Origin of the sequence: Catellatospora paridis (assembly GCF_009720365.1) — a bacterium.
GTDB classification, from domain to species: Bacteria; Actinomycetota; Actinomycetes; order Mycobacteriales; family Micromonosporaceae; genus Catellatospora; species Catellatospora paridis.
Genome location: NZ_ML769316.1, coordinates 510187 through 557102 on the forward strand (window position 1 = coordinate 510187; position 46916 = coordinate 557102).

Annotated in this window: 42 protein-coding genes and 1 rRNA gene (1 of these 43 running past the window's edge); 22 read left to right on the forward strand and 21 right to left on the reverse strand. The window is 71.3% G+C overall.

Annotated elements, in window-relative coordinates; genetic code table 11:
* Positions 1-1124, reverse strand: the 5' portion of a protein-coding gene (locus tag F9C41_RS17845) for a macrolide family glycosyltransferase (protein ID WP_230689699.1). Its footprint begins 145 nt before the window's first position; the window shows 1124 of its 1269 coding nt (coding positions 1-1124); its start codon is at positions 1122-1124; the stop codon falls past the left edge of the window.
* 184 nt (positions 1125-1308) lie between these two features.
* Positions 1309-4095: an AAA family ATPase gene (locus F9C41_RS17850; protein ID WP_155387924.1), complete on the reverse strand. Its 2787-nt coding sequence runs from the start codon at positions 4093-4095 to the stop codon at positions 1309-1311.
* Between the two features lie 329 nt (positions 4096-4424).
* Here F9C41_RS17850 and F9C41_RS17855 point away from each other — a divergent pair, with 329 nt between their 5' ends.
* Both F9C41_RS17855 and F9C41_RS17860 read left to right on the forward strand, forming a co-directional pair.
* Positions 4425-5906 (forward strand): putative bifunctional diguanylate cyclase/phosphodiesterase, encoded by a 1482-nt coding sequence (locus F9C41_RS17855; protein WP_196279822.1) that lies wholly within the window; start codon positions 4425-4427, stop codon positions 5904-5906.
* Complete coding sequence (locus F9C41_RS17860) at positions 5903-6676, forward strand: SDR family oxidoreductase (protein ID WP_155387926.1); 774 nt, start codon at positions 5903-5905, stop codon at positions 6674-6676. The genes F9C41_RS17855 and F9C41_RS17860 overlap by 4 nt, the downstream gene beginning before the upstream one ends.
* Here F9C41_RS17860 and F9C41_RS17865 read toward each other — a convergent pair.
* A complete protein-coding gene (locus tag F9C41_RS17865; RefSeq protein WP_155387927.1) occupies positions 6657-7418 on the reverse strand; it encodes an SDR family oxidoreductase in 762 nt (253 codons plus the stop codon). The genes F9C41_RS17860 and F9C41_RS17865 overlap by 20 nt on opposite strands.
* A gap of 180 nt (positions 7419-7598) precedes the next feature.
* Between F9C41_RS17865 and F9C41_RS17870 the strand changes: the two genes are divergently transcribed.
* Complete coding sequence (locus F9C41_RS17870) at positions 7599-7766, forward strand: hypothetical protein (RefSeq protein WP_155387928.1); 168 nt, start codon at positions 7599-7601, stop codon at positions 7764-7766.
* 94 nt (positions 7767-7860) lie between these two features.
* On the opposite strand, the gene F9C41_RS17875 is transcribed toward F9C41_RS17870, so the two are convergent.
* Both F9C41_RS17875 and F9C41_RS17880 read right to left on the reverse strand, forming a co-directional pair.
* Positions 7861-8499: an N-acetylmuramoyl-L-alanine amidase gene (locus tag F9C41_RS17875; protein ID WP_155387929.1), complete on the reverse strand. Its 639-nt coding sequence runs from the start codon at positions 8497-8499 to the stop codon at positions 7861-7863.
* 218 nt (positions 8500-8717) lie between these two features.
* The gene (locus F9C41_RS17880; RefSeq protein WP_230689700.1) at positions 8718-9464 is read right to left on the reverse strand and encodes a winged helix-turn-helix transcriptional regulator; all 747 of its coding nucleotides are present in this window, start codon (positions 9462-9464) and stop codon (positions 8718-8720) included.
* Between the two features lie 472 nt (positions 9465-9936).
* On the opposite strand from F9C41_RS17880, the gene F9C41_RS17885 reads away from it, so the two are divergent.
* The gene (locus tag F9C41_RS17885; protein WP_155387930.1) at positions 9937-11862 is read left to right on the forward strand and encodes a toprim domain-containing protein; all 1926 of its coding nucleotides are present in this window, start codon (positions 9937-9939) and stop codon (positions 11860-11862) included.
* Between the two features lie 8 nt (positions 11863-11870).
* Here the strand turns inward: F9C41_RS17885 and F9C41_RS17890 are convergent, their stop codons facing one another.
* Together F9C41_RS17890 and F9C41_RS17895 are read right to left on the reverse strand one after the other, a co-directional pair.
* Positions 11871-12197 carry a DUF3040 domain-containing protein gene (locus F9C41_RS17890; RefSeq protein ID WP_196279823.1) on the reverse strand — a complete coding sequence of 109 codons (327 nt, stop codon included), beginning with the start codon at positions 12195-12197 and terminating at the stop codon, positions 11871-11873.
* A 332-nt stretch (positions 12198-12529) separates the two neighbouring features.
* Positions 12530-13090, reverse strand: coding sequence for a superoxide dismutase family protein (locus F9C41_RS17895; RefSeq protein WP_155387932.1), 561 nt, complete (start codon positions 13088-13090; stop codon positions 12530-12532).
* Positions 13091-13278: 188 nt separating this feature from the next.
* On the opposite strand from F9C41_RS17895, the gene F9C41_RS17900 reads away from it, so the two are divergent.
* The 7 genes from F9C41_RS17900 (at position 13279) to F9C41_RS17930 (ending at position 19892) form a co-directional block, all read left to right on the forward strand.
* Positions 13279-13485: a hypothetical protein gene (locus F9C41_RS17900; RefSeq protein WP_155387933.1), complete on the forward strand. Its 207-nt coding sequence runs from the start codon at positions 13279-13281 to the stop codon at positions 13483-13485.
* Positions 13478-14695, forward strand: coding sequence for a cupin domain-containing protein (locus F9C41_RS17905; RefSeq protein ID WP_230689701.1), 1218 nt, complete (start codon positions 13478-13480; stop codon positions 14693-14695). The genes F9C41_RS17900 and F9C41_RS17905 overlap by 8 nt, the downstream gene beginning before the upstream one ends.
* Positions 14696-14780: 85 nt before the next feature.
* A complete protein-coding gene (locus F9C41_RS17910; RefSeq protein WP_155387935.1) occupies positions 14781-15053 on the forward strand; it encodes a dsRBD fold-containing protein in 273 nt (90 codons plus the stop codon).
* A 204-nt stretch (positions 15054-15257) separates the two neighbouring features.
* Positions 15258-16724: a phytoene desaturase family protein gene (locus F9C41_RS17915; protein WP_155387936.1), complete on the forward strand. Its 1467-nt coding sequence runs from the start codon at positions 15258-15260 to the stop codon at positions 16722-16724.
* Between the two features lies 1 nt (position 16725).
* Positions 16726-18159, forward strand: coding sequence for a lipase maturation factor family protein (locus tag F9C41_RS17920; RefSeq protein WP_155387937.1), 1434 nt, complete (start codon positions 16726-16728; stop codon positions 18157-18159).
* Between the two features lie 168 nt (positions 18160-18327).
* Positions 18328-18660: a YciI family protein gene (locus tag F9C41_RS17925; protein WP_155387938.1), complete on the forward strand. Its 333-nt coding sequence runs from the start codon at positions 18328-18330 to the stop codon at positions 18658-18660.
* A complete protein-coding gene (locus F9C41_RS17930) occupies positions 18657-19892 on the forward strand; it encodes an RNA polymerase sigma factor (protein WP_155387939.1) in 1236 nt (411 codons plus the stop codon). Before F9C41_RS17925 ends, F9C41_RS17930 begins: the two co-directional genes overlap by 4 nt.
* On the opposite strand, the gene F9C41_RS17935 is transcribed toward F9C41_RS17930, so the two are convergent.
* Complete coding sequence (locus tag F9C41_RS17935; RefSeq protein WP_155387940.1) at positions 19889-20068, reverse strand: hypothetical protein; 180 nt, start codon at positions 20066-20068, stop codon at positions 19889-19891. The two genes, F9C41_RS17930 and F9C41_RS17935, sit on opposite strands and share 4 nt — an antisense overlap.
* A gap of 202 nt (positions 20069-20270) precedes the next feature.
* Here F9C41_RS17935 and F9C41_RS17940 point away from each other — a divergent pair, with 202 nt between their 5' ends.
* Entirely contained in the window at positions 20271-20885 is a 615-nt protein-coding gene (locus tag F9C41_RS17940) for a hypothetical protein (protein WP_155387941.1), read from the forward strand.
* A gap of 59 nt (positions 20886-20944) precedes the next feature.
* Here the strand turns inward: F9C41_RS17940 and pgi are convergent, their stop codons facing one another.
* A complete protein-coding gene (pgi, locus tag F9C41_RS17945; RefSeq protein ID WP_155387942.1) occupies positions 20945-22573 on the reverse strand; it encodes a glucose-6-phosphate isomerase in 1629 nt (542 codons plus the stop codon).
* A 258-nt stretch (positions 22574-22831) separates the two neighbouring features.
* Between pgi and F9C41_RS17950 the strand changes: the two genes are divergently transcribed.
* From F9C41_RS17950 to F9C41_RS17960, 3 genes are all read left to right on the forward strand, one after another.
* Positions 22832-23590, forward strand: coding sequence for an MBL fold metallo-hydrolase (locus tag F9C41_RS17950; RefSeq protein ID WP_230689702.1), 759 nt, complete (start codon positions 22832-22834; stop codon positions 23588-23590).
* Positions 23578-25620 carry a phage holin family protein gene (locus F9C41_RS17955; protein ID WP_230689703.1) on the forward strand — a complete coding sequence of 681 codons (2043 nt, stop codon included), beginning with the start codon at positions 23578-23580 and terminating at the stop codon, positions 25618-25620. Before F9C41_RS17950 ends, F9C41_RS17955 begins: the two co-directional genes overlap by 13 nt.
* 63 nt (positions 25621-25683) lie before the next feature.
* Positions 25684-26160 (forward strand): DUF5709 domain-containing protein, encoded by a 477-nt coding sequence (locus F9C41_RS17960; protein ID WP_155387944.1) that lies wholly within the window; start codon positions 25684-25686, stop codon positions 26158-26160.
* A gap of 31 nt (positions 26161-26191) precedes the next feature.
* On the opposite strand, the gene F9C41_RS17965 is transcribed toward F9C41_RS17960, so the two are convergent.
* A complete protein-coding gene (locus F9C41_RS17965) occupies positions 26192-28336 on the reverse strand; it encodes an alpha/beta hydrolase (protein ID WP_155387945.1) in 2145 nt (714 codons plus the stop codon).
* 2 nt (positions 28337-28338) lie between these two features.
* Positions 28339-29091, reverse strand: coding sequence for a methanethiol S-methyltransferase (mddA, locus tag F9C41_RS17970; RefSeq protein ID WP_155387946.1), 753 nt, complete (start codon positions 29089-29091; stop codon positions 28339-28341).
* 82 nt (positions 29092-29173) lie between these two features.
* Between mddA and F9C41_RS17975 the strand changes: the two genes are divergently transcribed.
* A complete protein-coding gene (locus F9C41_RS17975) occupies positions 29174-29761 on the forward strand; it encodes a TetR/AcrR family transcriptional regulator (RefSeq protein ID WP_230689704.1) in 588 nt (195 codons plus the stop codon).
* A gap of 20 nt (positions 29762-29781) precedes the next feature.
* Here F9C41_RS17975 and F9C41_RS17980 read toward each other — a convergent pair whose 3' ends face one another.
* Together F9C41_RS17980 and rox are read right to left on the reverse strand one after the other, a co-directional pair.
* On the reverse strand, positions 29782-30099 hold the full coding sequence (locus F9C41_RS17980) for a hypothetical protein (protein ID WP_155387947.1): 318 nt from the start codon (positions 30097-30099) through the stop codon (positions 29782-29784).
* A 123-nt stretch (positions 30100-30222) separates the two neighbouring features.
* The gene (rox, locus tag F9C41_RS17985) at positions 30223-31647 is read right to left on the reverse strand and encodes a rifampin monooxygenase (protein WP_155387948.1); all 1425 of its coding nucleotides are present in this window, start codon (positions 31645-31647) and stop codon (positions 30223-30225) included.
* Between the two features lie 359 nt (positions 31648-32006).
* Here rox and F9C41_RS17990 point away from each other — a divergent pair, with 359 nt between their 5' ends.
* Positions 32007-32933 carry an inositol monophosphatase family protein gene (locus tag F9C41_RS17990; protein ID WP_155387949.1) on the forward strand — a complete coding sequence of 309 codons (927 nt, stop codon included), beginning with the start codon at positions 32007-32009 and terminating at the stop codon, positions 32931-32933.
* A gap of 110 nt (positions 32934-33043) precedes the next feature.
* Here the strand turns inward: F9C41_RS17990 and F9C41_RS17995 are convergent, their stop codons facing one another.
* Complete coding sequence (locus tag F9C41_RS17995) at positions 33044-34219, reverse strand: glycoside hydrolase family 12 protein (RefSeq protein ID WP_155387950.1); 1176 nt, start codon at positions 34217-34219, stop codon at positions 33044-33046.
* Between the two features lie 317 nt (positions 34220-34536).
* On the opposite strand from F9C41_RS17995, the gene F9C41_RS18000 reads away from it, so the two are divergent.
* The 4 genes from F9C41_RS18000 to F9C41_RS18015 all read left to right on the forward strand — a co-directional run bounded on the left by F9C41_RS18000 (position 34537) and on the right by F9C41_RS18015 (position 39180).
* A complete protein-coding gene (locus F9C41_RS18000; protein ID WP_155387951.1) occupies positions 34537-36156 on the forward strand; it encodes an RICIN domain-containing protein in 1620 nt (539 codons plus the stop codon).
* Between the two features lie 148 nt (positions 36157-36304).
* Complete coding sequence (locus F9C41_RS18005) at positions 36305-37036, forward strand: hypothetical protein (protein ID WP_155387952.1); 732 nt, start codon at positions 36305-36307, stop codon at positions 37034-37036.
* Positions 37037-37166: 130 nt separating this feature from the next.
* Positions 37167-37820, forward strand: a complete 654-nt coding sequence (locus F9C41_RS18010) for a hypothetical protein (protein WP_155387953.1) — start codon at positions 37167-37169, stop codon at positions 37818-37820.
* Between the two features lie 97 nt (positions 37821-37917).
* The gene (locus F9C41_RS18015; RefSeq protein ID WP_155387954.1) at positions 37918-39180 is read left to right on the forward strand and encodes a DUF6357 family protein; all 1263 of its coding nucleotides are present in this window, start codon (positions 37918-37920) and stop codon (positions 39178-39180) included.
* A 132-nt stretch (positions 39181-39312) separates the two neighbouring features.
* On the opposite strand, the gene F9C41_RS18020 is transcribed toward F9C41_RS18015, so the two are convergent.
* From F9C41_RS18020 to F9C41_RS41330, 6 genes are all read right to left on the reverse strand, one after another.
* The gene (locus F9C41_RS18020) at positions 39313-39813 is read right to left on the reverse strand and encodes a hypothetical protein (RefSeq protein ID WP_155387955.1); all 501 of its coding nucleotides are present in this window, start codon (positions 39811-39813) and stop codon (positions 39313-39315) included.
* A 101-nt stretch (positions 39814-39914) separates the two neighbouring features.
* A complete protein-coding gene (locus F9C41_RS18025) occupies positions 39915-41066 on the reverse strand; it encodes an NAD(P)/FAD-dependent oxidoreductase (protein WP_155387956.1) in 1152 nt (383 codons plus the stop codon).
* A 97-nt stretch (positions 41067-41163) separates the two neighbouring features.
* On the reverse strand, positions 41164-41514 hold the full coding sequence (locus tag F9C41_RS18030) for a cupin domain-containing protein (protein WP_155387957.1): 351 nt from the start codon (positions 41512-41514) through the stop codon (positions 41164-41166).
* Complete coding sequence (locus tag F9C41_RS18035; RefSeq protein ID WP_230689705.1) at positions 41511-42230, reverse strand: ABC transporter substrate-binding protein; 720 nt, start codon at positions 42228-42230, stop codon at positions 41511-41513. Before F9C41_RS18035 ends, F9C41_RS18030 begins: the two co-directional genes overlap by 4 nt.
* Before the next feature lie 74 nt (positions 42231-42304).
* Positions 42305-43999: a PQQ-dependent sugar dehydrogenase gene (locus F9C41_RS18040; RefSeq protein WP_155387959.1), complete on the reverse strand. Its 1695-nt coding sequence runs from the start codon at positions 43997-43999 to the stop codon at positions 42305-42307.
* 85 nt (positions 44000-44084) lie between these two features.
* Positions 44085-44348 carry a hypothetical protein gene (locus F9C41_RS41330; protein ID WP_230689706.1) on the reverse strand — a complete coding sequence of 88 codons (264 nt, stop codon included), beginning with the start codon at positions 44346-44348 and terminating at the stop codon, positions 44085-44087.
* A 63-nt stretch (positions 44349-44411) separates the two neighbouring features.
* Here F9C41_RS41330 and ligA point away from each other — a divergent pair, with 63 nt between their 5' ends.
* The gene (ligA, locus tag F9C41_RS18050) at positions 44412-46553 is read left to right on the forward strand and encodes an NAD-dependent DNA ligase LigA (RefSeq protein WP_155387960.1); all 2142 of its coding nucleotides are present in this window, start codon (positions 44412-44414) and stop codon (positions 46551-46553) included.
* 239 nt (positions 46554-46792) lie between these two features.
* Here the strand turns inward: ligA and rrf are convergent.
* Positions 46793-46909 (reverse strand): 5S ribosomal RNA (rrf, locus tag F9C41_RS18055).
* Positions 46910-46916 lie beyond the last annotated feature (7 nt).

A 46916-nucleotide genomic window follows, 5' to 3' on the forward strand; every position in this document is an offset into this window, starting at 1 on the left:
AACCGGGGCTCACCGAGCACGCGCTGGGCGAGGGCGCGTACGACCTCGACGTCGGCGTCCTCGGTGCGGATGGACAGACCGGCGTCGAGGTCGACGATGCGGCGGGCCGTCAGCGTCTGGTCCGCGCCCTGCGGGACGGCCAGCATCGGGACGCCGGCGTACAGGGCCTCGTTGACGCTGTTGACGCCGCCGTGGGTGACGAACAGCGCGGCGCGGGCCAGCACCTCCAGCTGCGGCACGGAGCTCACGGCGAGCACGTTCTCCGGCAGGGGACCGAGCTCGGCGGGGTCGGTGTGGCCGGTGGCGACGACCACCGTGCCGCCGAGCGGGGCCAGCGCTGCGGCGAAGGTGCGCAACAGCCGCGGGCCGGCCTCGAACACCGTGCCCATGGAGACGTACAGCACCGGGTCCCGCAGCCGGGCGGCGGGGAACGACGGGTCGGCCGGGCGGGCGCCGATGCTCGGTCCGACGAAGCGGTAGGACCGGTCGAAGCTGTCGGCGTCGGGGTGGAACGCCTGCGAGGTGTAGACCAGGTTGAGCGGCTGACGGATGTCCGCCAGGTCGGTCAGGGGCACCGCCCGCATGTCGTACCGGCGGCGCAGTTCCCAGCGGGCCCGCAGGTATCCCGCCGCGCTGCGGGGCATGGTCGCGGCGGCGGCGAGCAGCCCCCAGGAGGCGCGGGTGGGGCTGGGCACGTGCCGGTTGAACGCGAACGTGGTGAACGACGACGCGGCCGGCACGCCGAGTTCGCGGGCGGCCACCGGCCCCCACAGACAGGCGGAGTCGTGCACGACCAGGTCGGGCCGGGCGCCGCGCAGATCGGCCAGGACACCGGGCAGCACCTGCACCGCGGTGCGCGCGAGTTGTTCGAGCAGGGTGATCGGCGTCGGCGGGCCCGACATCGGTATCTCGCGGCCGGAGTACAGGAACACCCGTGCGCCGGTGGCCGCGATCTCCTCGGCGTGGGCGGGCGTCGTGTGGTAGGTGACGGTGTGGCCACGACGGACGAGCTCGGCCGCGAGCGGCAGTGTCGGGTTGATGTGACCGTGCATGCCTATGTTGAGGAAGGCGACCGTGCTCATCGTCCGGCCCTGGCCGGGGAAGGGGTCGGTGCCGGGCACCATGCAGCGATCATGATCCGCTTTACCTCCGCGACAGAGCATCGCGCTCGTTCGCGCCCAGTATGGCAGCCCAGAATGATCCACTCGGCCGGGACCCCTGGTAGCGACGGGTGTCGACCCGAGGGGCGGATCCGCGCCGGGTCATGCCCCCGCACCGTCGCACGAGTCGCTGGGTCGGCTCTTCCGGTCATACCGGCTCCGACGGTTCGGCGACCGGCAGCGCCGCGTGAAGGTACCGGCGTGAGCTCACGCCGAGCTTCGTGAACACGTTGCCCAGGTGCCATTCGACCGTACGCGGGCTGATGAACAGCTGGGCGGCGATCTCCGGATTGGTGTGACCGTCCCTGGCGAGCCTGGCGATCTGCGCTTCCTGGCCGGTCAGCTCGCTGAGCGCGCTGACGTTGCGCTTGCGTACCGTCTCCCCCGTCGCGGTCAGCTCCCGCCGGGCGCGCTCGGCGAACCCGTCCGCTCCGGACCGGGTGAACGCATCGTGGGCGGCGCGCAGCTGCACCCGGCTTTCCTGGCGGCGGTTCTGGCGGCGCAGCCACTCGCCGTAGACGAGGCGTGCGCGGGCCAGATGAACGGCGATCCGGCAGCGCCCGAGCTGGTCCACGGCTTCCTGATAGTGCGCCTCGGCGGCCGGGCCGTCGGCCAGCAGCCCGCGTAAGCCTGCCTCGATGCCGCGCGCCCATGCGGTCGCGCTGGCATGGGTGCTCGGGACGAGCCTGTCCAGCGCGGCCTCGGCGGTGTCCCGATCGCCGTTGCGGGCGGCCGCCTCGACCAGTTCGATCAGCGCCCAGCCGAAGAACCCCAGGTCCTCGTGCGCGCATGCGCGGGTGGCAGCGGCCTGCGCGGCCTCGTAGCGGCCGAGGCCGTTGTGCAGCAGCGAGGCTGCGTACTCGGCCAGCGCCAGCGCGCGGCCTTCACCCTGGGCGCTCGCATCCCTGATGCCGGCCTCGATGGCGGCCAGCGCCTGTGGCTCCTGCGCCCGCCAGGCATCCAGCAGCAGCGAGGCGTACCTCAGCGGCGTGCTGCCGATCGCCTCGGAGATCGCGGCCGACTCGTCGACCAGCGTCGCCGCGGTGTCGAAGTCGCCTGTGTGCAGGCAATAGTTCGCCTGGTAGGTCAGCGCGATCGGAAGGACCGACAGCGTCCCGGCCTTGCGGGCGATGTCGGCGCCGCTGGTGGTCAACTCGTGCCAGGCGTCGTCGTCCCACACTTCCGGTGCCAGTGGCTCCGGGGTCACCGGGCAGGCCAGCCAGAGCCAGCCGACGATCTTCGCCGCGTCGGAGTCCTGCTCCCGGCGTAGGGTGCGCAGCGCGTTCTGCAGCGCGCCGACTCCGCCGGCATAGCCGCCGATGATCCGGTCGGTGATGCTGTCCAGCAGCACGTCGACCGTCCGGGGCGGTGTCGAGGCGTGCGGTCCGGCGCGGACCGCCAACGCGACCTCGACCTCGCCCGGGCCGAGTCGGCCGGCGAGGATAGCCGCCCCGACGGCCTCCAGCAGCGTGTCACGGGCGAGCGCGGCATCGAGCGGCGCCATCCGGGCCGCGGCGTCGAGCAGCAGCCGTGGCGCGTCACCGCCGCGCACCTGGGTGCACACCAGCCTGGCGCGCAGCCGCTCGAGCCTGGCCCGCTGCAGATCGTCCATCGGGCCGGCCTCCGCGACCGCCAGCAGGTTGTGGGTGTGGTCGACGGCACCGACCTCGAACGCGGCCTCGGCCGCGGCCAGCGCCCGGGCGACCCGGCGGGCGGGGTCAGGTGTCAGGTCGGTGGCCCAGCGCAGGAAGGTGGCGGTCGCTGCGGCTCCACCCCGGCGGTGCGCTCGCGCGGCGGTGCGCTCCAGGTCGGCGGCGATCCGCTCGTCGGGTTGGGTGGCGGCGCGGGCGCGATGCCAGGCTCGGCGGTCGGGGTCGAGTGCGGGGTCGGTCGCCTCGGCCAGGGCCAGATGCGCGGCGCGGCGTTGCGCCATGGTCGCGCCCCGGTAGACGGCCGTGCGGACGAGCTGTTGGCGGAACCGCACCCGGGCGCCGATCTCGATCAACCCGGCCGCCTCCGCCGGCGCGCCGGCGGAGGCAGGAATGTCCTGGACCTCGGCTGCGCGCCAGAGCAGGCCCGCGTCGCCGGTCGGATCGGTCGCGGCGATCAGGAGCAGCTGCCGGGTGTCCTGCGGCAATGACTGGACCTGCTGCTGGTAGGTGCTCTCCAGGTGGCTCGTCGCGGAGCGGCCCTCGGGGTGCCAGAATCCACCGGCCGGCTCCGCCGGTGCGAGCGTGCGCGGCACCTGAAGCAGGGCGAGGGGGTTGCCGCGCGCCTCGGCGACGAGCCGGTCGCGGACCTGCGGGTCGAGTGGCACCCGCACGACGGAGGCCAGCAGTGTGCGGGCGTCGGTGTCGCTGAGGCCCGACACGGTGAGTTCGGGAAGGCCGGGCAGCACGGGCGGTCGGGCGGGCTCGCGTACCGCGAAGATCAGCGCCACCGGTTCGGCCTGCAGTCGCCGGGCCACGAACGCGAGCGCCTGCAGGGAGGCGTGGTCGATCCATTGGGCGTCGTCGACCAGGCAGACCAGGGGCTCGTCCACAGCGGCGCCTGCGAGCAGGCTCAGCGCCGCCAGCCCGACGATGAACCGGTCCGGCGGCGGGCCGCTCTGCGCGCCGAACGCGACGGACAACGCCTCGCGCTGTGGTGCGGGCAGTTGCGGCAGCCGGTCGAGCATGGAGGCGAGCAGCTGGTGGAGGCTGGCGTAGGGCAGTTCCATCTCGGATTCGACGCCGGCGACGGTGGCGACCGCGAACCCGGCCGCGTCGGCGGCGATGTGGTCCAGCAGAGCGGTCTTGCCGATCCCGACCTCGCCGCGCAGCACGAGGATCGCACTGGTGCCCGCCCGCGCCTCGGCCAGCACACGTTCGAGTGCCGCCGACTCACGGCGCCGCCCGATCAGCCCCACGGGTGTTTCCGTTGCGAATGCGCTCATCTCAGGTTCATTTCCAACCGTTGGTGCGCAAAACGGTAATTAAGGTCATCCTACCCAATGCGCGGGCATCGATCAGCGCGGCGGCGAGCAGGACCGCCCTACTCGACCATCCGCAAATGGGGCACATAACCGCATTTAGCTACTGGCGAGCACGAACGGAGCTGCTCGGACGGCTCGGCGGCCCCGGGGACGGGCTCCCGGGGGACGCGACCCCCGGGGGTTCCCTGGGGCGACGAGGGATCCTATCGGCGACCGTGGACCAGTCGGCGCCATCCGCCGACTTCCCCACGACGCGCCGCCACGGCGCAAGCCCCGGAGGGCCGGACAACGTGAGTGTTCCAGAGATCGAGATCGACCACGGCCCGCGTGACACCGCGGTCCGCAGCGACGTCGTCGCAGGCGCCCACGTCGCCGAGCACGCCGGCGACAACCTCCACACACCGCCGACGCAGCCGATGCCCCACCCGCACCCGTCCCGCCAGCACACCAGGCACGACCCGTTGACCCGGCTGCCCAACCGCGCCATGCTCAGACACGCTCTGCTCGCCGCCCTGTCCCCCGCTGCCACGCAGCGCCCGGTCGGGCTGTGCCACCTGGACGTCGACGGGTTCACCGCGATCAACCACACCCTCGGACACGACGTCGGCGACCAGCTGCTGCAGACGATCGCCCAGCGCCTGTCCGCCCGGCTCGGCGAAGGCTGCCTGCTCGCCCGCACCGGCAGCGACGAATTCACCGTCCTGGTGACCTCGTGTTCTCACATCACCGACGTCACGAACATCGCGGACACCATCCTGCAGGCGATCCGCGAGCCCATGGACATCGGCGGACGGCGGCTGCACGTGACCGCCAGCGTCGGCGTCGCCGCCCACACCCCGCAGCTCGGCTCCGCCCACCAGCTGATGAGCGCCGCCGAGTCCGCACTGTCGCAGGCGAAGTCCGCCGGCCGCGACCGCTACCGCCGGTTCGACCCGGACCTGCATGCCCGGCAGCTCGCCCGGCACGAGATCGCCCGGGCGCTGCCGCAGGCATTGGCCCGCGGCGAGCTGTTCGTGGAGTACCAGCCGATGGTGCGGGCCGACGACGGCGAGCTGCACGGCGTCGAGGCACTGGCCCGGTGGCGGCATCCGCAGCAGGGCGTGCTCGGCCCGGCGCAGTTCATACCGGTAGCCGAGGAACACGGGATGATCGACAAGGTAGGGATGTTCGTGCTGCGTACCGCCTGCGCGCAGGCCGGGACGTGGAAGGCCCGCCATCCGGGCCGCCCCCTCGTCATGAGCGTCAACATCGCCCCGGCGCAGGCTGACGACCCGGCGCTGCCCGGCCTGGTGGCCGGCCTGCTCGCGCAGCACGGCATCGACCCGGCCATGTTGCAGCTGGAGATCACCGAAAGCAGCATGATGCCGACCGCCGGGCAGGCTGTCGAGACGCTACGAGCGCTGGCCCGCCTCGGCGTGCGCATCGCCATCGACGACTTCGGCACCGGCTACGCGAACCTCACGAACCTGCGGTCACTGCCGGTGCACCACGTCAAACTCGCGCGGCAGTTCGTCACCACACCCGACGACGAACTCGCCGAGCGGGTCGACTGCGTCCTGATCGCGACGGTCGTACGGCTCGCCCGCAGCCTCGGCCTCGGCGTCATCGCCGAAGGAGTCGAATCGCAGGCGCAGGCACAGATCCTGCGGCGGCTCGGCTGCGACGTCTTCCAGGGATACGTGTACGGCAGGCCGCAGTCACCCGAAGCCATCGACGCCCGCCTCAGCAACACGTCCGGGCGCGAACGTAAAAGAAGGGGCAGTCGACCATGAAGATCACCGTCATCGGATCCAGCGGCCTCATCGGCTCGCACCTCACCCGGCAACTGCGGGTCCGGGGCCACGACGTCGTGGCCGCCGCACCCGGCACCGGAGTCGACACCGTGGCCGGAACCGGCCTCAGCGACGCGGTGGCCGGTGCCGATGTCGTCGTCGACGTCACCGACGCGCCGTCGTTCGGCGACGCCGCGGTCATGGACTTCTTCCAGACCTCCGGGCGCAACCTGCTGGCCGCCGAACTGGCTGCCCGGGTGCGCCATCACGTGGCACTGTCGGTCGTCGGCGCCGACCACATGCCCGCCAGCGGCTACATGCGTGCCAAGGCCGCCCAGGAACAGCTGGTCGGATACGGGCTGGTGCCGTACACCATCGTGCGCTGCACCCAGTTCTTCGAGTTCCTGAACAGCATCGCCTGCGTCAGCAGCCGGGACAGCGGCACGATCCGCCTGTCACCCGTGCTCATGCAGCCGATCGCCGCCCAGGACACCGCCACGATCCTCGCGGACATCGCCGAAGGCGAACCCCGTGGCGGCCACCTCGACATCGCCGGACCCGAGCGACTGCGCCAGGACGAGCTCGTCCGGCGGCTCCTGGTCGCCCAGCACGACCCCCGCGCCGTCGTGGCCGACCCGACCACCTACTACTTCGGAGCGGCCGTCGACGACACGACGCTGGTGCCCCCGCGGCCGTGGCAGCTGGGCAGCACACACTTCACGGACTGGCTGACCGGACGGGGCCCGGCCATCAGAGCACGCCGCCGTTGACCTGGATGACCTGACCATTGACCCAGTGCCCGGCAGGCCGGGCCAGGAACGCGACGACCTCGGCGATCTCCGCCGGTGTGCCGAGACGATTCGTCGGAGCCCGGGCGGCCAACTGGGCGAGAGTCTCGTCGTCCTTGCCCTCCAGGAACAGCTCCGTCGCGGTGGGTCCGGGCGCCACCGCGTTGACGGTGACGTCGCGACTGCCCAGCTCACGCGCCAGGATCAGGGTCATCGCCTCGATCGCGGCCTTGCTTGCGCTGTAGGCGGCGTAACCCGGCATGGCCAGCCGTACCACGGCGGTGGAGAACGTGATGATCGCGCCGCCGGCGCGCACCCGGCGCGCGGCCTGCTGCGCCACCATGAACGTGCCCCGGATGTTGGTGCGGTAGAGCACGTCGAGCACCGCCAGGTCGAGTTCGGCGACTGTCGAGGTGCGCCCGAGGCCGGCGTGCGCGGCGGCGTGGACGACCACGTCGACCCCGCCGTAGGCCGACTCGGCCGCGTCGAACAGCGCCGCGACCGAAGCCTCGTCCGACACGTCGGCGCGCATGCCGAGCGCCGTCCCGCCGGCCGCGGTGATCTCCTTGGCGACCGTGTCGGCCTCGTCCTGGTTGCGCGAGCAGACGACGACGGCGCATCCGTCGCCGGCGAGCAGGCGTGCCGAATCGCGGCCGATACCGCGTGAGCCGCCGGTGATCACAGCCACGCGGGGCTGGGCGCCGGCGGTCGTGGTGCTCGTCATGGTGTTCCCCCGTTCCTGCCGCCCGCCGCGGAAGGCAGCACCGGTGGCGGGCCGGGAGGGTCCGTTATGTTCTTTTCGACCTTAACAGCCGCGCGGCGGCCACGCGGCGGGTGCCGACAATCGCCAACGCCGTCGCGGCGGCATGGTCGCGGCCTATGCTGCGGTGACAGGGGGTGTGGCATGCCTGGGAGTGGTGCGCAGGGCAACGGGATGTCGGTCGGCACCCGACTGGCGATCTTCACCGTGCTCGCGGGCGCGACCGCGGCCGGAGTCGCCGGCGCGCTGCGCCGCCGCCACCGCCGCGACACCGTCATCGCCGAGAAGGATCTCGGACCCAAGAGCCGCTGACGTATGGGCCATCAGCCGCCGAGGACCGGGTTTCCGGTCCTCGGCGGGCTCGGTTCGGGCCGTCGTGCCGGCGCGGGGTGGCGGACGGGACGCGTCAGATGCCCAGGAAGGCCGCGATGCCCCTGGCGTGGCCGCGGGCGGTGGCCGTGATGAAGTCGGCGCGCTTGAGCAGATTGGCGTTGGCCACGGTGTCGATGAACAGATTCTCGGTGAGCACCGCGGGCATGTTGCTCTCGCGAAGCACGTGGAGGTCGGCGCTCTTCTGCCCGCGGTCGGTGACCGACCCGATCGAACGCATCCCGGACAGCACATTGGAGTGGACGAGGTTCTGCAGGCGGACCGTGGTGGATCCCACGCCCGGGTATCGGTAGCTTTCGAATCCGCTGCCGCCGCCGGCGTTGATGTGGATGCTGACGAAGATCGTGGCGCCCCACGCATTGGCGTCGTCGGTGCGGTAGGCGAGGCTGCGCGTGACATCGGTGGTGCGCGACAGGCGCACGTCGACGTTCCAGCTCGCCTTCAGGATGTCGCGCGTCTGCAACGCGATGTTGAGGGTCAGCGTCTTCTCCTGCAGGCCGTTGGCGACCGCGCCGGGGTCGGTGCCGCCGTGGCCGGGATCGATGTAGACCTTGGGGACCGCGGCGAATGCGGGGCTGGCCGCGAAGGGCGCCACCGCCAGACCCGCAGCCGCGGCGAGCAGGGTGCGGCGGCGCGCGCCGGAGTTGCCGATCATGTGTGCGCCTCTCGTGGGGGAGCGAGGGGGACCGTGACGGCAAGAACATAGCGCATATAGATGTATCTATGAAGATGTCTTGCAAAGTTTTTCTGATGTCCGGTCTTTTCCTTCACCCGCCCCTCCCCCGGCACGGTTGCACCGCAAAGCGTCAGGCCGCCGGATCACTTGGGATCCAGCGGCCTGACGAGAGTTGGGTGACGATCCGGGCTGGGGTGTCAGCCGGCCAGGTTGAGGTCGACCAGGAGCGCGTCGGCGAGGCTCGACTCGACGTTGTCAGAGAACTGCGGGCGCGACGACGGGAGCACGAACTTGTAGCCGACCTGGCGCACGGTGCCGATCATGGCTTCGTACTCGGAGCCGAGCTTGGCGCGCAGGCGCCGCACGTGCACGTCCACCGTGCGGGTGCCGCCGAAGTAGTCGTAGCCCCACACCTCGCGCAGCAGCTGGTCGCGGGTGAACACCCGGCCCGGGTGCTGGGCCAGGAACTTCAGCAGCTCGAACTCCTTGTAGGTGAGATCGAGGTGCCGTCCCTTGAGCTTCGCCGCGTACGTGTCGGGGTCGATGGTCAGCTCGCCACCACGGATCACGCCGCCGGCAGCCGCGGTCGCGGAGTGCAGACGCCCGGTCGACACCCGCAGCCGGGCCTCGACCTCGGCGGGACCGGCCGCGGCGAGGATGACGTCGTCGACGCCCCAGTCCGCGTTGATCGCGACCAGGCCGGCCTCGGTGACCACCGCGATCAGCGGCACGCCGATGCCGGTCGCGTGCAGCATCCGGCAGGTGGCCCGGGCCTCGGACAGTTCGGTACGCGCATCGACCAGGACCGCGTCCGGGGTGGGCGCCGACACCAGCGTGCGCACGTCGCGCGGTGCGGTGCGCACGGTGTGCGGCAGCAGGTCGATCGCGGGCAGGACGGCCGATGGTTCACCGGCACGTGCCGTCACCAGGAGAAGGATTTCCACGGTTCGCCTCCGTCGTTCGCGGTTCGCACCGAACGGGCGTCCGCTGCACGCACCGGCACAAGCCGATGGCGCGGGGGATGCGGTGCCGCGTCGGTCCCGGCGTCTCTGACGGGTGATTAAGGCATGAGCATAGTCGAGGACGCGGTAAAGGCCAGTGATTGATTTCTTTGTCACTACTGTCTTTGCGCGGGTATTCCCGGCAGTTTTCCAGCATGTTTCCGGACCGGGCGCAGCGCCCGAACCCGCAGCCCGGCGCAGCGCCGCACCGGCGGCCCGAGTGGGGCCGCAGACCGGACGCCGCGAAGCATTCGCTTTCCGGCCGCACTCTTTCGCCATTGGACACACACCGCTCCCCTGGGTCGGCCGTCCTGTGCCCGCCGAGCACGGCTCGGACTGTCGGACCCAGCGCCTAACCTCGATATGCCGGCCCTGGACCGACACCACCAGGATCCGGCAGGCGGGCAGGTGAAGCATGACCACTCGGACGCACCCGGGCAACCGCGCCATGCTCCACGCCACCATGCTCACCCTGCGTCTGGCGGTCGCCGACCTCACCGGCACGCAGGGCTGGACCCGCCTGCTCGACGTCGCGGCCCGCCACCCCGGCCGCAGTGTCGATGACGTCCTGCTGATCGCACGCCAGTGCCCTGACGCCACCGAACTGGCCACCTACGACCAGTGGCGGGCACGAGGCGTCCACGTCCGCCGTGGCGAACGCGGCCTGGCGCTGCTGCAACCGCTGGACGACACGGGCAGCGCCTTCGACGTCGTCAAAGTCTTCGACATCACGCAGACCAATGCCGCGCCCTCACCGCGGCAGCCCAAGCATGATCTCGTGCCGGTGGTGGCCGCCCTGGCGGCGCTGGCCCACCGCGCCGGGCTGACCGTGAAGCTGCGCCAGGGACTGGCGGCCGCGGCCCGCGCCGACGGCGACCGGCTCGACCTGGCCGCGAACCTGCCGATCTCCGCGACCGCCGGTCACCTGGTCCACCACCTGGCGCAACGCATGCTGCCCGCGGGCCCGGCCCGCCACGTGCAGGCCGCCGGCATAGCCCAGATCATCGCGCGGCGATTCGGTCTGCAGCCGCCCGACGCCGCCCTGCCCGAGCCCCGCCGCTGGGCCGAGACACTGGACCCGGCAGCCCCCGACCAAGCCGTCGTGGACTGCGCCGCGGCGATCATCAGCGCTGCCGACAAGCTCACCGGCCGCCTGCGGCACGCCCTCCACCGGCCCGCGGCGGCCGCACCGATGCCGAGCCGTCCCGCTCGGATTCCGGCGCAGCGCCGACCGGACCGAGCGGCAGCCGCCGCACCGGGCGCGCAAACCACAGACCGGGCCGCGCTGTACGCCGCCAACGCCGCCGCCGCCGCGTTCTTCAACGCGCACCTGCCCGCAAGCCGTGCCGCAGCCGCCTACCTGCGGTCGCGAGGCATCGCCACCGCCGTCGGCGCCGAAAGCAGCTGGCAGCTCGGCGTCGCCCCGCCCGGCGGCGACGCCCTTCTGCGGCATCTCCGCGCACTCGGCTTCGCCGCCCGGGTCCTGCTCGACGCCGGCCTGGTCGCCGCGAGCCGGCTGCACGACGGCGGCCTGTACGACCTGTTCCGCGACCGGCTGATGTTCCCCATCCACGCCCCCGACGGGCAGATCGCCGGGTTCACCGGCCGGGACCTGTCCGAACGCAGCAAGGCCAAGTTCTACAACACCCCCGCGACGGCGATCTTCCGCAAGAGCGAGCTGCTCTACGGCCTCGTACCGCAGCTGCGGCAGCAGGGCGTGCCGACGCAGTTCGTCGTCGTCGAAGGGCCCACCGACGCCATCGCCGCGCACCTGGCCTACGCCGGGCTGGCCCGCGATGGCGTCACCACCGTCGCCGTCGCCCCCTGCGGCACCGCGTTCACCGCAGCCCAGCTCGCGCTGCTCGCCGCCAACGCCGGACCCGACACCTCACTGATCATGTCGTTCGACGCCGACAATGCCGGCGCCAGAGCCCTGGACCGGGCCTACCCGCTGGCCGTCACCTGGCCGCACGGCCGAGTCCTGGGCACCGGACCCGCCGCGTTCAAGGACATCGCCGCGCTGCTGGCTGCCCGCGGCGCCGACGAGGCATTGCTCGACCTGCTCGCCGCCGAACGGCCGCTGCCACTGCTCGGCGCAGAACGTGCACTGGCCAAGGCGTTCCCCGAGGGATTCCACGCCGACTGGCCGGAAGCTCGGGTCCGCGCCGACCGGACCGTCGCCCCGTACCTGCTCGACGCGGTGCGCCACGGTGACGTCGACCTGCTGCTGCAGTCGGCGGCAGCGCAGCTGGGCATCGCACCGCATCAACTCAGCCAAGGCGTGGTCCAGCACTTCGGAACGGCCGAGCTGTCCCCGGACCCCGCTCCGAAGCGGCCGTAGACCCGCGATCAGGCCGGGACGTCCCGGGGACCCCGACGACCGTTGCGGGTGACGCCCGGCTGCAGCGCGCACCGCCGAGCGGCGGTGCCCGCACCCACCGCCGCGAACAGGGCGACCAGCCCGCCGCCCAGCCACCCCACCAGCAGCAGGACGACCGCCAGCACGACCGCGGCCACGGCCAGCGCGAAACCGAGCCGCGCCGCGCTCCGCCTGCGGTATTCGACCGGCGGGCAGACGACACCCGTGCTCAAGCCCACCACGAAAGCCGGGTCGCCCACGCGGGTCTGCTCGGCCAGCCCGTCAAGAAGTGCCTGTTCCTCCGGACGCAGCGACACCGCACCCACCTCCTCCTGTGCCCACCTCCTACCCAGCACACACGCTCGCCTACCGCTCGCGAACCGCCGATATCCGCCACCGGCCGGGCTGCGCTAGATGCGAACCCCGGTTTGGCCCCAGCCCCCTGCGGGGTACGGCACAAGCATCGTCAGCAGGAGGCAGAAATGTCGACCATCACCGACCCTCGCGATCCCGTGCAGCCCATGCCTGCACCGGAACCGCCCCAGCCCGCTCCCCCGCCCACACCTCCGCCGCCGGCGCCGTCACCCATCCCGCCGGTCCCACCGCCGCCCATGTGACCGACAACGGCCCGGCCCGCGAATCGGTGGGATCAGGGAAGGTTGACGCAAGCCAGCCGTGCGCCGGCCATACCGGCATGGCCGGCGGCGGTCTGCGTCGCCTCGGCATGGATGATCAGCGACCGTGGCGGGTTCTGCTCGTTGAACGGCCACTGATGGGTCGCGGAGCTCTGCGCGCTGCCGTCCGCGCCGGTGGTGAAGTCGAGCCACACCTCGTTGGTCGCGTTGGCGTACGCGGGGTCGGTGGACGGTTTCTCCGGCGTGGCTGCCGGGTCGCTCGTGTGCTGGTAGTGCGGCCCGGCGGCGGCGCCGTCGGGCCCGCAGGGCCGCTGGTGCAGGTGCGCGCCGTAGGCCCGATCCGGAACGAGTCCGGTCAGCCGGAGGGTGACCTTCGGCGTGGTCGCGGCATCGGCGATCGCCAGCCGCACGGTCGCTCCGGTCGGCACCACCGCCGGATCGTAGGTGACGGCCGCCGCATCGGGCGTATAGGTGCTGAACGACGCCTCCACCTGCGGCGCAGGTGTGGGCTGCACGGCGAACGCGGCGAGCGCCAGTGCGGCGGGCAGTGTCGCGGCGCGCATGACGGACCTCATGCCGTCCCCCTCTCCGATCGGGCTGTGCCCCGGTCCGCCCTCGGCAGTACCCCGCGACCCGGATTCGGGAAACGTGCCGGCGGCTTCGACAGCGTCACCGCCGTTGCCGGCCACCTCGCGGTCCACGTTTAGTCCGTCCGGAAGGTGGAAAAGATCAGGTTGTTGGGCGGACCACCAGGAGGAGCGGTATGAGCATCAACGACGACGACCTGACGACCACGGGCGCAGCCGGGGCCGAAGGCCCGGACGACGCCGGCGCCGACGAGCGGGTCGACCCGGCTGAGCACGACGGCGGAGCCGACGGGGGCGCGGACCTGGAGGGCCCCCTGGACGCCGGCGCCGACGACGCGGTCGACTCGGCTGAGCACGACGGCGGAGCCGACGGCGGTGCCTGACCCGTTCGACCACGGCGCAGCGTCCGGCCTTGACGGGTCGGCGCTGCGCCGCTGCGTGGGAGACCCGGCGGAGTTCGAGCGCACCCACTGGGGCCTGCGGCCACTGTTACGCCGCGCCGACCGCCACGACGACCTGTTCGACCTCGCCGCCGTCGATGAGCTGCTCAGCGAACGCGGCCTGCGCACCCCGTTCCTGCGTATCGCCAACGCCGGTGCCGTCGTGCCCGCGAAGAGCTTCACGGGCGGGGCAGGACTGGGCGCCGAGGTGTCCGACCAGATCCGCGACGACAAGGTCCTCGAACAGCTCGCCGCGGGTGCAACGTTGATCTTCCAGGGGCTGCACCGGATCTGGCCGCCGTTGCAGTCCTTCTGCCTCGACCTGGCCCGCGAGCTGGGCTGCGCCGTGCAGGCCAACGCCTACCTCACCCCCGCCGGGAACCAGGGATTCGCCACCCACTACGACACCCACGACGTGTTCGTGCTGCAGGTCGCCGGTGTCAAGCACTGGCAGGTGCACGAGCCCGTGCACCCCGACCCGCTGGAGCGCCAGACCTGGGGCGGACACGCCGACGAGGTCGCCGCATGCGCCACCGGCGACCCGTACCTCGACCACGTGCTCGACGAGGGCGACGTGCTGTATCTACCCCGCGGCTGGCTGCACGCCGCTGCCGCCGTCGACCGCACCAGCCTGCACGTCACCCTCGGGCTGCGCCGGCCCACCCGGTACAGCATCGTCGAGGCGCTGCTCGGCCTCGCCGCCGAGGATCCGCGGCTGCGCGCCGGCCTGCCCCTGGGCCTGGACCTGACCGACCCGGTCGCCCTCGCACCCCATCTGGCCGCCACGGTGCAGGCACTGCAGGACTTCGCCGACAAGGCCGACGCCGAAAACGTCGCCCGCCGACTGCGACCCGGCCAGTGGACCGCGCACCGACCCGGTCCGGTCCGCCCCTTGGCGCAGGCCGCGTTCGCCGACACGCTCACTGCCGACAGCCGGGTCCAACCGCGGCCCGGTCAACGCCTCGCTCTCGGCCAGGGACGGCTGGAGCTCGCCGACCGGACCGTCGGCTTCCCGCCCGCATGCGACGACGCCGTGCAGACGCTGCTCGCCGGACCCGCCGTACGCGTCGGCGACCTGCCCGGCCTCGACGAGCAGTCACAACTCGTGCTCGTGCGGCGCCTGCTGCGCGAAGCCGTCGTCATCCCCGCCTGAGCCGCCGAGCGAAGCCGACGTGTTCGTGCCAGCCGGGCGAACACACCCGAGGGAGAATGAAAAGGGATGCCACGGGAGGTGGACGATGGCGAACAAGACGCGCTGGACCATCGATCTGGACATCGAAGAGGTCCAGGAGGAGCGGTGCACACGGGCGACGGCGAGGCTGCGCCGCGACGGGACGAGCCTGGAAAGCACGGGCACCGCCCACCGCCATCCCCGCGACCTGGACCTGGCACGCGTCGGCGACGATCTTGCGGCCGCTCGGGCCCTGGTCGAACTCGCCAGCTTGCTGCAGACCGACGCGGCCCAGGTCCTGGAGAAGTTCGGCGCGGCCCCGCCTGCACCGACCGTCTGAGCTCCACCTGAGCGGGTGCCCCGACACCGGTGGGGACAGAAAGCCCAAAGCCGCCGGCGGACTTCGGATGGTGTTGATCCGGAACTCACCGCCTAGCCGGCATCGCAGCGGGCCCGGCGGGGCGCAGCTCGGAGGTGTGGCCGGGCCGCCAACCGGGTACGCAGCACGTCGAACGTTCGTGCTCCGCACAGGACGGCAGGTGCCATGGCTGGTGGCGGTGTGGACGGCGTCGACGCGGTCGTGGTGGGCGCCGGACCGAACGGGCTCGCCGCGGCGGTGACCCTCGCCAGGGCCGGCCTGCGGGTGAGCGTCTTCGAGGCCGCCGACACCGTGGGCGGCGGCGCCCGCACCGAGCAGCTGACCCTGCCGGGCTTCCGGCACGACCCGTGCTCGGCGGTGCACCCGCTGGGAGCGGGCTCGCCCGTGCTGCGGTCCTGGCCGCTGGACCGTCACGGCCTGCAGTGGCTACAGCCGGAGGTGGCGCTGGCCCATCCGTTCCCGGACGGCACGGCCGCAATCCTGACCCGTTCCGTGGCACAGACCGCCGCCTCGCTGAACATCGACGCGGCGCAGTACCGGCGGCTGGTCCGGCCGTTCCTGGGCCGGTGGGACCAGCTGGCTCCGGATGTGCTGCGCCCCCCGCTGGGCGCGCCGCCCCACCACCCGCTGCTGCTCGCCCGTTTCGGCATACCCGCGGCGCTCCCGGCCGCGGTCCTGCTGCGGCTGTTCCACGGTCCGCTCGCGCGGGCCTTGCTGGCCGGGCTGGCGGCGCACACGACCTCGCCGCTGAGCTCGCCAGGCACCAGCGGTGTCGCGCTGACGTTCGCGCTGGCGGCGCACGCCGTCGGCTGGCCAATGGCGCGCGGCGGGTCCCAGTCCATCTCCGACGCCCTCGCGGCCTACCTGCGGGAACTGGGCGGGCAGGTGTACACCGGACACCCGGTCACGAGCCTGGACGAGCTGCCGCGGGCGCAGGCGTACCTGCTCGACGTCGTGCCGCAGCACCTCGCCGACCTGGCGGGCGCCCGGCTGCCGGAGCGTTACCGCGAACGGCTGCGCCGCACCCGGCCCGGCCCGGCCGTCTTCAAGATCGATTATGCGCTGTCGGGACCGGTGCCATGGACGTCACCGGCCTGCCGCCAGGCGGGCACCGTGCACCTCGGCCCGTACGACGCCGACATCGGCGCGGCGCTGCAAGCAGTGCACCGCGGCGCCGCGCCCGACCCGCCGTTCCTGATCACGGCCCAGCCCAGCCTCTGCGACCCGACGCGCGCCCCGGCCGGTTCCCACGTGTTCTGGGTGTACGCCCACGTGCCCAACGGCTGGACCGGCGACCTCACCCCCGCGATCGAGGCGCAGCTGGAACGGTTCGCACCGGGCTTTCGCGACCTGGTGCTCGCCCGAGCCGTCGCCGGACCCGCGGAGATCCAGCGGCGCAACCTCAACTACCTCGGCGGCGACATCGCCGGCGGCAGCTGCGAAGGCCTGCGCCTGCTGTTCCGGCCGAACTTCGCACCGGTCCCCTACGCCACCCCGGACCCGGCCGTGTTCCTGTGCTCGGCATCCACCCCACCCGGACCCGGCGTACACGGCATGTGCGGCTTCCACGCCGCCCGGGTGGCGCTGCGCAGAGTCTTCGGCATAAGGGTGCCGGGTCCCACGGAGTGCTGACATGGACTGGTTCACCGCATCCGAGTACTGGTGGAGCCGGCTGCTGTTCCAGCGCGGCCTCGCCGCCGTCTACCTCCTCGCGTTCCTGGTGGCCGCCAACCAGTTCCGGGCGCTGCTCGGCGAGCACGGCCTCACCCCGGTGCCGCGGTTCCTCGCCCGCACCCCGTGGCGGCGCGCGCCGAGCATCTTCTACCTGCACTACTCCGACCGACTGTCGACCGGGGTCGCATGGACGGGGGTCGCGGTGTCCGCCGCGCTGCTCGTCGGCGTCGGCGACGCGGTGCCGCTGTGGACCGCGATGGCGATGTGGCTGCTGCTCTGGCTGCTGTATCTGTCGATCGTCAACGTCGGCCAGCTGTGGTACGGATTCGGCTGGGAGAGCCTGCTGCTGGAGGCCGGCTTCCTGGCGATCTTCCTCGGCAACGCCCGGGCCGGCCCGCCGGTCGTCATGCTCTGGCTGCTGCGCTGGCTGCTGTTCCGGCTCGAATTCGGCGCCGGGCTCATCAAGATTCGCGGTGACCGCTGCTGGCGCGACCTGACCTGCCTGTACTACCACCACCAGACGCAGCCCATGCCCGGCCCGCTGAGCTGGTGGTTCCACCACCTGCCGCGCCCGCTGCACCGCGCGGAGGTGGCCGCCAACCACGTCACCCAGCTCGTAGTCCCGTTCGGGCTGTTCCTGCCGCAGCCGGTCGCGAGCGGGGCCGCCGCGATCATCATCGTCACCCAGCTGTGGCTGGTCGCATCGGGCAACTTCTCCTGGCTGAACTGGATCGCGATCATCCTGGCCGTCTCGGCGCTGGACCTCTCCCCACTGCTCGGCACCGGCACGGCCGCGACCGGACCACCCTGGTACCACGTGGTCGTGCTCGCCGCCGCGGCGCTGGTGATCGTGCTCAGCTACCGGCCCGCCCGCAACCTGGTCTCGCGACACCAGCTGATGAACTTCAGCTTCGAACCGCTGCACCTGGTCAACACCTACGGCGCGTTCGGCAGCGTCACCAAGGTCCGCCACGAGATCGTCATCGAGGGCACCGACGAGTCGAGCCTCGGCCCGCACACGGTCTGGCGGGAGTACGGCTTCAAGGGCAAACCCGGCGATCCCCGCCGGCTGCCGCGCCAGTTCGCGCCGTACCACCTGCGCCTGGACTGGCTGATGTGGTTCGCCGCGATGTCCCCGCTGTACGCCCACCCGTGGCTGCTCGACCTGGTCGGCCGCCTGCTCACCGGCGACCACGCGCTGCTGCGGCTGCTGCGCGGCAACCCGTTCCCCGACCAGCCGCCGACCTACGTACGGGCGCTGCTCTACCGCTACCGGTTCACCACGCGCGCCGAGCGGCGCGCCACCGGCGCCTGGTGGCACCGCACCCTCGTCGACGAGTACCTGCCACCCATGGCACTCAAGCACAGCGTGCGTTCCCCGCACGGACCCTGACACGGCATGAACCCGGCTTCGGCGCACCATGCGTTCCGTCCGTACCGTGGCGTAGCAGACTCCTCGAAGAAATCTCGACGGAGTGTGTCGGACCGGGGCAGCGGCGTTCGTAGCAGAGGTGAGAGGCCGCTGGAGGCAGCGGCCGCACCACGACAGGAGATGATCCCGATGGCGCAGTACCTGGTTTCCGTGCTGTTCGACTCGAACGACCTCGCCACCGACGAGGAGATGGCCGCGATCGACGTCTTCAACGAGCAGCTTCAGGCGAACGGCCACTGGGTGTTCGCCGGAGGCCTCGCCTCGCCCGACACGGCCACGGTCATCGACGGCCGGGACGGGCAGCCGGTGTTCACCGACGGGCCGTACCTGGAGTCGAAGGAGCACGTCGCCGGCTTCTGGATCATCGAGGCCCCCGACCTCGACGTGGCGCTCCGGCTCGCCGCCCAGGGGTCCAAGAGCTGCAACCGCCGGGTCGAGCTCCGGCCGTTCCTGGGCGAATGACCGACGTCGGCGAGCTGATCGCCCGGACCCACCGCGCCGAGTGGGCCCGGGTGGTCGCCACCCTGGCCAGGCGCTTCGGGGACCTCGACATCGCCGAGGAGATGGCCGCCGAGGCGTTCGCGACCGCCGTCGAGCGCTGGCCGCTCGACGGTGTCCCGCCGAACCCCGGCGCGTGGCTGACCACCACCGCCCACCGCAGGGCCATCGACCGGATCCGACGCGAGGCCAGGCGCGAGGAGAAGCACCGGGAGGCGCTGATGCTGTCCGACACCCCCGAACCGCTCGGCGCCATCGACGACGACCGGCTCCGCCTGGTCTTCACCTGCTGCCACCCGGCACTGGCCATGGAGACGCGGGTCGCGCTGACCCTGCGTTTGGTCGGCGGGCTCACCGTGCCCGAGATCGCCCACGCGTTCCTGGTCCAGGAGACCGCGATGGGTCAGCGGATCACCCGCGCGAAGGCCAAGATCAAGGCAGCGCGGATCCCGTATCGCGTGCCGTCGCGCGAGGACCTCCCGGCCCGGGTCACCGGGGTGCTCGCCGTCCTCTACCTGATCTTCAACGAGGGTTACCTGGCCTCGGACCCCGGACAGGATGCGGTCCGCGGCGACCTGACCGCCGAGGCGATCCGGCTGACCCGGCTGGTCCGTGCCCTGCTGCCGGCCGACGGCGAGGTCGCCGGACTCCTCGCGCTGATGCTGCTCACCGAGGCCCGCCGGGCCGCGCGGGTGTCGACGAGCGGTGAGCTCGTCACCCTCGGCGAGCAGGACCGCGGCGCCTGGGACCGCGAGCTGATCGCCGAGGGCCACGCCCTGGTCCGCGCGCGCCTCGCCACCGGCCAGGCGCCGGGGCGCTACCAGATCCTCGCCGCGATCAATGCCGTGCACACCGATGCCCGCGACCTGCGCGACACCGACTGGTCGCAGGTCGTCGCGTTGTACGACCAGCTGGTCCGCCTCGATCCCTCGCCGATCGTGCGGCTCAACCGGGCGATCGCGGTCGCCGAACTCGACGGTCCGGAGGTCGCCCTGGCGGAGGTCGATCGGCTGCCGTTGGAGGGCTATCACGCCTTCCACGCCACCCGCGCCGACCTGCTGCGCCGGCTAGGCCGCAGCGTGCAGTCACGGGCGGCGTACGACCGGGCCATCGGGCTGGCCGGCAACACCGCCGAGACGGCGTATCTCATCCGCCGCCGCGGCCAGCTGACCGATCTCCCGCCGACGGGCCGCTAGCACCGGACGTTCGGGTCGGCGCCGACGTAGTTCAACGGGCCGGCGAGGGCCGTGGCGGTGATGGTGGTGACACGGTCGCAGTCGGCAGGGGCCCCGGTGAAGTAGTCGCGCTGCGCCGCGGCCGCCACCCCGGCGATCAGCCACAGCACGAGACCCACCAGGACGATCCGGCGCATTCGCCACCTCCACGACCAGGCTATGCGATCAGTCGTGCCCGGCGGTCTCAGCTGGCGAACTCCGGCTCGACCGGAACGGGCGTTGCGGTGGCCCGCGTTTCGGCGATGGCGTCCGCGGGTACACGTTGGAGCCGTGCAGTGCTGATTCCTCGCGGAGAGGGCGATCATGAAAGCAGGTTTGCGAGCGCTGGTGGGAGCCGCCGTGCTCCTCCTGCTCGTCGGGGTGCTCGGATCGGCCGGTGCCACGGCCGCGAGTCCGTCCGGCGACCAGGCCAAAGCCGAGCTGTGGACGGCGATGGGCACGCAGTGGTCCAACGACGCCAGGTATACGCGGGAGCACTACGTCGCCGCGATTCTGGGCGCGGCCCACCCCGACGCGGCGGCTGCCGCGGCCGCCAGGCTGATGAAGAACCAGGCGGACATAGGCCAGGTCTTCGCCACCTACTACGGCAAGGAGACGGGCGAGAAGATCACCAGCCTGCTCTCGGCGCAGACGGGGATCGCCACCGAGGCGGTCGCCGCGGCCAAGGCCGGCGACAAGGCCGGACTCGCCGACGCCGACGACAGATGGCACCAGAGCATCGGCGAGCTGGCGAAGGTCCTCAGCGCGGCGAATCCTGAGCACTTCCCGTACGACAAGACCCTTCAGCTGCTCAATCAGAACCAGACCCTGCTCAGCACCGCGGTGACCAGCTTCGTCGGCGGCGACTACCCGCGCAGCATCGCCGACAACGAAGCCTATTACCAGCAGGTGCAGGCGCTGGTCGGCTATTTCGGAAACGGCATCGTTGCGCAGTTCCCCGACAGGTTCAAGTAGTTCCCGGCCGTCCGAGACCGGACAGCCCCGCCGCATGGTTGCGGCGGGGCCACTTGCTGCTATCCCTTGAGGCGCCGGTAGCGGCGGATGAGTGCGTTCGTCGACGAGTCGTGGTTCAGGTCCGGCTCGGTGCTGCTGGTGAGCTCGGGCGCGATCTGGGCCGCGAGCTGCTTGCCGAGCTCCACCCCCCACTGGTCGAAGGAGTCGACGCCCCAGATCGTGCCCTGGGTGAAGACGATGTGCTCGTAGAGGGCGACGAGGCCGCCGAGCAGGCGGGGCGTCAGCTTCTCGGCGAGCAGCACGTTGGTGGGGCGGTTGCCCTGCATCACCCGGTGCGGCACGACGTCGGCAGCCGTGCCCTCGGCCCGCACCTCGTCCTCGGTCTTGCCGAACGCCAGCGCCTGGGCCTGGGCGAAGACGTTGGACAGCAGGATGTCGTGGTGGTCGCCCAGAGGGTTCAGGCTCGTGCCGAACCCGATGAAGTCGACCGGGATCAGCCGGGTGCCCTGGTGGATCAGCTGGTAGAAGCTGTGCTGGCCGTTCGTGCCCGGCTCGCCCCAGTAGACGGCACCGGTGTCGTAGTCGACGGGGTCGCCGCCCAGGGTCACGTGCTTGCCGTTGGACTCCATCGTCAACTGCTGCAGGTAGGCGGGGAACCGCTTCAGGTACTGCTCATAGGGCAGCACGGCGACCGTCTGCGCGCCGAAGAAGTTCGAATACCAGACACCCAGCAGGCCCATCAGCACCGGCAGGTTCTCCGGCAGCGGCGCACCGCGGAAGTGCTCGTCCATCTCGTGGAAGCCCGCGAGCAGGTCGTGGAACTGCTCCGGCCCGACCGCGACCATCGTCGACAGCCCGATCGCGGAGTCCATCGAGTAGCGCCCACCGACCCAGTCCCAGAAGCCGAACATGTTCGCGGTGTCGATGCCGAACTCCGCGACCCGCTCGGCGTTGGTCGAGACCGCCACGAAGTGCTTCGCGATCGCGTCCGGCGTGCCCAGCCGGGACACGAGCCAGTCGCGGGCCGAGTGGGCGTTGGTGAGGGTCTCCAGGGTGCCGAAGGTCTTGGACGAGATGACGAACAGGGTCTCGTCGGCGGACAGGTCGCGGGTGGCCTCGACGAAGTCGGTGGCGTCGACGTTGGACACGAACCGGAACGTCAGGTCCCGGTCGGTGTAGTGGCGCAGCGCCTCGTACGCCATGACCGGCCCCAGATCCGAGCCGCCGATGCCGATGTTGACGACGTTCCTGATCCGCTTCCCGGTGTGGCCCTTCCACTCGCCGGAGCGGACCCGCCGCGCGAAGTCGGCCATCCGGTCCAGCACCTCGTGGACCTGCGCGACGACGTCGACGCCGTCGACGACCAGGGCAGCGCCCTTCGGCATGCGCAGCGCGACGTGCAGGACCGAGCGGTGCTCCGAAACGTTGATCGGCTCGCCCCGGAACATCGCGTCGCGGTGCTCGGCCAGCCCGGACTCCTCGGCCAGGCGCACCAGCAGCCGCACCGTCTCGTCGGTGATCAGATTCTTCGAGTAGTCGAGGTAGAGCCCGGCCGCCTCGGCGGTCAGCCGCTCACCGCGCTCCGGGTCGGTGGCGAACAGCTCGCGCAGGGTGCGCCCGGCCAGCTCGGCGCGGTGCGACTCCAGCGCCTTCCAGGCGGCACGGTCTCGAAGGGGGACGGTCGGCATCGCTGTTCCTCTGGTCGGCTCTGTGGCGGACGCGTTTCGCGCCCCTGGGGACACGTTAAGCCCTCTATCAGCCGCGTCGCGAAGGTCCCCGGGATTAGCGTCAGCCTCGCGGCCACCGGACGCCGCGCACCAGCACGACGGCAGCCGACGCCGCGTCCGCGGGGACGCGGTGGCGGCGCAATGCCGGATTCCGGCCCGGCACGCCGGGGGCGGTGCGACATTCGAGGGGCATCCTGTCGCTTGCCGGAAGGGCTCCGCGTGTCGTCCTCACTGGTGTTCCTGGGCCACTCGACGGTGCTGCTCGACCTAGACGGCGTCCGGGTGCTCACCGACCCCGTGCTGCGCCGGCGGCTGACCTTCCTGCGCCGGGTCGTCGCACCGGTATCGCCTGGCGATCACGCCGGCGTCGACGTCGTCGTGCTGTCCCATCTGCACCACGACCACTGCGACCCGGCCTCGCTGGCCCTGCTCGACCGTGACGTCTGCCTGGTCGCGCCCGACGGGGCCGGCGACTTCCTCCGCCGGCGCGGGTTCCGGCGGATCGTCACGCTGCAGGTCGGCGAGTCCCACACCGTCGGCGCGGTGACCATCACCGCGACCCCGGCGGTGCACGACGGCCGCCGGGAGCCGTTCGGTCCCCGGGCCGCCGCCGTCGGCTACCTCGTCGGCTCCGCGCGGACCGTCGCCTACTTCGCCGGCGACACCGACCTGTTCCCCGGGATGCGCGAGCTGTGCCCCGACCTCGACGTGGCCCTGATCCCGGTCTGGGGCTGGGGACCCAACCTCGGGCCCGGTCACCTGAACCCGCAGCGTGCCGCCGAAGCCGTCGCCAGGCTGCGCCCACGCCGTGCCGTGCCCGTCCACTGGGGCACGCTGTTCCCGTACGGCCTGAAGCTGTTCTATGCCGACCGGCTCCGGGAGCCGCCCCGCGCCTTCGCCGCCGCCGTCGCGGCCCGCGAGCTGCCCACCGAGGTTCGGGTGCTGGCCCCGGGCAGTGGGCTGACGTGGCAGCCCTGAGCGCTTGGCGGCCGTGGGCGCGGCTGCGCACGGCGGTCCCGGTGCTGCTGCTCGACTGGGCGGCGCTGAGCATCGCGATCGCCGTCGTGCCGGGGCTGTCCGCGAGCACCGGGTGGGACGTGCTGCTGGCCGCGGCGCTGCTGGCGATCGCCGCGGCGGTGCTGCGGCCGCTGCTGGCCGCGTTCGCCGCCCGGCTCGGCTGGGCCGGTGTCGTGGCGGGATGGTTGTCGATCCAGGCGGTGCTCGTCTACCTGGCCCTGTCGCTGGCCCCGCACATTCAGGTGAGCGGCTTCTGGCCGGCGTTCTGGGCCTCGTGGATCTACTCGATCCTGGTCAGCGCCGGGATGTGGGTGGTCACCGCGGGCGACGACTCGGCCGTACTGGCACACCTGCTGCGGACCACCAAAAAGACCCGCAGCCAGGCCCTCACCACGGCGGTCCCCGGCGTCGTGATGATCCAGATCGACGGGCTGTCGGCGCCGCTGGCCCGCTGGGCGATCCAGGCGGGCAACCTGCCGACGCTGACCCGGTGGATCCGTTCCGGCAGCCACTGCCTCGTCGAATGGCACGCGCAGCTGCCCGCGACGACACCGGCCAGCCAGGCGGGACTGCTGCACGGGGCCAGCGGGCAGGTGCCCGCCTTCCGCTGGCTGGAGAAGGAGACCGGCCGCCTGGTCGTCACCAACCACCCCAGGGACGCCGAGTACGTCGAGCGGGGCTTCTCCGACGGCCGGGGCCTGCTCGCCGACGGCGGGGTGAGCCTGAGCAACGTGTTCTCCGGCGATGCGCCGGTCAGCCTGCTGACCATGAGCACGGTGGCCCGCAAGGGCGCACGGCGCGGCCCGACCCGGGAGGTCAGCGCCTATCTGGTCGATCCGTTCGGGCTGACCCGCTCGCTGGTGCTGACAGCCGGGGAGATGGTCAAGGAGGTGTTCCAGGCCCGGCGGCAGCGGGCCCGCGACATCGAACCGCGGGTGCATCGCGCCGCGTCCTACGTGGCGCTGCGCGGCGTGACCAACGTGCTGCTACGCGACCTCAACCTGAACCTGGCGGCCGAGCACATGATGCGGGGCGCGCCGGCGATCTACTGCGATCTCGTCGACTACGACGAGATCGCCCACCACGCGGGGCCGACCCGGGCCGAGTCGCTGGCCTCGCTGGACGGCACCGACTGGGTGCTGGGCACGCTGGAGAAGCTCGCCGCGAGCGCGCCACGCCCGTACCACCTCGTCGTCCTTTCCGATCACGGGCAGAGCCAGGGCGCGACGTTCCTCCAGCGGTACGGGATGACGCTGGAGGCCCTGGTCCGGCGGCTGATGTCGCCGGACGGCCCGGACGTGGCCACCGCGCCGGACAACGAGCAGTGGGGCCGGGTCCGGGCCCTGCTCACCGAGGTCAGCGGCGAGCAGAGGGTCGTCGGCAAGCTGACCGACAGCGTGCTGCGGGAGCCGCCTTCTCCCGGACCGCCGCAGGGCGCGGACCTGGTCGTCGTCGCGTCCGGCAACCTGGGCATGGTGTATCTCGCCCGGGAACGCCGCCGGCTGACGCTGGAGGAGATCGAGGCCCGGCACCCGAATCTGCTGACCGGCCTGGTCACCCACCCGGGCGTCGGGTTCGCGATGGTCCGGTCGAGCGCCCGCGGGCCGGTCGTGCTCGGCCGCGACGGCGTCCGCTGTCTCGCCGACGGCCGGATCGACGGCACGGATCCACTGACCGGATTCGGTCCGCACGCCGCCGACGACCTCCGACGGCACGACACCCTGCCCCACGTCGGCGACATCGTGCTCAACAGCCTGCTGGACCCCGCGACCGGCGAGGTGGCGGCGTTCGAGGAGCTGGTCGGCTGCCACGGCGGGCTGGGCGGATGGCAGACCCGGCCGGTGCTGATCCACCCGGCCGGCTGGACGGCATCGACGTCGCTCATCGGCGCGGACGCGGTGCACCGGCAGCTGGTGGGCTGGCTGGAGGACCTCGGCCTGCGGTCGCGGCGGGCGCGCGTTGCGGATCCGGCCGGTCGGGAGGAGGGTTGATCGGGACCGCTTGAGCGTTATGCTGGCATTTGACCGGCCGCACCGGAGGGAGCCGGAGGAGCGATGAGCCAGGACAGCGAGCAGGGCGACAGGATCGACGACCTCGGCCAGTGGGATGAGATCGAGGACGAAGGGGTGCTCGACGCCTCGGACACCCTCGACGGCGATCCGGTCACCGATCCCCTCGACACGGGCGTGGTGGCGGCCGACCGCTGGTCCGGCGCCAACCGCTTCGGCACGACACCGGCCGAGGCGCTGGCCGGCGAGACCTTGGACCAGCTGTTGGCCGAGGAGGAGCCGGACATCGACCCGTACGCCGAGACGGTCGACGACGACGAGGACGAGCTGATCCGGCGCGGCTACGAGCGCGAGCCGCGCGCCGGCCGGCTCATGGCCGACGATCAGGGCTTCGGTGAGGACGAGCAGGCCGACTCGGTGGCCTGGGACGTCGGCATCGACGGCGGCGGCGCCAGCGCCGAGGAGGCCGCGATGCACGTGGTGGACGATCCCGACGGACCGGGAGACGGCCCGCTGGACTGAGACCGGGCCCGGCGTGCGGCGATCGGCCCTGTCAGAGCAGTTCCGCCAGCAGGTGGGCGGCGCGCGCCGCGCCGTCGCGCTCCACCGGCCGGTAGTCGACCTCGCGCCCGATCTCGGCCGCGATGGCCTTGGCGAGGACCTCCGGCGTCAGATCCTCGTAGTCGAGGCGACGTCCGGCGCCATACCGCTCGAGCCGGTGCGCCACGTGGAAGTTCTGCTCGAAGTGGTGGCGCAGCGGTATGTAGATGAAGGGACGGCCGGCGGCGGTCAGCTCCATGCACGTGGTCAGGCCGCCCTGGACCACCGCCAGGTCGCTCGCGGCCAGGTGCCGGTGCAGGTCCGGCACGAAGGCCCGCACGTCGAGGCCCGGCCGGGAGTCGACCACTGACGGGTCGATGCGGGGGCCGGTGACGACGAGCATCCGCAGTCCCGGCACGAGCCTGGCCGCCTCCCCGTAGGACTCCACCACCCGGCGCAGCAGGTGGTGGCCGACCCCGGAGCCGCCCACGGTCACCACGCATACCCGCTCGTCAGGCCGGTAGCCCAGTTCGGCGCGCAGCGCCTGCCGGTCGGCGACCGTGCCGGGATCGAATCCGGTGACGTACCCGGCGAAGTCGTAGTGCTCCCGGGTCCACTCCCGGATCATCGGCAGATCCGGGCCGAACCGCTCGTCCACCACGTCGTCGGGGTTGCCGACGAAGATCGCCCGGTCCCTGATCCGCGGATACCGGGCGATGTGCTCGATCATCTCGGCGTTGTAGTCGGCGGTGACCAGCGCCTCGCGCGGCCCGGCGTCCGGCATCGGCAGGAACCCCACGAAGTCGGTGAACCACGCGTACGCGAACCGTTTGAGTTCCGGGTTCTCGTGCAGGAAATGATCGACGTCCCAGGCCTCGTCACCGACCACGAGGTCGTAATCGGTCTCCCGCACCACGTCGTGGAACACCATGAAATTCGCCAGCAGCACCTCGTCCATGCGCCGCAGCGCCTCGAAGCAGTGCAGGTCGTGCTCGCCCGCCTCGGCCTCGATGTGCGCGGACTCGTTGGCCAGCCACCGGCTCGCCGGGTGCACCCGCTCGCCGGCCTGGTCAAGCACTTTCGTCACCGGGTGCTGCGCCAGCCAGTCGATCTCCAACTCGGGGTGGCGCTGCCGGAGTTCGGCGGCGATGGCCACGTCACGGCGGGCGTGGCCCAGGCCGATCGGCGAGCAGAGGTAGAGCACCCGCTTGCGCCGGTGCCCGAACCGCGACCACGTCCGCAGCCGCGAGGCAGGCGTCCGGAAGCGCTGGACGAAGTCGTGGATCAGCAGGTTCACCTTGACCGGGTCGCGGGCGAGCGGGAGGTGCCCGGCCCCTTCGAGGGTCACCAGCTCGCCGCCGGTCAGCTCGGCGAGGAGCCGGCTGCGGTGGATGGAGCTGATCCGGTCGTCGTCGCCGTGGATGAGCAGGACCGGGCTGGTGAGGCGCGCGCACCAGTCGGTGAGGGTCCGGTTGTCCGGCCATGGGGCGTGGCTCTTGGCGACCAGCACCTCCGGCGTGGTCTGCCGGCCCCAGCCGACGGCGTCCTCGATCTGCTTGGTGGAGTGCGGCTCACTGAAGCACTGGCCCATGAAGAACCACAGGAAGTCGTCGAAGTTCTCCTGCCAGTACTCGCGGTTGTACTTCAGCCAGTGCTCGGGCGGATCGCCGCCCAGCACCGGCACCTGCGACGGCGCGAGCACGGGCGCGGGGCCGTCGACGCGGTTGAAGGCCGATCGGGGCGAGTCCGGGGTGGCGATGGGCACCGTCGGGCCGATCAGGACGGTCCCGTGGACCCGGTCCGGATGCTCGGCGGCAAGGCCCAGTGCCCAGTTCGCGGCCATGGACAGCGCCACCGGAACGGCACGGCCGGTCCCGGTGGCGTCGAGGACCTTCAGCGCGTACGCCACCTGGGCGTCCTGCGCGTAGGCGGCCGGGTCGAGCGGGCGGTCGGAGCGGCCGTTGCCGGGGCCGTCGTAGACGACCACGCGGTGGTGCCGGGCCAGGTAGGGGACCTGCGCCTTCCAGAACCGCTTGTCGATGACGGTCCAGGTCGGCATGAGCAGGATGGTCACCTCTCCCTCACCGTGCACCTCGTAATGGATGCGCACCCCGCCGTTCTCGACGTACCCCTCGACATCCGCTTCCCGAGCCCGCATCGTCAGGCCTCCACCCGCTCGGACACGGGGCGCGCGCGGGGGATGAACCGGGGCACCTGGCGGGCGTACTCCTCGTAGGGCTCCCCCAGGCTCTTGCGCAGGTCGTGTTCCTCGAACCGCACCCCGATCAGGATGTATCCGGTGGCGGCGGCGGCGAAGAGCAGGTGACCGGCGCTCATGTCGGGCGTGGCCCAGAAGGCGATGATGAAGCCGACCATGATCGGGTGGCGGACGATCCGGTAGAGCATCGGCTGCCGGAACCCCGGCTCGGCGTAGCCGGTCTCCCTGGCCCGCGCCAGCACCTGACGTAGCCCGAACAGGTCGAAGTGCCCGATGAGGAACGTGCTGAGCACGAGCACGCCCCAGCCCAGGCCGCAGACCGTCCACAGCAGGACGCGCAGCCACGGCGTCCCGACCGACCAGACCTCCGCGGTCAGCGGCCGCCACTGCCACAGCAGCAGCCCGACGGCGAGGCTGGACAGGAGCACGAACGTGCTGCGTTCGACGGCCGCCGGGATGTAGCGGGTCCACCACCGCTTGAACCAGGGCCGGGCCATGACGCTGTGCTGGACGGCGAACACCCCGAGCAGGCCCGCGTCGACGGCCACGGCGAGCCAGGCCGGCCCGCTCGCGCCGTCGTCGACGCCCTTGGGCACCACCGCGTTGGCCAGGAAGCCGATCGTGTAGGTGATCGCCGCGAGGAACGCGGCGTAGGCGAGCCCGCCGTAGCCGAGTGCCAGTATCCGCCGGGTCATGGCATCCTCCTTATCGTTCGGTCGACCGACCGAATCAGCGGTACGTTAACATTCGGTCGATCGACCGAACAAGGGGTTAGCATTGAGCACGACATCGACGAAGATCATGGAATCGGCCCGGTCGTGCCTGCTGTCGGAGGGATACGCCAACCTGTCCACCCGCAAGGTGGCCGACCAGGCGGGCGTCTCACTCAGCCAGATCCACTACCACTTCGGCGGCAAGCAGGGCATGGTCCTCGCGCTGCTCGACCACGAGAACGCACGGCTGGTCGACCGGCAGCGACAGATGTACGCCGCGTCCGAGCCGCTGTGGAAGCGCTACGAGCAGGCGTGCGACTTCCTCGACGACGACCTGGCCTCCGGCTACGTACGCGTGCTGCAGGAGATGATCGCCGCGGGCTGGTCCGATGCCATGGTCGCGCAGCGGGTGCTCACCATGTTGCAGAGCTGGATGAACCTGCTCGAAGAGGTCGCCCGCGAAGCCGAGACCCGGATCGGCTCGCTCGGCCCCTTCACGGCCGCCGAACTCGCGGTCCTGGTGGGCACGTCGTTCCTCGGCGGCGAGGCGATGATCCTGCTGGGCGACGACGGCTGGACCGAACGGGTCCGGACGGCACTGCGCCGCGTCGGCGACCTCATCCGCGCCTGGGAGACCGAGCCGGCCACGTGACGCCGGACGGCCCGTGGCAGTCACGGGGGCGGGACGTCCATCGGCGACAGCGGAGCCGGCCCGGCGTGACCCGTCCAGAACATGTGCCAGAGCGTCCGGGGCAGCTTGCGCCAGCCCGCGGCCTTGATGGCCGTCTTCGCCGCAACCCCCGCCAGGGCCAGCCCGACGAAGCCCACGAGCCACTGCACGGACCAGATCCACAGGCGGGTGTCATCCGCGGCGTGCCCGCTCAGGCCCGCCGTCCAGATGACGACCTGGGCGATCGGCAACCAGGAGACGACGATCAGCCCGACCCCGGCCCGCAGGCGCAGAACAGCCCGGTTCACTCCTTTCAGCACCATCTGATCCTAATCGTCACGATGGCGATCGCCACGCCCACGCGACCACCGGCTGTGCACGGCTCGTTGGGTCCGGCGACCGGGCCGGTGCGGTGCCACACCGGCCCGAGCACCTGCCCGTACTCAGGCGACGGCCGCGCCGAACCAGCGAGGCAGCCGGTCGAGCAGGTCCTGCTGGTCGTCACCGACCCAGGCGACGTGCCCGTCCGGCCGCAGCAGCACAGCCGGCACGTCCAGTTCCTCGCTGACGTCGACGACGTGGTCGACCCGATCGGCCCACCCCGCGACCGAGAGCCCGCCGGTCTGGTCGAGCAGTAGCCCGCGACCGCCGTGCATCAGCGCGTACAGACGTCCGCCCTTCAGCTCGACGTCGCGCATCCGCCGGCCGAGCAGCTCGTGCCCGTCGCCGAAGTCGTACCGCACCCCGATCGCGGTGATCTTCTCGATCAGCAGCCGGTTCACCTGCTCGAAGTCCATCAACTCCGACACCAGCCGGCGCACCGCCCGCGCACCCGGCTCGGTCGACATGAGCTCCATCTGCGCCCGGGTGTTGTTCAGCACGTCGTCGGCCACCGGGTGCCGCTCGGCGTGGTAGCTCTCCAGCAGCCCTTCCGGCGCCCAGCCGTCCAGCTCGGCGGCCAGTTTCCAGCCGAGATTGAACGCGTCCTGGATCCCGAGGTTGAGGCCCTGCCCACCGGTCGGCGGGTGGATGTGCGCCGCGTCCCCGGCCAGCAGCACGCGCCCGACGTGGTAGCGCTCGGCCTGCCGGGTGGCGTCACCGAACCGCGACAGCCAGCGCGGCGAGTGCACCTCGAAGTCGGTGCCGGCGTACAGCCGCAGCTGCTGCTTGAACTCGTCCAGGGTCGGCGGCACCGAGCGGTCCTCGGCCACCCCCTCGGCCGGCACCACCACCCGGTACACCCCCTCCCCGAAGGGCCCGAGACCGAACCGCTTCTGGGTCTTGCGGACCTCGGCCACCACGGCGGCCACCTCCTCGGCCGGCACCCCCACCGCCATCTCGCCCAGCAGCGTCTCGTTCCTGGACGGCTCGCCCGGAAAGCCGACACCCAGCAGCTTGCGTACGGTGCTGCGGCCGCCGTCACACCCGACCAGATAACGCGAACGCAGCTGCGTCCCGTCGGCCAGGTCGACGCTCACCCCCTGCTCGTCCTGGCTCAACCCCACCACCTCGCAGCCACGCCGCACCTCGGTGCCGAGTTCGGCGGCGCGCTCGGCCAGTAGGTGATCGCTGACGGGCTGCGGGATGCCGAGGACGTAGCCGTGCGCGGTGTCCAGGCTGGGCGTGGGCTTGTCGATACCGGCGAAGAAGCCGCCGAGGGGATACTGCTTGCCGTTGGCGAGGAAGCGCTCCAGCAGACCCCGCTGGTCCATCACCTCGATACTGCGCACGTGCAGACCGAGCGCGCGGACGAACGCGGCCGGCTCGGCCTCCTTCTCCAGCACGAGCACCTGCACGCCGTGCAGCCGCAGCTCACAGGCCAGCATCAGCCCCGTCGGTCCGGCGCCGGCGATGATCACGTCGATCATGAACCCCCACTTTCCACCCATGTCGCAACCCGGCCAGCGGCATCGTGAAGTCCCCGGCGCACGACGTGCGCACGCGTACTCCATGAACCCCTGATCTGCACAGGTTCTGGCTTCAGCCGGACATTCTGCGGCACAACCCGGGTCTTGCGGCAAGACCCCCATTGCGGTATAAGTTAAGAGTGGCAGGGAGCGAGCGCTCTCCTGCCTTTTGTCTTACGACACGCATGTGCGCCACGTTCCGCCCGTTGGCGATGTCCGCCCGGTAGTCTGCGAACGTATATCGCCACCGTTCAGGGCCTCGCGATACGCCTCGCCGGTCAATGGTCCTCGTCTGGTCTCCGCTAGCGAGAAGGATCGCGATGGCCGGATACGAGAACATCCCCGAGCTCGGTCGCCAGCTTGCCGATGCAGTTGTCCAGGCCATGACCGATATCAGGCCGAAGCTGCTGCGGGCAGCGCTGACCGGCGACGCCGGTGAGAGCGAGAACTCCCGACACTCCGACAACTTCCTGTCCGAGCACGATCTTTGGATGCACGACCGCTATCAGGTGCTGCTGCAACAACATCTGCAAACTTTTGTGTACGCCTCGGAGGAAGCCGAGCCGCAGATCGTGGGCGTGGACCCCGACCCCGACCTCTGCCTTCTGGTCGACCCCCTGGACACCAGCGAACTGGCAGTGCGGGGCCTCAACGGCTACACGCATGTCCTGGCATACTCGCGCTCCCTTGGCCGCCCGGTCGCGGCCGTGATCGGTGACATCTTCCACCATGTCCAGCTCTACGTCGCCGCGTACGACGGGGCCGAGGATCACGCGTTCCTGATCACGGCCGCTGGCGACGTGCATCGGCTCGGCAACCGTCGCACGCGTCAGCTGACCGACTCCATAGTGACCAACTTCCTGATGAAGCCATCCGAGCGCCTTACCCGGCTGGCCCAGCAGCATCGCCTCCTGGAGGCCCTCGCTCAGCCCAACGCAGCGGGCGAGTCCAAGGGGAGGGTCGGCGTCGACTTCGGGTCAGTAGGGCTCTGTCACGTCGCAGCCGGCTTCACCGATGCCATGATCGAATTTGCGAAGGGGTTCGCGATCTGGGATCTGGCCCCCGGCCATTACGTTCTTCATGCGGCCGGGGGCACCGTGACCGACCTCGACGGCAATCCGCTTCCGCTCGACTACCGGCTTTCCCACCTCGACGACATCGCCAAAGCGATGAGCACTCGTAGAACATTCATAGCCGCGGGCACTGCCGAACTCGCGGCCGATCTCGCTCGCCTGCTCATCCGCTGACCCGACGCGCAACACGCGCCCAGGTGCGAGGTAAGACGCGGTCACCCGGATCGCGGTGTCCGCTCGGCGAACCGGGCGGACACCGCTTCATGCGGAGGGCTTGCCGGTAGTCAGCTCCACGCGATGGAGAAGCTGTTGTCCGTGAACGCGGACGAACCGCTGGTGCCGCTGATCTCGAAGCCGAACTGGGCCTCCCCGACGGTCACATCGGCCCACCAGCCCTGGGTCCGCAGCCAGTTCAGGATGGCGCGGATGTCGATCGTGCCCGAGTTCGTGTTGCTGGTGCGCAGGAACGAGAACACCGCGTTGGCGCCGTTGGAGCCCCGGTAGATGTTCCAGGTGTGCCCGCCCAGGCTGACGTTGCGGAACGCCGGCACCGCGCCGTTGGCGTCGTACTGCTCGGCGATCGGGCCGACCGCGCCGCTCCAGTTCAGCCACAGCATCACCTCGTAGGCCCAGTTGTTGGCCCAGATGTCGTACGTCGTGGAGTAGTCGCCGCTGCCGGGCACGCTCACGTTGAAGGAGCTGGTCATCGAGGATATCGAGCTGACGGTGCGGTTGACCGAGCCCTTGACGGTGTGCGGGTAGGACTTCACGCCCGACGTCCGCGGGTGGTTGGCGATCACACCCCAGCTGGTGCCGGAGCGCGCCCAAACGGTCTGCGACCCCGCGCCGGATCCCCAGATGTTGTTGTAGACGGTGTAACCGTTGTTGGTCCAGGTGTCCCACTGGCCCGATGCGCTCCACACCGCGTCCGACGGCACACCAGGCGTGCCACTGCTCGGCGACGGGGTCACCGACCGTGACGGTGACGGAGTGACCGAGCGCGACGGCGACGGCGTGACCGATCGGGTCGGGCTGGGCGAACCGGAGACGCCGCCGGTGCACGCGACGCCGTTCAGGGTGAAGCTCGTGGGCACGGGGTTGCTGCCCGTCCACGAGCCGTTGAAGCCGAACGACGTGCTCGCGCCGGTGCCCAGCGAGCCGTTGTAGTCGACGTTGCGGGCGGTGACCTGCGACCCGCTCTGCGTCAGCGCGGTGCTCCAGTACTGGGTCACCTGCTGGCCGCCCGCGAACGACCAGACGAGGGTCCAGCCGTTGATCGGGTCGCCGAGGTTGGTGACGTTGACGGAGGCGCCGAAGCCGCCCGGCCACTGGTTGCTGACGGTGTAGGCGACGCGGCAGCCGGTGGCCGCGTACGAGGGAAGTGCCGTGAGCACGCCGGTGCCGACGGCGGCCAGGACGGCCGCCGTGACGGCCGCGGCGGCGGAGGTGCGTCTGCGCATGACTGGTGACCCTTCTTGAGTCGGTCGCCGGGGTGTCCGACCGGTCGACGCGCTGGCACTGCGTGCGGCCTTGGCCCGGACCGGTGCGACCTGGCGGGATTCACCGGGGCGACGCATTTAAGTTTATCGTATTAACAAACTTAAGGGCTGACATCGACGGGGTCAACCCGGACGATGCGGGCAAGGTTGGCATTGACATCCATAACTCCCAGCCGTAACCTTCGCCAGAGGAAAGCGCTTTCCCCTAGTGGCGCCGGCGAAGCCGCGTCTTCGCCTCCGGGCGGCGTCTCGACGTGTCTCGACGGAGGAGGAAACACATGCGGCCCGAATACGGACGCACCCGACCCGGACGCCGGTGGCGTCCACTGCTGACCGTGCTCGCCACAGCACTGCTGGCCATCACCGGCACGCTGACCACCAGCCAGGCGGCGAACGCGGCGACCGTGGACACCAGCGCGGTCTACGTGCTCGTCAACCGCAACAGCGGCAAGGCGATGGACCTGTTCAACTGGTCCACCGCCGACGGCGCGCCGGTCAACCAGTTCACCCGCAACGACCTGGCCGTGCAGCAATGGCGTTTCGTCGACGTCGGCGGCGGCTACTACCAGATCCGGTCCGTGCACAGCGGCAAGGTCCTCGAGCTGCCCAACGCCAACGACGGCGTCCAGCTCGCGCAGAACACCGCCGTCAGCGGGAACACCCGCCAGCACTTCGGCATCAGCGACTCCGCCGGCGGCCGCGTACGCTTCATCAGCCGGCACAGCGGCAAAGCCCTCGAAGTGTGGAGCTGGTCCACCGCCGACGGCGCGATGATCTCGCAGTACCAGGACCTCGACGGCTACAACCAGCAGTGGCAGCTCGTCAAACTCGGCACCGGCGGCGGCACCGGATGCGGCAGCGGCTCGTTCAACGCCGAGGCCGTGCTCAGCGGATCCACCTGGACCGCCCGCAACGGCGGCAGCACCGTCTACACCGGCACCGACCTGCGTGCCGCGGTGCAGGCAGCCGTGAACAGCCTGACCGCCGGGCGCACGGCCAAGCAGCGCGTCGTCGTCCGCGGCTCCGGGTCGATGAGCGCCAACGCCCGCATCTCGCTGCCCAGCTACACCACGATCGACGTGTGCGGCACCATCAACGTGACCGGCACGGGCAGCGGCGACCAGGCCCCCATCTACTCCCGCGGCACCACCCAGGTCGAAGTCCAGCACCTCAACCTCACCGGCACCCCGCTGTACGGCATCTTCATACGCAACGTCACCGACGTGGTCCTCGGCCAGATCGACATGAGACTGTCCGCCGGCCTCGGCGTGCGCATCGACAACCGCGGCGACACCAGCCAGTGGACCCGCAACGTGCGCATCGACAACGTGTACGTCTCGGGCGCGAGCTCGCACGCCGTGGAGACGTACGGCGTCGACGGCCTCACCGTCGGCACCGTGACCGCCCGCAACGTCGGCGAATCGGGGCTGCTGCTCAACCAGACCGTCAACGCCACCGTCGGCACCGTCGACGCCGAGAACGCGGGCGCGGGCACCGGCTACGCGGCGTTCCGGATGGCCAACCGCAACGGCCGGATCGGTTCCAGCTACTCGACCAGCATCCGCGTCGGCACCGTCCGGGCCCGCGGCGGCGGCCGCGGCATCTTCTGCGTATCCGAGAGCGGCGGCGCGGCGATCGACCGGGTCGACATCGCCAGCACCGGCAACAACGCGATCCTGATCGAGAATTGCTACAACGTGAACATCGCCGCCAACGGCGGCACGATCAGCGGCGGCGGAGAAGTGCGGCTGGCTGAACGCACCGAGTTCGCGGGCAACCGCGACATCACCCTGCGCAACTTCACGCTGGTCAACAACCGCATCGTCGAGAACCCCTGCGCCGACAACCTGACCATCTCCGGCATCACCCTGAACAACTCGACCATCACCAGGTGCTGAGTTCTCGACCCGCAATACGGGAGCGGGGCTGTCGCATCACGACGGCCCCGCTCCCCCACCAGGCATTATGTCAACGGTCGATATCTGACACCTCGCCCACGGCGTGTCAGCCCCGCCGTCACGCGCCCGCAGCGGCACCATCGAGTCCATGAGCCGCGCTGCACATCATGCCGCCGTCGATGTCGCCGAGCAGCTCGACTACTACGTGGTCTTCCCGAACATCCGGGCCCGCGAACGCGCGCTGCCGCCCGAAGGCATCGTCGTCGAGGAATTCGTGCTGCGACCCGACGGAACCACGTCCGCCCTGGACAGTGCGGGTTGGACCGCCGGTGGCACCTGGTGGAGCGCTGCCGCGTTCAGCCGTGGCCTGCGCGACGACGCCCGGTTGCAGGCCAGGGTGACTCCCGTCGCCCGAGCCGGCGCGCAATCGGCGTACCGGCTGCTGGGCGGCGGCGAACTGCTGCCGGAGCCGGAACTGCGCCGCCACTTCCTGGACCGGCTCGACCTGCCCGTCGCCGCGCCGCTGAACCTGGTGCCCGCACAGGCCACGGCCGAACGCCGCATCTACCGGGTGCTGCTCGCAGGTGAGTTGCTCGAACCGGGTCTGGCGGCGCTGCGCAGCGGTTGGCGGATGCAGCCGTTCGACCGCGCCGACGACGCCGCGAACCGCATCGCCGGGCGCACCCGGCGCACCCTGGACGGGCAGACCGTGACCTGGACGCTGCGCCGCATCGGCAGCGGCCTGGCCTGGGCCGTCGACCTGGCCACCGACCGCCCCGACGACACGTCGGCCGACACCCTGGCACCGCTGCTGTGCCGCCTGCGCACCGACTCCCGCAGCCAGGGCCTGATCCCGGTCACCGTGGAACGCCTGCGCTGACCAGCCCGTCGGCGAGTGCCGGCGCCGCAGGGCCGATCGGCTGGGCCGATGCGCCTGTGATCAGGGCCGCGGGCATGTCGCCCTGATCCACTACACTGGTGCAGCTATCGCACGTGAACGAAGGACGCACATGGCCCGCCCCTACAGTCCCGGACCGAAGCAGTTCGTCTTCGCTGTCGGTGACGGCAACGACCAACAAGTCTCCGTGGGCGACGCTCAGGAGGCCTACGTAGCGTTCTCTGCGTTCTTCCGGGGTCGAGAGTCTGACACCTACACCATCAAGGATGAACCGGCGAGGCAGAGTCTGGTGCTCATGCCCCGGCTGGGTGTGATCTCCCGGATCAAGGACGCGGACCAGCCTCGGTCGGAACACCTCCAGGTCGACAGGGGCAACCGCTACCTTCCGAGCGCGATGCTGTTCTTCGAGAACGGATATGCCGGCCTCGACCGCTTCGGCCAGTGGTTCTCCGACCTTGCCGACCTCGACGCGTCACCGGAGACCCGCGGTGCCGCCCGCGCCGCCACGTTCACGACGGAAGCAGCGGCAATCGAAGAAGTCGCCAGGATCTGGGCAGATTCGGGCATTGTGGACCCGAGTGACCAGTACTACGTCTTCTTCGACTCGCATGACGTCGACGATGACCGAGCCGAACGCGCCGAACTGCTCCAGTTGATCGAATTCCTCGGTCTCGAACGAGTCGACGCCCCCGCCGGGGCCGCCACGGGCGAAGTCTGGGTGCGCACCGACCCACGCCTCGACGTCGAATGTGCACGGTGGTCGTGACCAGATGGCACAGGGTGGGCTGCGACATCGCCGTGATGCTCGCCGTGGAGCCGAGGCGGCCATGTCCAGCCGGTGCCGTTCTCGAGAAGCCTGAGCTATGAGAGACATCGTTTTCACGCGTCGCAGCGGCTGGATCCCGAACGTGATCCGCGAGGACGGCGAGCTGAAGCTGATGCTCGCCGCCGGGGCCGACGCCAACCATGAGCCTCGCACGTTCACGTTCCCGATCGGGGAAGCCCATCTTGCGGTGATCCGAGAGGACCTGGCCAGACACCTGCTGCTGTGGAGTGCGGTCCTTGCGCTGTGCGACGCCGCCGGAACCCGGGGCCGGCTCGACGAGAACGCTGCCGTCGCGCTCCTGGACGCTGTTCTGCTCTCTTCGCCCGCGGACGTCGACGCGCTCTTCGGGCGCATCCGGTGGGACAGGAGTCGGCTCATCGCCCATGGTGCCGACATCGATCTACTTGAGCGCGGTCAGGTCTGCGCGGCGATGCGCGCGGCGACGGAGTCGTCGAACGAGAAACGTGCCCAGGAGTATCGCGCGGACCGCCGTCGCGCCGAGCGCGGAACAGTCCTCGGGCCGCTCGACACTGCGATTCTGAGGTACACGGGACAGTATCTGCATGGCGCGACGGTGCCGAGGCGGATGCCCGATGCCGTCGACCCCGCGCTGCTGCCGCAGGTCATGCTTGTGATCGCCACCGCGGAGCAGGCGTGCGCCGGGATGCGGATCGGCCTCGATCCGCGGCGGGGAAACCGGGCCACGGACAAGCGCGACCGGGATCGGATGGCGGCGACGGTCGACGCGGCCGTGCGGCGCGCATACCCCGAACTCGTCGACGACGCGGTGCGTACGGTGAGCTTCCTGATGTGCTCGGAGGCTGCGGACCGCTCCAGGAGCACGCCGGTGGAAGACGACGAGGAGGCTGCCGACGACCACGCCGACCTCGGTGAGAGTGCGAGAAAGACGGCCCTGTCGTTCACCGATGACAAGGGTGGCGAGAAGAAGTGGCTACGGGACGGTCCTCGCACCGCCTCCGCCGAGTTCTGGGAGTTCGTCGCCGATCGCTCTGCTGGGGACAACGAAGTGTTCACCATCGAGGACGAGGAGATGGGCGAGGGGATCCAGCTGCACTTCTACGCGGACTCCATCGCCCGGATCACGACGGTGCGACATGGGGAAGCCGGGTCGGATCCGCAGTACCGGGTCGAGTACAGCCTGGTCGACGGGATCGGCGGGTACCGGAACCTGGTGAGCGCCTTCGTCCGCGGCGGCTGCGCCGCACTCGAACAGCACGGTCCCTGGATGTCGGATGTGGCCGAGTTCGAGCGCGCGCGTCGTCGGCGCGACGCCCGGTAGTCCCAGCAAGCCCGTCAAGCCGCCTCATTGCCGAAACATCATGGACCGAGCCGTGGTCCGCCGCCCGGTGCAGCGCTGACCGTCACGATCACCGGCGGGGGTGCCGCGGTTCGCGGCCATACGGGGTGCGGGCTAAAGAGCGTTACACGGCCCGGAAACCTTCTTCGGGTCCTCCTCGGAGATGACCGTGATGTCCCCGTTGGGCGCGCCGGTGCGACGCAGGGCCTTCTGGAACACCTGCTCACGCATCCAGGTCAGGTCCGCCGGAGCCAGCGCGGCCCGCTGGGCAGTGTTCGGACACGGGTTCGGAGCGAACCGCCACGGCACGGCACCGTTTCGCAGCAACTGCACCTCGGCCTTGCCGCCGACGGTCAGATCCAACGCGATGTCGAACGGGTAAGGCCTGCGCAACGAGGCGACGTAGATGCTGAAATCCTGCTCCTCGCCAGGCTTGAGCTGGACGGTCTTCTCATCGAAGAAGGACTTCCCGTGCGGCTGCACGGCGGTCCCCGGTTTGGCGAGGAAGTCGTAGCCGTAGGCGATCGGCACATCCGCGTCGATGTTGAAGCTGAGGCTCACCGTCGCGTCCCCGCTCCCCTCGGTGCCCAGGTGGTATGCCAGCGCCAGCGGCATGCATGCCGTCACCGGGCGCTCACATTCGCAGCAACGGGCTTGTGCGGATAGGACCAACCGACGCCGGCCATGCTGGCACGGGCGCTTGGCGGCTCGGCACGTCAGCCCGCGCCACCGGCGGCGTAGTGGTCGACTGCCCGACCTGCGAGCCGCGGTTCGGCGTCGGGGAACGAGCCGTCGCCGAACAGCACCCGCGCCGCCAGGGCGCGACCGCCGCCGACGCGCAGGGCGGCGATCGCCGCCTCGGCCGCCGCAGGGGACCGGATCCCGGCGAACGCCCGGCGCAGCAGCAACCGGCCGCGGAACCGGCTCCGCAGCGCCGCCCCGTCGTACCGGCTCAGCTGCCACTCGTCGCCAGTGCGCAGGTATCCGGCGGCCACGGACGCGGCCAGTTCCGACATCCGCAGGCACGGGTCCAGCCCGCCCGCTGTCAGCGGTGACACCGCGCCGGCGGCGTCGCCGACGAGCAGCCCGGCGGGGCACGCAAGCCGCCGCAGCACCCCGCCGACCGGGATCGGGCCGCCGCGCCGCTCGACCGGGCCGGTCGGGGCGGTGCGGCCGGGCGCGTCGGCGGCGAACTCGTCCAGCAGGTGCCGCACCCCGGCGCGCATCGCGTCGGCGTAGCCCGCGACACCGACATGAGCGTGGTGGCCGTCGTCGATGACCCAGCCCAGGTAACCCGGGGCGACCCGGGGGTCCAGCACGCAGTGGAACGCCGGGGTGGTGCTGCCCGAGGCGATCGGGTGGACGAGTTCGGCACCGACGATGAGCCGCCGGTTGACGTCCAGGCCCAGGTCACGGGCCACCCGGGAGCGAGCGCCGTCCGCGCCGACGATGAACCGGGCACGCACCGGCTCCGCGCCTTCGAGCCGCACCACACCCGCCGCCGAGCCGTCGTACCGTACGCCGAGCACGACCCGCGCCCCCGCCGATTCGGCCGCGCGGCGCGCGTGCTCGTAGACGCCGGGCATGTCGGCCACGCGGTACTCGTCCCGGTCGCTGGTCAGCCGGATCGGCGAGCGCCGCGACGGCGGGTACAGCAGCACGTCCCGTACGCCGGGGCCGAGCAGGTGCTCCGGCAGGTCGAAGTCCTCGAGGGTACGGCGCACGAAGATCCCCGTCGTGCGGATGCCCGCCGACAGCGACCTGCGGCGGTCGACCACCAGCACGGTCAGCTCACGTCGCGCGAGCAGGCGGGCGGTGTGCAGGCCGGCCAGGCCCGCGCCGACGACAAGTACATCCACTGTCTGCATACCTAGAGAAGCTAGGTATCGAAACCCGCCCGGATCGGTCTCTTCACGCTATCCCCGTGCTACCTACACACCGCCCTCACATCCCCGGAAGCGCCCGTCACGGGAGCTGGAGGTAGACCCGGGTCCACGGCTGGTCGTCGAGCAGCCGCCAGCGGTGGCCGCCGCCGGTGGTGTCCTCGGCGAGCAGCACGTCGCCGGGGCCGAGCCGGAACGTCTCGCCGTCGCGGGTGGTGAACTCGAGCGTCCCGGTCAGGGTCACCACGTACTGGCGGCGGGGTGCGTCGTGCCACGACAGCTCCGATCCCGACGGGCTCTGCTGGAACCGGGCCGAGGTGGTCGCCAGCCAGCCGGTGGCCGCGTCCGGTCCGAGCGCGTCGAGGCGCATCGCCGACTCCTCGACGTGGGAGCGCCCGTCCGGCCCGGTGAACAGGCGGACCAGCCGGATCACGTCAGCACCGCCGTGGCCCGGGGGTCGCTGTCGGCCAGCCAGCTGCGAGCCAACCGGGCCGCCTCACCGCGTCGGCGCAGTGCCTGCTGGGCGGCGTCGATCTGGTCCGCCAGCGCGGCATCGTCCGGGGCGACGGCGACCGCCAGCAGTTCCGTGGTGATCCCGGTCTGCACGATCCGCAGCGCCGGCCGGTCGGCGATCAACCGGCGCAGCACGGGCTCCAGCTTCATGAACGCGCCGATCCGGCCGTGTTCGAGGTCGTCGAGCGCGGTGCGGATGTCTTCGTAGGCGTACGCCTTCACCGCCCCGACCTTGCCCGCGGCCAGCAGCTGCTCGGCCACCGGCTGCGACGTGTTGCCGCTCTGCACGCCCAGGGTCAGGCCCCGCAGGTCGTCACAGCCGCGCACGCCGGGAGTCGCGGCGACGTCGACCACCAGGCTCTGCCCTGATCGCAGGTAGGGGTCGCACCAGCGGGCCAGCGTCTTGCGGTATTCGGTGATCGTCGCCCCGGAGGCGACCACGTCGATGCTCCGGCCCAGCTCGGCGAAGATCCCGTCGAAGTTCGACCCGTCGAAGTGGTGCACCTCCAGCGGCCGCCCCAGTTCGGCGGCGATCGCGGTCATCCAGTCGATGTCGAACCCCGCCGGCTTGCGCCCCGCCACCTCGAACGGCGGGTCGGGGAACGCCGACCCCACCCGCAGCGGCACATCCGTCACGCTGTCCAAGATATGCGTGCTTGATCTAGATCAACCCGTTATCCGGACTGCTCCGACCACGTGCCGCCGCTCGGTCAGGCCGGCGGCGGCAGCGTGATCCGCAGGAACTGCGTACCGGATTCCACGGTGGGGTCGCCGCCGACGAGCCACAGCGTGCCGCCCGATCCTGGCTCGACCGTGAACAGCTGCCCGTACGCGCCGACCAGCATCGCCTGCACGTTGGCGAGGCCGTCGCCGTCGAGATCGGCTCGGTACAGCCGCGAGCTGCCCGCACAGGCGAGGAAGACGACGTCGCGCACGAACGCCATCCCGCCGCAGGCGCCCTCACCGGCCCAGAACGTCTGCCGCGGCGCGACGAAGCCCGGCGTCTCGCAGCCGCCGCCGGACTTCGACTCGGTGCCCTCGCAGGCGGGCCAGCCGTAGTTGCCGCCCTTCACGATCAGGTTCGTCTCGTCGGCGAGCCCGTCACCGGACTCCTGCACCCAAGCCCGACCCCGCGAGTCGAACGACAGGCCCTGCGGATTGCGGTGGCCCAGGCTCCAGATGTAGCCGCCGAACGGGTTCCCGGCCGGAACCGTGCCGTCCGGATTGAACCGCAGCACCTTGCCCGCAAGGCTGCGCTGGTCCTGGGCGAGCCGCGGGTTCCCCGCGTCACCGATGGCGGCGTACAGCTTGCCGTCCCGGCCGAACCGCAACCGCCCACCATTGTGGACCTTCCCCCGCGGGATGCCGACGACCAGCGACTGCATCGACCCGCCGTTCAGCGCGCCACCCTGCAGGCGCAGCCGCACGATCCGGTTGTCGGTCGCCGTCGAGTAGAGCACGTAGATCCAGCCGTCCCTGGCGAACGTGGACGCGACGGCGAGACTCACCAAGCCCCCGTCGCCGCCGACACTCACCGCGCCGGGCACCACCCCGAGCGGGGTGACCTGGCCGGTGCGCGGATCCATCCGCACGATCTCGTGCGTGTCGCGCCGGGCGTAGAGCACCGAACCGTCAGGCAGCTCCGCCAGGCCCCAGACGACACCGGTGTCCTTGGCGACCGGGGCGATCGCGCACAGCAGCGTGCAGGACGAGCCCGCGGTGACGTCGACCCCGGCGCTGCGCGCCGACGCGTTGCCCTGGCCGTCGCGAGCGCTGACCTGGTAGCGGTGCTGGGACGATGCGGGCACGCCGAGGTCGACGAAGCTGAACTGCGGGCCACCGGCGCCGTCGACGGAGCCGACCTTCGCCCCGTCACGGAACACGTCGTACGCCGCGACGCCGACGTCATCGGTGGCGGCGTCCCAGGTCATGGTCACGGTGGTGCCGTCGGCGGCGGCCTTGACCCCGCCCGGCGCACCGGGCGCCCTGGCATCCGAACCGCACTGCGGCGGCGTCACCGCCACCGCGTCGCCGGCCGGCGACACGTTGCCGGCCTCGTCGCGGGCCTTGACCTGCACACTCCAGGTGCCCGCGGGCACGTCTGCGAGCACCACGGACCGCGCGCCGCCACCGACGCTGGTGACGACCCGGCCGTCGCGATGGATCTCGTACCCGGTCACATCGCGGTCGTCCGTCGACCCCGCCCAGCTCAACGCGATCGACTTGCAGGTCGTCTCGCCGAGGCTCAGCGCGCCCGGCACGGATGGCGGCTGCACGTCCGGCGGCGGCTCCGGCCACCGCACGATCAGCACGGCAAGACCCACGACCGCGATCAGCAGCAGGCCGCTGATCAGCCGTGAACCACCGGAAGCCGACTCGACCGGCGACGGAGCGACGGGTGTCATTTCCGGAATGTACAAGCCCGACACCCCCGGCACCAGACCTCACCCGGGCGTACCGACGATCATCCGGTCGGCGTGTACGGCCGCCTCACTCCACCCAGAACGAGTCGTGCTCGACGAAGAACGCGGCCCGCTGCCCATCGGTCATGGCGCCGAGGTTCGGCAGGCCCTCGAAGTGCCCTCGCGCGGCGCGCCCGGCGCGAAATGCAGCAGCATCGACGCGGGCTCCCCTGACCCGTTGCGACAGCCGTGGATGCCGGATACGGCACACGACTCGACCCTGGACGAACCGGCGGCAGCCGCGTCCGCGATCCCCCGAAAGCCTCCCCACCAGCACCGGCACGGCCGTCACACCGGCCCACTATCCTTCGGCGTACCGCCTGGCCACGCAGGCCGGGACGAAGGAGCACGCACCATGCAAGACGACCTCGCCGCCGACGGCACCGCAGCCGCCCCGATCGTCGACCCCGCCCACGCCCGGCCGCACGCCAGCCCCGACGAATACCGGTCGGCCGTCGCGCAGGCGCGCCGCGCCGCCGCCGCGTACTACGCCGGCGAGCAGACCCTGCTCGACGACGCGGAATACGACGCGCTGTACGCCCGGATCGTGGCCAGCGAGCGCGAGCACCCGCAGTGGCGGGCCGACGACTCCCCGACCGCGGTCGTCGGGACGCCCGGCGGCGACATCGAGCACAGCACGCCCATGCTCAGCATCGGCAACGTCTTCGACAGCGCGGGCCTGCACGACTGGGCGGCCAAGCTCGACAAGGCGGTGGGCCGCCCGGTGACCCGGTACACCGTCGAACCGAAGATCGACGGGCTGGCCATCGCCGTGCGGTACGTCGAAGGCAGGCTCGTCCTGATCGCCACCCGCGGCGACGGCTACACCGGCGAGGACGTCACCAGCCAGGCCCGCCTGATCGCCGGCCTGCCGGCGCGGCTGTCCGCGCCGGTCACCGTCGAGATCCGCGGCGAGGTCTACATGACCGACGCCGACTTCGCCAAGGGCTGCGACCTGCGGCTCGCCCACGGTGAGCCGGTCTTCGCCAACCCGCGCTCGGCCGCCGCCGGCTCACTGCGGGCACAGCGCGTCTACGACGTCCCCCTGTCCTTCATGGCGTACGCCGCGACCGGCCTGCCCGACGAACACGCGCACAGCCACTCCACGGCGATCGCCCACCTGGCCGCCCTCGGCGTGGCCACCACCGCGCAGTCGTCCGCCAGGCTGACCGTGTGCGCCGACATCGACGAGGTCACCACGGCCGTCGCCGCACTCGGGGCACGCCGGGGCGACCTCGGCTTCGGCATCGACGGCGTCGTCATCAAGGCCGACCTCACCGCCGACCAGGCCCAGGCCGGCTACTCCACCCGGGCGCCCCGCTGGGGCATCGCCTACAAGTTCCCCGCCGACACCCGCACCACGAAACTGCTGCGCATCGACGTGCAGGTCGGGCGAACCGGCGTCATCACCCCCGTCGCCGTGCTCGAACCGGTCCAGGTCGGCGGGGTCGTGGTCACCTCCGCGACCCTGCACAACTTCGCCGACCTGCAGCGGCGTGACGTCCGCGCCGGCGACACCGTGTACGTCCGCCGCGCCGGCGACGTCATCCCCGAGATCACCGGCGCCGTGCACGACGCTCGGCCCGCCGACGCGGAGCCGTACACCCCACCGGTGTCGTGCCCGCGCTGCGGCGGCGACATCGACCGCAGCAACCAGCGGTGGCGCTGCGCCCGCGGCCGCGCTTGCGGCGAGAAGGCCACGCTGCTGTACTTCACCAGCCGCGACGCGATGGACATCGAAGGCCTCGGCGAGAAGATCCTCGACGCCCTGCTCGCCGCCGGCCACATCACCGACGCCGCCGACCTGTACGGACTCGACGTGCCGACCCTCGCGGCGATGGACCGGCTCGGCACCGTGTCGGCCACGAACCTGGTCGACAGCATCGCCGCGACCAAGGCCCGGCCCCTGTCGCGCGTGCTCACCGGCCTCGGCATCCGCATGACCGGCCGCACCCTGTCCCGGCGCATCGCCCGCCATTTCGGCACCATGGACGCCGTCCTCGCCGCGACACCGGCCGAGTGGGAGCAGGTCGACGGCATCGGCATCGAGCGGGCGACGGTCATCAGTGCCGAGCTCGCCGAGGTAGCGCCGCTGATCGCGAAACTCGCCGCGCACGGCGTCAACATGACCGAGCCCACCGGCCCGGCCGCCGCCACCGACGACACCGCTGCCGAAGGCCCCGTGCTGCCGCTGCGCCGCCCGGACGGCACCCCGATGACGGTCGTGGTCACCGGGTCCGTGCCCGGCTTGACCCGCAACCAGGGCAACGAGGCGGTGGAAGAACTCGGCGGCAAGTCCTCGGGCTCGGTGTCGGCCAGAACCGACTTCGTCGTCGTAGGAGACGGAGCCGGATCCAAGGCCACCAAGGCCGCCGACCTCGGCCTGCCGATCCTCGACGCCGACAAGTTCGCCCAGCTGCTCAACGCACACCGCACCGGAGACCACGACACCGCCACCACGATCCTCGACACCGTGATTCCCCCAGCCGTCGCATGACCTTGGCAGGCTGCACCCCGTGCAGGCACAGCGGCTGGGGTCTGACGGCTGCCGTTTCTTGATCGCCGTTTCGTGTCAGAACATGCGGCTGGACCGCGTTTTCGACGCGAAACAGCGATCACCCCCTAGCCGGCGTGGTGGCGGGCACGAAAAAAGGGCCCCTGATAGGGGCCCGAAAAGGGGTGTGGATAACGCGTCAAGGCCCACCCCTGGGGGGTGGGCCTTGAACAGCGATATTTGTCCGGCGGCGTCCTACTCTCCCACAACGTCCCCGTTGCAGTACCATCGGCGCTGGAGGGCTTAGCTTCCGGGTTCGGAATGTTACCGGGCGTTTCCCCTCCGCCATGGCCGCCGTAACTCTAT

Coding starts and splice junctions, on each gene's coding strand:
- F9C41_RS17860 (WP_155387926.1), top strand. CDS start 5,903: ATGAAGATCACCGTCATCGGATCCAGCGGCCTCATCGGCTCGCACCTC.
- F9C41_RS18020 (WP_155387955.1), bottom strand. CDS start 39,813: ATGCCGCTGGCGCTGGCATACCACCTGGGCACCGAGGGGAGCGGGGAC.
- F9C41_RS17910 (WP_155387935.1), top strand. CDS start 14,781: ATGGCGAACAAGACGCGCTGGACCATCGATCTGGACATCGAAGAGGTC.
- rox (WP_155387948.1), bottom strand. CDS start 31,647: ATGATCGACGTGATCATCGCCGGCGCCGGACCGACGGGGCTGATGCTG.
- F9C41_RS18005 (WP_155387952.1), top strand. CDS start 36,305: ATGAGCCGCGCTGCACATCATGCCGCCGTCGATGTCGCCGAGCAGCTC.
- F9C41_RS17990 (WP_155387949.1), top strand. CDS start 32,007: ATGGCCGGATACGAGAACATCCCCGAGCTCGGTCGCCAGCTTGCCGAT.
- F9C41_RS18025 (WP_155387956.1), bottom strand. CDS start 41,066: ATGCAGACAGTGGATGTACTTGTCGTCGGCGCGGGCCTGGCCGGCCTG.
- F9C41_RS17885 (WP_155387930.1), top strand. CDS start 9,937: ATGACCACTCGGACGCACCCGGGCAACCGCGCCATGCTCCACGCCACC.
- F9C41_RS17895 (WP_155387932.1), bottom strand. CDS start 13,090: ATGAGGTCCGTCATGCGCGCCGCGACACTGCCCGCCGCACTGGCGCTC.
- F9C41_RS17920 (WP_155387937.1), top strand. CDS start 16,726: ATGGACTGGTTCACCGCATCCGAGTACTGGTGGAGCCGGCTGCTGTTC.
- F9C41_RS17875 (WP_155387929.1), bottom strand. CDS start 8,499: ATGATCGGCAACTCCGGCGCGCGCCGCCGCACCCTGCTCGCCGCGGCT.
- F9C41_RS18000 (WP_155387951.1), top strand. CDS start 34,537: ATGCGGCCCGAATACGGACGCACCCGACCCGGACGCCGGTGGCGTCCA.
- F9C41_RS17965 (WP_155387945.1), bottom strand. CDS start 28,336: ATGCGGGCTCGGGAAGCGGATGTCGAGGGGTACGTCGAGAACGGCGGG.
- F9C41_RS17930 (WP_155387939.1), top strand. CDS start 18,657: ATGACCGACGTCGGCGAGCTGATCGCCCGGACCCACCGCGCCGAGTGG.
- F9C41_RS17870 (WP_155387928.1), top strand. CDS start 7,599: ATGCCTGGGAGTGGTGCGCAGGGCAACGGGATGTCGGTCGGCACCCGA.
- ligA (WP_155387960.1), top strand. CDS start 44,412: ATGCAAGACGACCTCGCCGCCGACGGCACCGCAGCCGCCCCGATCGTC.
- F9C41_RS17960 (WP_155387944.1), top strand. CDS start 25,684: ATGAGCCAGGACAGCGAGCAGGGCGACAGGATCGACGACCTCGGCCAG.
- F9C41_RS18040 (WP_155387959.1), bottom strand. CDS start 43,999: ATGACACCCGTCGCTCCGTCGCCGGTCGAGTCGGCTTCCGGTGGTTCA.
- F9C41_RS18010 (WP_155387953.1), top strand. CDS start 37,167: ATGGCCCGCCCCTACAGTCCCGGACCGAAGCAGTTCGTCTTCGCTGTC.
- F9C41_RS17865 (WP_155387927.1), bottom strand. CDS start 7,418: ATGACGAGCACCACGACCGCCGGCGCCCAGCCCCGCGTGGCTGTGATC.
- F9C41_RS17915 (WP_155387936.1), top strand. CDS start 15,258: ATGGCTGGTGGCGGTGTGGACGGCGTCGACGCGGTCGTGGTGGGCGCC.
- mddA (WP_155387946.1), bottom strand. CDS start 29,091: ATGACCCGGCGGATACTGGCACTCGGCTACGGCGGGCTCGCCTACGCC.
- F9C41_RS17995 (WP_155387950.1), bottom strand. CDS start 34,219: ATGCGCAGACGCACCTCCGCCGCCGCGGCCGTCACGGCGGCCGTCCTG.
- F9C41_RS18015 (WP_155387954.1), top strand. CDS start 37,918: ATGAGAGACATCGTTTTCACGCGTCGCAGCGGCTGGATCCCGAACGTG.
- F9C41_RS17850 (WP_155387924.1), bottom strand. CDS start 4,095: ATGAGCGCATTCGCAACGGAAACACCCGTGGGGCTGATCGGGCGGCGC.
- F9C41_RS17925 (WP_155387938.1), top strand. CDS start 18,328: ATGGCGCAGTACCTGGTTTCCGTGCTGTTCGACTCGAACGACCTCGCC.
- pgi (WP_155387942.1), bottom strand. CDS start 22,573: ATGCCGACCGTCCCCCTTCGAGACCGTGCCGCCTGGAAGGCGCTGGAG.
- F9C41_RS17935 (WP_155387940.1), bottom strand. CDS start 20,068: ATGCGCCGGATCGTCCTGGTGGGTCTCGTGCTGTGGCTGATCGCCGGG.
- F9C41_RS17900 (WP_155387933.1), top strand. CDS start 13,279: ATGAGCATCAACGACGACGACCTGACGACCACGGGCGCAGCCGGGGCC.